41 protein-coding genes and 1 tRNA gene (1 of these 42 only partly in view) are annotated in these 45421 nt (G+C 46.9%); 15 read left to right on the top strand and 27 right to left on the bottom strand.

The genetic code is table 11. The annotated features are described in order from the left end of the window. The 5 genes from ABRS97_RS21725 to ABRS97_RS21705 form a co-directional block, all read right to left on the bottom strand. A partial coding sequence (locus ABRS97_RS21725; RefSeq protein WP_367817457.1) for an amino acid adenylation domain-containing protein occupies positions 1-5991 on the bottom strand: 5991 nt, incomplete at its 3' end. Positions 5992-6040: 49 nt separating this feature from the next. Beyond that, the gene (locus ABRS97_RS21720; RefSeq protein WP_367817455.1) at positions 6041-7816 is read right to left on the bottom strand and encodes an ABC transporter ATP-binding protein; all 1776 of its coding nucleotides are present in this window, start codon (positions 7814-7816) and stop codon (positions 6041-6043) included. After that, on the bottom strand, positions 7791-9569 hold the full coding sequence (locus ABRS97_RS21715; RefSeq protein WP_367817453.1) for an ABC transporter ATP-binding protein: 1779 nt from the start codon (positions 9567-9569) through the stop codon (positions 7791-7793). The genes ABRS97_RS21720 and ABRS97_RS21715 overlap by 26 nt, the downstream gene beginning before the upstream one ends. A 33-nt stretch (positions 9570-9602) precedes the next feature. After that, on the bottom strand, positions 9603-10145 hold the full coding sequence (locus tag ABRS97_RS21710; RefSeq protein WP_367817472.1) for an aminotransferase class III-fold pyridoxal phosphate-dependent enzyme: 543 nt from the start codon (positions 10143-10145) through the stop codon (positions 9603-9605). 345 nt (positions 10146-10490) lie between these two features. After that, a complete protein-coding gene (locus ABRS97_RS21705; RefSeq protein WP_367817451.1) occupies positions 10491-11618 on the bottom strand; it encodes an NADH:flavin oxidoreductase in 1128 nt (375 codons plus the stop codon). A 511-nt stretch (positions 11619-12129) separates the two neighbouring features. On the opposite strand from ABRS97_RS21705, the gene ABRS97_RS21700 reads away from it, so the two are divergent. Then, the gene (locus ABRS97_RS21700; protein ID WP_367817449.1) at positions 12130-13341 is read left to right on the top strand and encodes a cytochrome P450 family protein; all 1212 of its coding nucleotides are present in this window, start codon (positions 12130-12132) and stop codon (positions 13339-13341) included. Positions 13342-13494: 153 nt separating this feature from the next. Here ABRS97_RS21700 and ABRS97_RS21695 read toward each other — a convergent pair whose 3' ends face one another. The 3 genes from ABRS97_RS21695 to ABRS97_RS21685 are packed head-to-tail and all read right to left on the bottom strand — an operon-like array spanning position 13495 to position 14959. Then, the gene (locus ABRS97_RS21695; protein ID WP_367817447.1) at positions 13495-13698 is read right to left on the bottom strand and encodes a hypothetical protein; all 204 of its coding nucleotides are present in this window, start codon (positions 13696-13698) and stop codon (positions 13495-13497) included. A gap of 43 nt (positions 13699-13741) precedes the next feature. Next, on the bottom strand, positions 13742-13939 hold the full coding sequence (locus ABRS97_RS21690) for a hypothetical protein (protein WP_367817445.1): 198 nt from the start codon (positions 13937-13939) through the stop codon (positions 13742-13744). Between the two features lie 18 nt (positions 13940-13957). Next, positions 13958-14959: an oxidoreductase gene (locus ABRS97_RS21685; protein WP_367817443.1), complete on the bottom strand. Its 1002-nt coding sequence runs from the start codon at positions 14957-14959 to the stop codon at positions 13958-13960. Positions 14960-15115: 156 nt separating this feature from the next. Here ABRS97_RS21685 and ABRS97_RS21680 point away from each other — a divergent pair, with 156 nt between their 5' ends. Beyond that, entirely contained in the window at positions 15116-15550 is a 435-nt protein-coding gene (locus ABRS97_RS21680; protein ID WP_367817442.1) for an Lrp/AsnC family transcriptional regulator, read from the top strand. Positions 15551-15709: 159 nt separating this feature from the next. On the opposite strand, the gene ABRS97_RS21675 is transcribed toward ABRS97_RS21680, so the two are convergent. Beyond that, a complete protein-coding gene (locus ABRS97_RS21675) occupies positions 15710-17044 on the bottom strand; it encodes an LLM class flavin-dependent oxidoreductase (protein WP_367817440.1) in 1335 nt (444 codons plus the stop codon). 500 nt (positions 17045-17544) lie between these two features. On the opposite strand from ABRS97_RS21675, the gene ABRS97_RS21670 reads away from it, so the two are divergent. Beyond that, positions 17545-17745: a hypothetical protein gene (locus ABRS97_RS21670; RefSeq protein ID WP_367817438.1), complete on the top strand. Its 201-nt coding sequence runs from the start codon at positions 17545-17547 to the stop codon at positions 17743-17745. A 120-nt stretch (positions 17746-17865) separates the two neighbouring features. On the opposite strand, the gene ABRS97_RS21665 is transcribed toward ABRS97_RS21670, so the two are convergent. The 6 genes from ABRS97_RS21665 to ABRS97_RS21640 form a co-directional block, all read right to left on the bottom strand. After that, positions 17866-18633, bottom strand: a complete 768-nt coding sequence (locus tag ABRS97_RS21665; RefSeq protein WP_367817436.1) for a formylglycine-generating enzyme family protein — start codon at positions 18631-18633, stop codon at positions 17866-17868. Continuing rightward, a complete protein-coding gene (locus ABRS97_RS21660) occupies positions 18630-18878 on the bottom strand; it encodes a hypothetical protein (protein WP_367817434.1) in 249 nt (82 codons plus the stop codon). The genes ABRS97_RS21665 and ABRS97_RS21660 overlap by 4 nt, the downstream gene beginning before the upstream one ends. Positions 18879-18899: 21 nt before the next feature. Next, positions 18900-19223, bottom strand: coding sequence for a GntR family transcriptional regulator (locus ABRS97_RS21655; protein WP_367817470.1), 324 nt, complete (start codon positions 19221-19223; stop codon positions 18900-18902). Then, entirely contained in the window at positions 19126-19383 is a 258-nt protein-coding gene (locus tag ABRS97_RS21650; RefSeq protein WP_367817432.1) for a hypothetical protein, read from the bottom strand. Before ABRS97_RS21650 ends, ABRS97_RS21655 begins: the two co-directional genes overlap by 98 nt. 21 nt (positions 19384-19404) lie before the next feature. Continuing rightward, entirely contained in the window at positions 19405-19740 is a 336-nt protein-coding gene (locus ABRS97_RS21645; protein ID WP_367817431.1) for an ATP-binding cassette domain-containing protein, read from the bottom strand. 356 nt (positions 19741-20096) lie between these two features. Continuing rightward, a complete protein-coding gene (locus ABRS97_RS21640) occupies positions 20097-21086 on the bottom strand; it encodes a hypothetical protein (protein WP_367817430.1) in 990 nt (329 codons plus the stop codon). A 214-nt stretch (positions 21087-21300) separates the two neighbouring features. Here ABRS97_RS21640 and ABRS97_RS21635 point away from each other — a divergent pair, with 214 nt between their 5' ends. The 5 genes from ABRS97_RS21635 to ABRS97_RS21615 all read left to right on the top strand — a co-directional run bounded on the left by ABRS97_RS21635 (position 21301) and on the right by ABRS97_RS21615 (position 24521). Next, positions 21301-21909 (top strand): TetR/AcrR family transcriptional regulator C-terminal domain-containing protein, encoded by a 609-nt coding sequence (locus tag ABRS97_RS21635; RefSeq protein ID WP_367817428.1) that lies wholly within the window; start codon positions 21301-21303, stop codon positions 21907-21909. A 452-nt stretch (positions 21910-22361) separates the two neighbouring features. Further along, positions 22362-22514 (top strand): hypothetical protein, encoded by a 153-nt coding sequence (locus ABRS97_RS21630; protein WP_367817426.1) that lies wholly within the window; start codon positions 22362-22364, stop codon positions 22512-22514. Between the two features lie 162 nt (positions 22515-22676). Further along, complete coding sequence (locus ABRS97_RS21625; RefSeq protein WP_367817424.1) at positions 22677-23603, top strand: SDR family oxidoreductase; 927 nt, start codon at positions 22677-22679, stop codon at positions 23601-23603. A gap of 271 nt (positions 23604-23874) precedes the next feature. Beyond that, complete coding sequence (locus ABRS97_RS21620; protein WP_367817423.1) at positions 23875-24282, top strand: nuclear transport factor 2-like protein; 408 nt, start codon at positions 23875-23877, stop codon at positions 24280-24282. Continuing rightward, positions 24279-24521, top strand: coding sequence for a recombinase family protein (locus ABRS97_RS21615; protein WP_367817468.1), 243 nt, complete (start codon positions 24279-24281; stop codon positions 24519-24521). Before ABRS97_RS21620 ends, ABRS97_RS21615 begins: the two co-directional genes overlap by 4 nt. Before the next feature lie 437 nt (positions 24522-24958). Here ABRS97_RS21615 and ABRS97_RS21610 read toward each other — a convergent pair whose 3' ends face one another. The 4 genes from ABRS97_RS21610 to ABRS97_RS21595 form a co-directional block, all read right to left on the bottom strand. Further along, positions 24959-25825: an SDR family oxidoreductase gene (locus ABRS97_RS21610; protein WP_367817421.1), complete on the bottom strand. Its 867-nt coding sequence runs from the start codon at positions 25823-25825 to the stop codon at positions 24959-24961. Further along, positions 25822-26331 (bottom strand): hypothetical protein, encoded by a 510-nt coding sequence (locus ABRS97_RS21605; RefSeq protein WP_367817420.1) that lies wholly within the window; start codon positions 26329-26331, stop codon positions 25822-25824. Before ABRS97_RS21605 ends, ABRS97_RS21610 begins: the two co-directional genes overlap by 4 nt. A 105-nt stretch (positions 26332-26436) precedes the next feature. Further along, positions 26437-27006 carry a MarR family winged helix-turn-helix transcriptional regulator gene (locus ABRS97_RS21600; protein WP_367817418.1) on the bottom strand — a complete coding sequence of 190 codons (570 nt, stop codon included), beginning with the start codon at positions 27004-27006 and terminating at the stop codon, positions 26437-26439. Positions 27007-27184: 178 nt separating this feature from the next. Next, the gene (locus ABRS97_RS21595) at positions 27185-27436 is read right to left on the bottom strand and encodes a winged helix-turn-helix transcriptional regulator (RefSeq protein ID WP_367817466.1); all 252 of its coding nucleotides are present in this window, start codon (positions 27434-27436) and stop codon (positions 27185-27187) included. Here ABRS97_RS21595 and ABRS97_RS21590 point away from each other — a divergent pair. Continuing rightward, positions 27404-27491: transfer RNA gene (locus ABRS97_RS21590), tRNA-Leu, on the top strand. The genes ABRS97_RS21595 and ABRS97_RS21590 overlap by 33 nt on opposite strands. A gap of 72 nt (positions 27492-27563) precedes the next feature. Here ABRS97_RS21590 and ABRS97_RS21585 read toward each other — a convergent pair. Continuing rightward, complete coding sequence (locus ABRS97_RS21585) at positions 27564-27956, bottom strand: winged helix-turn-helix transcriptional regulator (protein WP_367817416.1); 393 nt, start codon at positions 27954-27956, stop codon at positions 27564-27566. 142 nt (positions 27957-28098) lie between these two features. On the opposite strand from ABRS97_RS21585, the gene ABRS97_RS21580 reads away from it, so the two are divergent. Further along, the gene (locus ABRS97_RS21580; protein WP_367817415.1) at positions 28099-28887 is read left to right on the top strand and encodes an NAD(P)H-dependent oxidoreductase; all 789 of its coding nucleotides are present in this window, start codon (positions 28099-28101) and stop codon (positions 28885-28887) included. 332 nt (positions 28888-29219) lie between these two features. On the opposite strand, the gene ABRS97_RS21575 is transcribed toward ABRS97_RS21580, so the two are convergent. Further along, positions 29220-29570 carry a winged helix-turn-helix transcriptional regulator gene (locus ABRS97_RS21575; RefSeq protein ID WP_367817414.1) on the bottom strand — a complete coding sequence of 117 codons (351 nt, stop codon included), beginning with the start codon at positions 29568-29570 and terminating at the stop codon, positions 29220-29222. Between the two features lie 135 nt (positions 29571-29705). On the opposite strand from ABRS97_RS21575, the gene ABRS97_RS21570 reads away from it, so the two are divergent. The 3 genes from ABRS97_RS21570 (at position 29706) to ABRS97_RS21560 (ending at position 32390) form a co-directional block, all read left to right on the top strand. Continuing rightward, the gene (locus ABRS97_RS21570) at positions 29706-30578 is read left to right on the top strand and encodes an alpha/beta fold hydrolase (protein WP_367817412.1); all 873 of its coding nucleotides are present in this window, start codon (positions 29706-29708) and stop codon (positions 30576-30578) included. Positions 30579-30592: 14 nt separating this feature from the next. After that, entirely contained in the window at positions 30593-31102 is a 510-nt protein-coding gene (locus ABRS97_RS21565) for a dihydrofolate reductase family protein (RefSeq protein WP_367817410.1), read from the top strand. A 142-nt stretch (positions 31103-31244) separates the two neighbouring features. Beyond that, the gene (locus ABRS97_RS21560) at positions 31245-32390 is read left to right on the top strand and encodes a serine hydrolase domain-containing protein (protein ID WP_367817408.1); all 1146 of its coding nucleotides are present in this window, start codon (positions 31245-31247) and stop codon (positions 32388-32390) included. 262 nt (positions 32391-32652) lie between these two features. Here ABRS97_RS21560 and ABRS97_RS21555 read toward each other — a convergent pair whose 3' ends face one another. Beyond that, positions 32653-32928 carry a hypothetical protein gene (locus ABRS97_RS21555; RefSeq protein WP_367817406.1) on the bottom strand — a complete coding sequence of 92 codons (276 nt, stop codon included), beginning with the start codon at positions 32926-32928 and terminating at the stop codon, positions 32653-32655. 370 nt (positions 32929-33298) lie between these two features. After that, positions 33299-33745, bottom strand: a complete 447-nt coding sequence (locus ABRS97_RS21550) for an aminoacyl-tRNA deacylase (RefSeq protein WP_367817405.1) — start codon at positions 33743-33745, stop codon at positions 33299-33301. Positions 33746-34467: 722 nt separating this feature from the next. Here ABRS97_RS21550 and ABRS97_RS21545 point away from each other — a divergent pair. Continuing rightward, positions 34468-34839: a DUF2512 family protein gene (locus ABRS97_RS21545; protein ID WP_367817403.1), complete on the top strand. Its 372-nt coding sequence runs from the start codon at positions 34468-34470 to the stop codon at positions 34837-34839. A 224-nt stretch (positions 34840-35063) separates the two neighbouring features. Here ABRS97_RS21545 and ABRS97_RS21540 read toward each other — a convergent pair whose 3' ends face one another. Together ABRS97_RS21540 and ABRS97_RS21535 are read right to left on the bottom strand one after the other, a co-directional pair. Then, the gene (locus ABRS97_RS21540; protein WP_367817401.1) at positions 35064-36161 is read right to left on the bottom strand and encodes a hypothetical protein; all 1098 of its coding nucleotides are present in this window, start codon (positions 36159-36161) and stop codon (positions 35064-35066) included. A gap of 173 nt (positions 36162-36334) precedes the next feature. Next, entirely contained in the window at positions 36335-37222 is an 888-nt protein-coding gene (locus ABRS97_RS21535) for a LysR family transcriptional regulator (RefSeq protein WP_367817399.1), read from the bottom strand. A 113-nt stretch (positions 37223-37335) separates the two neighbouring features. Between ABRS97_RS21535 and ABRS97_RS21530 the strand changes: the two genes are divergently transcribed. Continuing rightward, a complete protein-coding gene (locus tag ABRS97_RS21530; protein ID WP_367817398.1) occupies positions 37336-38727 on the top strand; it encodes an MFS transporter in 1392 nt (463 codons plus the stop codon). 241 nt (positions 38728-38968) lie between these two features. Here ABRS97_RS21530 and ABRS97_RS21525 read toward each other — a convergent pair whose 3' ends face one another. Both ABRS97_RS21525 and ABRS97_RS21520 read right to left on the bottom strand, forming a co-directional pair. Next, positions 38969-40471, bottom strand: coding sequence for a malate:quinone oxidoreductase (locus ABRS97_RS21525; protein ID WP_367817397.1), 1503 nt, complete (start codon positions 40469-40471; stop codon positions 38969-38971). A 392-nt stretch (positions 40472-40863) separates the two neighbouring features. Then, positions 40864-45421, bottom strand: partial view of a non-ribosomal peptide synthetase gene (locus ABRS97_RS21520; RefSeq protein WP_367817395.1) — the 3' portion only. Its footprint extends 272 nt past the window's final position; the window shows 4558 of its 4830 coding nt (coding positions 273-4830); the start codon falls outside the window, past its right edge; it ends in the stop codon at positions 40864-40866.

Raw genomic sequence — 45421 nt, 5'->3', positions numbered from 1 at the left:
TCTCTGTACCTGTTCCTCCACGTATACGTGGAACGGCTTCTCCAGCAAATGCTCTTGGCCCTCCGCTCCCCTGCCGCTGAATGTCTCTATGAGCTGTGTATATTGCTGTGCAGTTACCAGCTTCAGCTCATTTACGCGAAGGCGTGGGTTTTCTGTTACTTGTTCCAGCATGTAAACCAAGTGATCAAACATGCGTTCTATGTTTGCCTCATCGTACACCAACCCGTTGTATTCGAAATCGATGCGAATGTCGTCTCCCGGAATAACATTCAGGTTAAAATCATAGTTCGTTTGCTCGCTCATCGCTGCATTGGCTATCGTAAGACCAGCTGAGTTGTCACTTCCGGTCTGTTCCATATGAAGTTCCAGGGGATAGTTCTCGAATACCATAATATGATTGATCAGATCTTGTTTTTGCTCCGTTAACGCTTGAATGTCATAAAGCGGGAACGTTTCGTAGTCGCGCGATGCCAACATCTGCTCCTGATTCCACTTAAGCACATCGCTAAAATGGGCATCTGCTTCGCAGCGAACGCGTACCGGCACCGTATTGATGAATAATCCGATCATCGTTTCAATACCGGGAATATCCGCCGCTCTGCCTGACACAACGCTGCCGAATACAACATCCTGATTATTGCTGTACTTCTGCAGAATGATGCCCCATACCGTTTGAAGCAGCGTATTAAGCGTGACTTGCTGCTGTCTGGCAGTTCGATTCATCTGTTCCGTTAACTTATGGCCGAGATTGTAAGCTCGCTTGATGGCCGCATAGCCTGCTGTCTTCTCCTGCAGGTTGGCTTTGGGCAACAGCGTCTGCTGATCGTAACCTGCCAGGTAGGAGTTCCAATAATCGGCCGCTTCTGTGCTGTCTTGTGCCTCCAGCCATGCAATATATTGGCTGTATGGGGTAACTTCGACAAGCTCAGGCCGGCGCTGCTCCAGAATGGCAAAGTACGTGTCGAACACTTCCTTGATGACCAAGGACAAGCACCAGCCGTCCATCACGATATGATGGAAGCTCCAGATAACATGATAGGACTTCTCGCCAGTGCGCAACAGCGTAACGCGCATCAATGTATCTTGCATCAAGTTAAAGCCCTGCGCCTTGTCATTCTCGGCAACGGCAGCCATATGAACTTGCCGCTCGGTTTCGTTCATTTCGCTTAAGTCTTCATAATGAAATCGAGCTTGCTTCGTGCGGTATACGACTTGCAAAGGCTGATCTTGCCAACCGTTATTAAAATTCGTTCGCAGTATCGGATGGCGTCCAATCAACGCCTGCATGCTTTGCTCAAAGGCTTCGACTTGGAAGCGTCCAAGCAGATCGAACGACGCTTGTTCGAAGTAAGCGCCCGATTGCGGGTTCATCAGTGTGTCGAACAGCATGCCTTTCTGCATTGGCGAAAGCGGGTAGATGTCCTCCATCTCGCCGAACGGACGGTTCAACATGACTAACCGATCCAATTCCTCCACCGTCAATCCCTTGAGATTAACATCGCTAGGTGTTAGCTCTGCATTCTCGCGAGACACGCAGTGCGCAACCACCTTGCGCAAGCTTTCCTGCAGCAAACCGGCCAATCGTTCTATCGTTTCGCTGCGATATTGTTTGATGCTGTAGCTAATTGTTAACGTTAAGGCTCTCCTTGCAATCATTCCGTTCAGATCGAGGGTGAATGGTCTCTTTGCGTTGCCGCTAACTGATGATCCGACTGGATAATGCGAAAATTGCATAGCGCTGCTCGCAAGATCCTGATCGAACTGTCCCAAATAGTTAAAGCCTATTTCTGCTTTTGCATGAAGTTCTTCGCACTCCCGAGGCTCTGACAAATAACGAAGAATACCGTAACCGATCCCTTTTTGTGGAATGCCTCGCAGTTCTTCCTTCACACTCTTGATCCGGTGGGACATTTCTTGATCCAAGCCGATCTCCAGTACAACCGGATACTGGCTCGTAAACCAGCCCACCGTGCGCGTGATATCCACGTCCGTTAGGATGTCTTCCCTGCCGTGACCTTCCATATTAACGGCGATGCGCTCCATGCCTGTCCATTCATGCAGCGCCGTGCCCAGCGCCGTTAAGAGCAGATCATTCACATCCGTATGATAAGCGCGATGCGCATGTTTCAATAACTGTTCCGTTTCAAGCTCTGTCCATTGAACGGTTACGATTTCGCTCTCAGAAACCAAGGATTCATTGTGAGCGAAGTCCTTTGGAAGTGGAGCGACGTCCGATTGGATGACCCGTTGCCAATAAGCCCGATCCTTTTCTAGCGCAGGACTGTTCGCATAGGTTGCCAGCTGTTCCGCCCATGTCTGGAATGAATCCGATTTCTGTGGCAAACGGATTTCTTCACCTTTTTCAAACTGTTCATAGCCCGCTGCTAGATCTTCAATCAGTATGCGCCACGATACACCGTCTACGACCAAATGGTGAATAACAATGAGCAAATGGTCGCCGTCTGCACAGTGGAACAGACCCAATTTTATTAACGGACCTTCGCTCAAATTAATGCTGCTTTGAAGCTCATTCGCCTTTGCCTCAATTGCTGCCGAACATTCCGCTTCGCCTCGAAGATCAAACACGTCCAAGCTGAACAGTTCGCCATCGTTCACACCACGGTTTCTTGCTTCATAGCTGCCGCTTTCCGACTTGTGGAATACCGCACGCAGCGCATCATGGTGCTTGGCAATCTTTGTTGCAACCTCACGAAGAATATCTTCATTAAATCCAAGCTCCCGATACAACATCAAAGCTTGGTTAAAGTGATGCCTATCTGACTCATTATGCTCAAAGAACCATAGCTGAACCGGCGTCAGCCCGACAGCTCCAACGACTTCACCCTGATCCGCCGTCCGGCTGACCGATTGGACAAGACCGCTGAGCTCCGCAATCGTCGGATGTTGAAAAAAGTCTTTCGTTTCAAGCTTATACCCCTCTTGATAGAGCCTTGAGGACACTTGGATCGATTTAATCGAGTCGCCCCCAAGTTCAAAGAAATTAGTATAAATTCCGACCTTAGCTGCTCCCAAAACCTTCTGCCAGATCGTTGCGAGCACTTGCTCTACCGGCGTGCGTGGAGCTGCATACTCCGTGCCGGTTTGCGCACTGTCCTGCGGCGCAGGCAGCGCTCTGCGATCGATCTTCCCATTCGGAGTGAGCGGCATTTGCTCCAGTTGAACAAAGTAGGAAGGGATCATGTATGCAGGCATCTCTTGTCCAAGAATCGCGCGCAGTTCACCGGAAGTCACAGATTGGGCTGCAACGAAATAAGCTGCAAGCTGCTTCTGACCCTTTTCATCGTCTTGAGCGATGACGATTGTTTCCTGAACGGAGTTCGCCTTCATGATCTGTGCTTCAATCTCGCTTAACTCGATGCGGTAACCGCGAATTTTAACTTGATGGTCAATCCTGCCTAAATATTCAATATTGCCGTCGGGCATCCACTTGGCCAAGTCGCCTGTTTTGTACATCCGTTCGCCTTGTATGAACGGATTCGCCACAAATTTCTCAGCGGTCATCTCCGGCAGATTCAGGTAACCTCTTGCAAGACCCTCGCCGGCAAGGCACAATTCTCCAGCTACACCGACAGGCAGCAGATTTTCATTGGCATCGACAATATAAATGTGATGATTGAAGATGGGACGGCCAATGGACACAAACTTGTGGGTTGCGAAAGCTGCTGAATAAGCCCAAATCGTCGAGCAGATCGAATCTTCCGTCGGACCATAGGCGTTGAAATATTGGACATGATCCTTCCAAGCCTGAACGAGCTCTACGGAAGGAGCTGAGCCGGCGGTAATCAACTTCTTCAAGCTCGGCATATTGGCAGGCTCTAAGTAAATAGCATAAGTGGGCGGCAAGGTCGCCACCGTTATGCCGTTATCGGTAATAAAGCGTTCAAATAAGCTATAATTGAAGATCACCGACGATGAGGGGATATATAAAGTTGCTCCCACATATAAAGCCATTAAAATTTCCCAACTGGACGCATCGAACGAAAAGCTGGCGAATTGCACAATTCTATCATTCGCATCGATCTGCAGCTCGCGATCAAAGAACGTTCTGAGACTGCCGAGTCCATGATGCTCGACCATGACCCCCTTCGGCCTGCCCGTCGTTCCCGATGTATAGATGACATAAGCCAGATCGCTTGACGTTGATAAAGCCTGGAGATTGGAGCCGTCCTCACTGAATGCATCCGGTTGATCCAAAGCAATGATCGTACCTGCGAATGAGACCCGGCCACGCAGACGATCCTGCAGTAAAAGCAGCTGAGCTCCCGAATCCTCCAACATATAGCGGATTCTTTCTTCCGGATATTCCGGATCGATGGGGATATAGGCGCCGCCGGCTTTCATAATGCCGAAAATACCAATGATCATGTCCAGCGAACGTTCAACCATGAGACCAACCAATTGACCTGCTCCCACACCTTCTGCCTGCAGTGTTCTTGCCAGACGGTTTGCCTGCTCGTTCAATTCCCGGTAAGTCAAGCGGTTGCCTTCAGATACGACAGCCCATTGTTCGGGTGTGCGTTCTACCTGCTCCTCGAACCATTGATGAATCGTTTTTTCGCTTGAATAATCCGCACTTATTGGGTTGAATACAGTTAATACCGTGTGAGCTTCTTCCTCGCTGATCAATGACAAATGCCCGATTTTACTATTCGGCTGCTGAATAATATGCTCTACAATCGTCATATATTGGCGGAAAATTTGCGCGATTTCGCCCGTATCGTACAATTGGGAACGGTAGTCAATATGTATGCGGAATTGCTGGTCATCCAGCATTTCCACAACATGAACGTCAAAATCATTCCCGGTATGCCCGGCAAAAGGAGCGTCGACTTGATAGTTGATTTCTTCGTGGTCCAGCCAACTGAGTGTACGATACTGCACAGTAATGCCAAAGAGACGTTGAATATCGCTATAGCTGTGTATGTCTTTCAAATCTTGTATGAGCTTGTTGTAGGGGTATCGCTGATGGCGTAGTATGGAAGCTTGCTCCTTAGCTATGTTTTGCAGGAAGGAAATCAGATCCGACTCGGGGTCGATAAACGCGCGGGTGGCAATCGTGCTGACATACATGCCGACTGTATCCTTTTCTTTCTTAGTCGTCCTGTTGGCATAAGCCGTACCGATTGCAATATCTTGCAGACTGGTTACTTTGTTCATATAGATATAGAAAGCAGCTAGAAAGAATGTAAACAGACTCACTTTGTAATTGGCGCAAAAAGCTTTTATGCCATCATAGATGTCGTCCCGGATCGTCATGGTTTCCCGTAACGCCTCGGTGCTCAGCGTGACCGGATTGTATAACTTGAGCCCGAGAGCTTCCGGCAAAGTGACGAACTTTTCAAACCAAAACGCTTTATCTTTTTGATAACGATCGGATGCTTCGTAATCCAGTTCAGTTTGCAAAAAGTCCAGATACGAATGACGCTCGTCTTCGCCCAGGCTTTCTCCCCTCATGTAATCCAGATAACACTGTGTAATTTGATTGATCACCATACTCATGGCAACGCCGTCGATCACGATATGATGAACTTTGATGTTATACCAATGCTCTTCATCACTGATTTTGAGAATCACGAATTCATACAGGTCCGCTTCCAGCAATTGTATCGGCTGCTGAATATGCTGCATAACCCATTCCGATGCAGATTGTCCACTTTGCTCCGCGCCAGAAAAATCAATACATTCAAAATCCTTGTTCGCGTGCTTCTCCACATATTGCTGCGGAATTTGGTTGTTTGTTGTTATTCTGATTTGCAAGCCATTGTGCTGCCGGATGATCTCGTTAAAGGCCATCTTTAGAACTGTGACATCAAGGGGGCCTTGAATTTTGATGGTCGCCGTCACAGTAGAGATACTTGTGCCGGGGTTCAATACATCCATGTACCAGATACGCTGCTGCGGCTGCGTTAATGGAAACAATTGTACCTGTTGCTTGCTCGCGTGGTTGTTGCTTTTTAACCCTCTAGTCATAATAAGGATGCACACTCCTGTCTAATATAGGGATGGATATTAGTTGGTTTTATGCTGGTTCTTTGACGGGATTTGAGTGGAATTGCAGATTGTATAGCTCAGCGTACAACCCATCCTTGGCAAGCAGCTCTTGATGCGTACCTTGTTCTTTCAATTGACCATCTGCAATCACGCAAATGGAATCAGCCTGCTCGACTGTTATCAGTCGGTGGGCGATAACAAGCGTCGTTCTATCCTTCATGAGCACCTGCAGCGCTTGCTGTACCTCATGTTCCGACTCCGGGTCCAGAGCAGAAGTCGCTTCGTCGAGCAGCAGGATTGGCGAATTTTTGAGCAGAGCTCTGGCAATTGCGATGCGCTGCCGCTGTCCGCCTGAGAGATTGGCTCCGCGTTCGCCCACGACCGCATTGTAGCTTCCTGGCAGCTCCGATATAAATGAATGGGCATTGGCTGCCTTCGTTGCAAGTTCTACTTCTTCATCTGTCGCGTCTTGACGTCCGATGCGGATATTTTCGGCAATGGTTCCGTGGAACAAAAAAGCTTCCTGGGGAACATAAGCTATTTTTTCTCTAATCTCAGCAAGTGAGTACTGCTCCGTATTCTTTCCCTGGATCAGCAATTCTCCGTCGTTCTGTGGATAAAAACCGAGCAGCACCTTCATGATTGTGCTTTTGCCGCCTCCGCTCGGACCGACGATAGCCGTCACGCTTCCTTCCTCTACGGTCATCGTCAAATTCCGCAGCACAGGCCGCTCCGGATCATATCCGAATGAAATGCTGCATAGTTCTACGGCAGGGTGCGGATGGACCGGTATATGTTGAACGAATGCAACCGTTTTCGCCGTATATTCCCCTTCGGTTGACTCTTCTAACAATTCACGAATTCGCGCAGCGCCGGCAAATGAGTTCTGCATAAGCGCAATGACGGCTCCCAATTGAAGAAAAGTATGGGAAATACCGCTCTGCAAATGTACGATTTGTCCAAGCACTCCCAACTCCATCTCTTGACGGGATACCATGTATAGACCAATGACGAGAATACCACCCATGCTTAGAAACTGGATGAGGAAGTTGCCCGCCTCAAGCAGACCGGATTGATGCCCCTGTTTCACACCAAACTCGCTTACATCATCGCTTGCTTTCATACATAGCCGGCCGATCGTGCTTTTCAGCCCGAATAGCTTGACCACCTGCAGTCCGGCGATTAAATCGCCCGACCGTTCAGTTAGCACGCTCATTTGCTTTTGCAGCTTATCGCTCACGTCACGCATCGGTGCAGCAAACCGTGTATTCAAGACCACGGTCAGAATGCCTAGAACGATAAGCACTAACGCGAAACGCCAGTCTACAATACATAAAACAACGATAGTTCCTACAAATGTAATCATTTGCGATACGATCGACTTTAGATGCTCATTGAACGTCTGCTCGATCGTCTGTACGTCATTCGTCATCCGCGAGAGAAGATCGCCGGAATGATGACGCTCAACAACCTGGTAGGACAGTTTCCCGATGTGCTGGTACAATTGAATCCGGATATCCCCTAACGTAATCTTAATGCTGCGCAGGAATAAATAATTGAATAATGGCGACAAGATGCTCAATCCCAACACAGAACCGCTAACCAGCCAAACCGCACGGGATAGCTCCTCCGTATTGCCGGAAACTGCGAAATTCAATAAATATTGGATGACGAATGATAATAATATGGTGAGACTTGAGGACACCAGGCTTTCGCCAATCAGCCCGGTAACATACATTTTTCTTTGAGGCCTTATGAAGGACATGAGCTGCCATAAATCAGTGAATGCCTGTCTGAAGGACACGATCCGTCCCCCTTTCTTGAAGCTCGTCAGCTCTCTCCGTCAATTGATACAAATATAGCTTCTTGTAAACACCGTTCATCTGAATGAGCTGATCATGCGTCCCGCTTTCCACGATTCGCCCCTGATCGAGTACAAGAATACGGTCTGCTTGCATCACCGTTGACAGTCGATGGGCAATAACGATCACAGTCCGGTCAGCCATCAACTGTTTCAACGCCGTTTGCACAAGTGCCTCGGACATCGTATCCAAAGCGGATGTAGGCTCATCCAACAGAAGCAACGGAGCCTCTTTCAGGAATGCTCTTGCAATGGCGATGCGTTGTTTTTGTCCGCCGGACAAACCGCCGCCACGTTCTCCAAGAGACGTCTCATAGCCTTGCGGAAGCTGCATGATAAACTCATGAGCATTCGCCGCCTTGGCAGCTGCGACAATTTCAGCGCGGGAAACATTGATTCGTCCGTAACCGATATTATCGGCGACAGTTGTCGGAAACAGATAAGAATCCTGGGAAACCACTGATATTTGGGACCGCAGTTCGGTCAAATCCCAATCGTCCACCGATCGATTAAACAGAGATATGATCCCATTGCCCTTCTCCGGCTCATAAAACCCGCAAAGTAGCTTGAAGATCGTGCTTTTGCCTCCTCCGCTGGCGCCGACGATGGCAAGCGTCTCTCCTTTTTTCAACTGAAAGCTGACTCCCTCCAAGACATTCGTCTTCCCATCGTAAGAGAAAGTCAGGTCTTCGAAGAGAACAGGGTCACTATCCAAGTCGACCTTCTCCTTTGCTTCGCCTGACCTTTCCAAAGGCCAATCAAGCGCTTCGAACAGTCTACGTGCGGCGCCAGAAGCTTCCTCGATTTGGGCGAGGATCGTTGGTGCCATACTGACAGGTTGCAGGATAAAAGCTAGAAGATACAGGAACAGAATAATGCCTCCTGCGTTCAATTCTCCTTGTTGAATCAAACGTCCACCATATATAATGACGAAAACGATTGGTGCCGAAAGGGAAATAATCGCAATGGGTCCGAGCGCAGCATACCGTCTTTCGAGCTTCAAGCTTTGATTTACTGCCTGCTGCATAAGCTGGCTGTATTTTCGGAAAAAGACCGCCTGCACGTTGAATGCTTTGATAATCGATAGCCCGCTGATGGAATCCTGAGCTAAAGCGTTTAATTGGCCGTATTTATCCCGCAGTTGTTCCGAAAACGACCGCATGGAATTCGTCAGTAAAGCGGCAATCGCCATCCCCAAAGGCAGCAGCACAAGGCTGGACAGCACCAGTTTCCAACTCGTGAGCAGAAGCATAATCAACGCTCCCGTAAAGACCACGGGTAAGTAGAACAAATTGGCAAAGTGCTGAATGAAAAAGTTTTGCAAAATTCCCGTATCGGAAGTCAGTCTGGAAAGTAAATCTCCTGTATATTTGCGTTCAACGCTTGCAACGGGCATATCACTAATGCTGTTTATAAGCTCGTTGCGCAGATCGCGGAGCGCCTTTACACTGAATTTGGCGGAAGCATATTTAATGAGATACCGGCATGGCATGCCGATCAAGATCATACCCGCAATGAGTATCAAGATCTCTAATGGAGAATCAATCAATCCTTCCACCATTCGTTCAAGATATTTGCCCAATATGATGTCTACTGCTGCCAAGGCTAGAGAAGCAACTACCGTAACTGCCACCCAGAAAGAATAAGGTTTGACATATCGGACTAATCTGCGAAATACTGGTGAGCGTTTGGACAAAATCTGTTCCCCCAATCGCTGGATATGCAAGCTTTAATTCGCGACCCATTCATACGTTCCAATCACTCGCTGCAGGGAATTCTTGATAAAGGTAACCCCATCCAAAGAAGTGCCAGCCCCCGTTCGAAGCGACTTCCTGCTCGTTGCAGACAAGCTGCCAAGGGACATGCCGTGAAACCCGCCCATGAATGCAAAGATACCTGTTCTTTTCTTCACTTTCCGGCCCAGCTTAAACGCAGCTTCCACCGAATTCGTTCCGGTCGCTCCGCAGAACTGCAGCTTATAATTCAAGCTTTTCGGCTTCAACACTTGGTCCGAGAACGTTCCGATAAACTCTTCCTTTGCTTTCGTGTACATATCCAATCCGTGCATGATGCGATCATTTTGCAAATAATCGATGACTTTCTCTTTGATGAAATCATTATTATGGCCATAGTTCAACGCCCCGGCGCCCGCAAAAAAATCGATGTAGGCGCTTTCTTCAACGGAATATAACAAGTCCCCCTTTGTTCGGTTAAAAGTTGCCGGAAAGCTTCTGCAATTCGATCTTTCATTTGATTCCAACTGTTCAAAAATATTCTTTTCACCTCATCCTCTACCCGTTTAAAATGTTTTTGTCTTTTCGATCCATGCCGCCTTTAACAATTTCTCAATATAGTAATATTGACTAAATTAAGATAATATTAACAAGGTAACATATAGTTAAAAATAACAGTTTATGGATTTATAGACAAGGAAATTATACCATTTTTTTGCTAAATGCAAGTCTAAACTTTATGTAAAACCCGAACTCCGAGAAAGTCCTTGATGAACTGCACATTGGCCGCCCCGTGTTCACTTTTCAGCATGTAAAAAAAACGGGCCCTCCCACTAACTCGGAGTGCCCGATCAAATAGTCAAAAAATTAGAATCACAGCAGAATCAAGATAACGAGCGCAGCGCTTCAGGTGTGAAAGGCTTCAGCTCGTCAAGCCGGCCATCGCGGACCTTAGCCGCCCATTCCGGATCAACCAGCAGCGCACGGCCGACTGCAACCAGATCGAACTCTTGATTGTTAAGCTTATCGGTCAAGGTATCCACGTTCGCCGTACCTGCATGTTCCCCTCTAAACGAAGATAGAAATTCATTATCCAGACCTACGGAGCCCACAGTGATTGTAGGTTTGCCGGTTAATTTTTTAACCCAGCCTGCGAAATTCAGATCGGAACCGGCGAACTCCGGTTCCCAGAAGCGGCGGGTCGAGCAGTGAAATACATCAACGCCCGCTTCTACAAGCGGCGCAAGGAATTTGGCCAGTTCATCCGGATTGGCTGCCAATTTCGCCTCGTAATCACTTGATTTCCATTGCGATATCCGCAGTAGGATAGGGAAATCGGGACCAACGGTGCGACGGCAAGCCGCAATAATTTCAGCCGCAAAACGGGTTCTTTTCACAAGGTCTCCGCCATAGCTGTCGGTGCGTTGGTTCGTTTTCTCCCAGAAAAACTGATCGATCAAATAGCCGTGAGCACCATGAAGCTCAATCCCGTCAAAGCCGATCCGTTTGGCATCCGCCGCTGCTTGTGCGTAAGCGGCAACAACGGAATCGATCCTTTCCTGACTCATCGGCTCACTGACTTTTTCCCCGGTCGCGAGATCCAAGCCTGAAGGTCCGATCGGCAACTCCTCCGGGTTCGTAACGGCTCCTACCTTACGGTCCGTGCCGATATGCCACAACTGCGGCATAATCAGCCCGCCAGCTTCATGTACTTCCGCGACGACGTTAGCCCAGCCCTTCAGTGCTTCCTCCCCATGGAAATTCGGAATATTCGGATTATTGGTGGCAGCCGGATCGTTAATCAGAGTGCCCTCCGTAATAATAAGCCCTACACCGTTCTCGGCACGGCGACGGTAATAAGCAGCCACATCAGGGCCCGGTACTCCTCCGGGAGAGAAGGCTCTCGTCATTGGAGCCATGATGACCCGGTTCTTTAGCTTCAAAGTACCAAACTTGAAGGACTCAAATAAAGGTCCTAGCTTGTAGGCAGGTTGGATTTTATGATTATTCATTCTAGCATTACCTCCATTATGAATAAATTCTGGTTTAATAAGACTCGCCAGTTAAACTGTCATATATATTATTACAGTTATTAAATTTACTATACCATACTATTTGCAAAAGCACTACTTTTTACATGCCGCCTACTTATTGTGAAAATAATTTATACTTAATTCTGAAATCAACTGGGTGTTTTCTAATTTCATCATAAGGTTTCCACTTTAACCGCCCCCTCCAAATTGAGGAGCCTACTCGCTGACAACCATCCGAATTTTTAACATATGCAGTTGACGAATACTGCCCGTTAGTCAAGATGCTATCGTTCCTCGTTAGAGCTTAATAAAAACGGCAACTGATTTTCTGATCAGCTGCCGTGGTATCCTTATTCAACGATCCTGCCCTGCCAAAGTATCGAAACGTGAATTCCCGAATAGACGATTGTAGTTCTACATTGATTTGGTATAAAATACCAACTAGAGGTTAGAAAACCTTTAAATAAATGGGACTGGAGTGATGTAATTCATGCTTTCGAATGCAAACCTTGATCTGTCGTCGCCTGAGTTCAAAAAAAATGCCCATGAGATTTACAAGCAACTCAGGCAAAATGATCCACTTCACGAAATTGCAATGCCGGATGGGCAGCGGGCATGGCTATCCACACGCTACGACGATGCCGTACAAATATTGAAAGATGACGAACGTTTTACGAAAAACTTGCATTCTCTTTCTCCTGAAGAATATGCGGCGATTATGCCCAAAAAGGAAATGGATCTGATCAGCAAACAGATGCTCTCCAGCGACCCACCTGATCATACCCGTCTTCGTTCCATCGTATCCAAAGCTTTTTCACCCCAGATGATTGAAAACATGCAAAATGAAATTCAGCGGATAACCGATGATCTAATCGACCGAGTTCAGGAAAAAGGGAGCATGGAGGTTATCGAAGACTTTGCCTTTCCGCTTCCAATCATCGTGATCAGCCAGATGCTGGGAATTCCAGAGAAGGATCATCATCTTTTTAAGAAATGGTCCGGTGATTTCATTAACGCTGCTAATGATCGTAATAAGATGAAAGAAGCATTCCCTTCCATCCAGGCTTTTGGCTGTTATATCGAAGAACTCATCACTGAGAGAAGGAAGTATCCCGGTTCCGATTTGATCAGCATGTTAATCCAAGTTAACGATAACAAAGAAAAGCTGACTGCTGCAGAGTTGTCCTCTACGATTTGGCTGCTCATTGTCGCCGGGCATGAAACGACTGTCAATCTGATCGGCAACGGATTGCTCGCATTACTTGAAAATCCCGAGCAATTTCGCTTGTGGCGTGACGATCCGGCCTATTCCCAATCGGGCATCGAAGAATTGCTTAGGTATTACAGTCCCGTCGAAATCGGCACATCCCGTTGGGCTAGACTCGACTTTACTTGGCATGGCAAAAATATCGGTAAAGGCGATTTGATTTTCGTAGGCTTGGCAGCTGCCAACCGCGATCCCGAGCAATTCGAGAATCCCAACCAGTTGGATATTACAAGAAAGAAAAATAAGCATATTGCTTTCGGAAACGGTATTCATTTCTGCCTCGGGGCCCCACTTGCGCGATTGGAAGGAAAAATCGCTTTATCGACATTGCTTCAACGATTGCCTAACCTTCGTATTGACACAACTTCTGAGGAACTTAAATGGCGATCGGGCATCTTGATGCGAGGTTTAGAGCGGTTTCCGGTCACATTTTGAATGTATTAAAATCGGCTTTATTATTTTTCATTAAGTTTCAAGCACTTCTTTTGTGTACTCCATGTTACAATTATTGCATCAAGTGTGACCAAACCAACAGTTAAATACCGGACAACGGCAGTCGATCGTGTACCGGCTGCCGTCATGTCGTGATTAAACTATCGTTTCCGTTAGCGCAACGACGTCTGTAACGGTAAGTTTTAAAAAAATGGCAATTCGGGCAAATTCCATCTGGATCTCGCAATTGAGCTGTACGAATCCCCCAATTTTAAATTCCTGTCTATAAATCGTATCGATTTTTTCTAACACAAAGCGACCTTGATCCATAAATTGCAACTCTGCAACTTTTCCCTTCATAAAGAAAACACCATTTAATACGCCATGTTGATCCAGCGCTGCATCATAAGTAGGAACGCTCCTTTACTAGGAGGGGAAAATAATCCGCCATCCGCCGCACCTTGCTTCTGATGGCCGACTCTTCTCTACTGTCCTTAATTTGAATAGCTGAAAATTGTGGGGCGAAAGCCTCTTGACCTTCGTCCATCAGCATCGTTATAAATCGCCCCAGTTCAACGGAAGAACCCGTTCCCATGTTCATGTTCCAAATATGACCCAATCATCCACTTATACTAGTTTTCACTTGATTCGTTAATAAATATTCCGCATAATCCGGATCCTCCAGGAACGGGCTACCGATGGCAATACAATCGGCTAATTGATCTTCTAGTATACGGTTAGCGAGACTGCGGGTATATATTTTTCCGACTGCAATAACGGGAATCTTGACATGTTGTTTGATTGCAGCAGCATGTGGCAGCTGATAACCAGGATGAACGTCACTTGGTTGTATAGGAAGAAGCCCTCCTGTTGAGACATGAATCGCATCCAAATCAGACTCAAGTGGCTTTAGCATTCGCACCCACTCCTGAGGGGTTAGCCCCCCTGTACAATAATCAGTCGCAGAAACCCTGATGGTAACCGGATATTGTCGACCGACTTCTCCCCTGATGGCCAGAAGAACCTCTTTCAAAAATCTTGCTCGGTTCTCCGAACTGCCACCATAGTCATCCGACCTCACATTGGATAGAGGTGAAAGAAACTGATGAATTAAAAAGCCATGTGCCGCATGAATTTCAATGCCATCGAACTCCGCTTTGACAGCTCTTTTTGCTGCAAGGCGGTATTCTTCTATTATGTTTTGAATACCCGCAGCAGACAGTGACTCGGGCTGACCATAATGCTTGTCGAACGCAATTGCGCTCGGCGCAACTAATGCATTCGTAACTTCGGGCGAGGATTTCCTTCCGCCATGCGACAATTGGATAAAGGCAGGGGTTTGATAGGCATGGATGGCGTCGGCAATTTTTCTTAGGCCCTCCACGTGCTGGTCTGTAAAAATCCCAATATCATTTTTCCACAGTCTTCCATTGGGAGAGATCGCGGTGGATTCCACGATAACAAGCCCCACTTGCTTCGCTCTTCGGCCATAATGTTCAAAGTGGTGGTCAATGGGAAACGCCTCAAGCGTGCCTTTATATTGTTGCAAAGGTGCCAGGATTAATCGGTTCCTCAGGCGTAAACTGCCCAGATCAATAGGGTCATCCAAGGTCCAAGTCATAACTATTCATTCTCCTTTGCAAATTATGTCCAACTTCATTATAGTGTTGATAACATGCAAAACACATAGTATTATTAAGATAAATAACATCTAATATCTAATTTATTAAGTTATTTATTGTATATAACCTTATATATTTAGGTGAGGTGAATTTGTTTGGACCAAATTGATTCTAAAATCTTATCGTTAATGCATGAAAATGCCAGGATTTCTATTTCTGAAATGAGCAAATTGATTGTCATGTCGCAGCCCGCTGTAACGGAAAGACTCCGGAAGCTGGAGGAGCAGGGAATCGTAACGGCTTATCGTGCGCAATTCTCCCCACAGAAGCTTGGCAAACATACATCTGCTTTTGTCATGTTTAAAACCAATTGTTGTCCGGACTTCGTCAAATTCTGCGAGGCTTCCCCTGAGATTGTCGATCTTTACAGAATCAGTGGAGATTATAACTTTCTATTAAAAGTGTTAACTGAAACAACAGAATCACTAGCACAATTTCTTGACGCTTGCAACCCTTATGGTTATTCAACGACTTTAATTGTGCTCTCGACGGCATTTGAAGACAAAAGTCTTGTACCAAGCAAGATGTAATAAGGGTCGGGTCAGATGGTGAGGAACGGAATATTCGGCTACTCTTCGTCCGCCTGACCGAGCGCCTCCATACAAAGATAGATGCAAGACGGCGCCAATCTTGAGCACGCATTTCGTTCTCATACTCTTCCACATGTACCTTCAGTCTCTTCGAGAGACTCATAGGCGGGCTTCCGCTTCCGTGTAAGCATATCGGCTGGCGGGAATTGGGAGTCCCAGATTACCGCGCAGCGTGTTCTCCTCGTACTTGATCCGATAAATTCCCCTCTCCTGCAAAATAGGAATGACAAGTTCGACGAATTCCTCCAAAGCCTTCGGTGTAACCGATTGAATAAAGAAACCGTCCGCCGCCCCTTCCTCATTCCAACGTTGAATCAGATCCGCAATATGCTCCGGTGTACCAACGAACTCTCCAGGCGGCATCACGGTACGAAGGGCAACTTGACGAAGCGTCAAATTTTCCTTTATCGAGATTCGTTTGATTCTGTCTGTGGTGCTTCTGTAGCTGTTGCTGCCCAGATCACCCAGATCGGGAAACGGCTCATCTAGCGGATATTGCGAGAAGTCATGGTGCTCATAAAATCTTCCTAGATGGGCAATCGCGCTTTCTATGGTAACCAAATTGGCAATTTCGTCATACTTAGCCCGGGCTTCCTCCTCGGATCGGCCAATAATCACCCCGATACCATGCATAATCACAAGATCATCCTCCGAACGTCCATATGCTCTGGCACGCTTTTTGACGTCTTGGTAGAAAGCTTTCGCCTGCTCGATATTCTCATGCTCCGTCAAAACAGCATCTGCCGATTTGGCAGCCAGATCTCTGCCCGATTCTGATGAACCTGCCTGAAAGATAACGGGCTGGCCTTGTTTCGAGCGTGCGATATTGAGCGGCCCTTGGACGTCGAAAAACTCACCTTTATGATGGAGGGTGTGCAACTTGGACTTGTCAAAAAACACACCGGATTTCTTGTCACGGATAAATGCGTCGTCTTCCCATGAATCCCATAATCCTCTCATGACTTCAATGTACTCCTCCGCCATGCGATAGCGTACAGTATGGGGTGGGTGGATCTCCTTGCCAAAGTTGCGAGCCGAACCTTCAAGTGGTGAAGTAACCACATTCCAACCAGCTCTCCCGGCACTGATATGATCCAGCGAGGCGAACTGCCTGGCCGCGTTGAATGGCTCACTATAAGATGTAGACAGTGTGCCAACCAATCCGATATGACTTGTCACAGCGGCCAAGGCGGAAAGAATGGTGATCGGCTCAAACCGATTCAGAAAGTGAGGAAGCGACTGCTCGGTAATATATAAACCGTCAGCGATAAAGACAAGATCAAATTTCCCTGCTTCGGCAACTAAAGCCTGATGCTTGTAAAAATCCAGGCTGACACTTGCGTCAACGGGCAGGTCCGGATGTCTCCATAAACCGGTATGGGCACCGACACCTTGTATAATTGCACCGAATTTGATTTCTTTTTTTTGGGGCATTTGTAATCACACTCCTCGTGAATATTCCATCTGATGAAGTTCAAAGCGGGTAATGACATGCCAAAACTATTAATTTGTTCTTAGCTCCTCTCTCCTTCTTACCGTTGATACTTAAACTATTACTTATCCCATCGATTTAATGAGAAATTACTTTACTCAGCTTATCACCGACTCTTCGCAACGGTCTATACGATTCTAAAGGAAAATACCGAGTTAAAATTTTAAAAAAACGGAAAAATAAACGATTTGCCTTAATAAATGTATGTTAATCATCTTATTAATTTAGTAAAATTAAGAATTAACTTTACAAGCATGAAGAAATGTTAGCGTGGCATGGAGGCTTTCCATACCGATTGGAGATTAACAAAGCCGATCTCAATGGATCGGCTTTGTTTGTCAAAATTTAGTGGCTAACACCCTGCATAGCTTTCTAAGTTCTTGAAGTTTTTTGAAAACCTATTGAAGCCTGACCTATATAAAGGATGCTGACGGAGTACACGATGGTCGCGAAACAACATATTGAGCTGTTCGCTTCCAGCATAAATGAGGCTGTTATTTCAGGGAAGGCCGCCGCTTACGTGGGAAGCCAGCTTTATTGCGAAGAGAATTTGCCGGGCGCGTCTTCCACCTTGACCAGCAAGAGAAGCTCGGTAACCTGGCTTCTGCTTTGCGCGAGTGGGTTTCGATCCAGACTGCAGTAAACGGGAGGTTTGTGAAATAGCCGACATGAGAAATGGCCCAACGCCTCTAACCCCCTTCGACGCCTAATTTTTCACCGTTATTATGGTACGGTTCCCCGTACATCGCTCACTGCTTTGTACTCATAGTTTTGTAAGTGCTATTCTAAATCCAAGATCATCTATCTTTAAATCAGGCATACTTTTCCGTCTAATCGTAGAACCGCAATTGTTTTCAACTTCAGCCCAACTGCCTCCCCGGAAGACTCTATAGTTCCCATATCTTTCAGTATCATATAGATCCCAGCACCATTCCCATACATTCCCAACCATATCGTAAACACCCCATGGATTAGGAAGCAGTTTTCCGACTTGATGAGCTGATCCATTAGAGTTTTCTTGATACCATGCAATCTTATCAATTCTTTCATACCGATATCCCTTGCTTCCCGCTTTGCACACATACTGCCATTCAGCGTCTGATAGTAATCGAAAGCCATCCGCTTTATTGTTATATATGGTGTTCTGACTTTCATTTGTGATTGTGTAGCATTCAGTCCTGCCAAGTATTCTGGACAATGCGTTACAAAAGACAATCGAATCCAACCACGAAACTTCCGTAATCGGCAGGTTATTCACATTCGGTTCTACTTTTTTATGCATGACAAAATGATACAAATGCTGTGTTACCGGATACTTCATCACATAGAAAGGTTCAATCGTTTCAGCCCATGCAATAACCTTTCTATCACTTCCTCTGCCAGGGTCTGCTAAAGTGTAATCAGAACTAAGCCATTTATTCATATTTACATAATCGCGTAATTCAACGGTTCCACCTTCTATTGGTACCATTAAATTCATTAAATCTTTTAGAAAACGCTCTCTGTCAATTTCGTACTTTTCGATTGTCATTTTAACCTCCTGTCTATTTCAATAGTTCCTACGATATAGACTACCCTCTTGCCCGATTCGATCCTGCCCTGATCATTCTGATTGATTACCCACCCTTGAATGACCTCTGCCACAATGCCAATGACGACTCCCACGAATAACAGCAACCCTGCAGTCGTCCCAATACGATTCGTCGCAATCGCCCACACGACACCGGCAATCAGCAGAATGGCTCCAATGAAAAATGAATGATCATGCTTTTTCACGAATTCTCAATCCTTTCGCATTTAAGATGGATAAACCTTCTTCAACAGTTCAATTGCTTCATCTAGGGTGAGACCAAAGGATTTGTAGTACTCTGTGTCGGTTGCCATTTGCTTGTAGACCATCTCGTTGCGCAATCGCAGCATCTCTTCGTGGGAGAATTCAGCCACGAAACACCCTTTGCCCGTTACCGTATTGATCAAGCCACATCGCTCCAGTTCTTCCCAAGCTTTCTTGACGGTGATAACACTAATGCGCAGCTCCTGGGCCGCCTGGCGAATAGGCGGGAGGATGTAGCCGCCCTCTAATTCGCCTTTCAGAATTTGAGCGCTGAGCTGTTCGAACAGCTGCTAATAAATCGGTTTTTTCGAAGTGTTCGATATCGAGATGTTCATTGGATCTCCACTCGAGGATGAGCAGCTTCGCGCCATGGGACAAAGCAAGGGCCAGGCTATACTTTACTTTCAGTCCCGTCGACAGTTCAGCGATCTTCTTGTTCTCATCCATTTTGAATCTTTCCAAATAGCTTTAGTAGGTCTCATCGTCCCAGTTCTTATAGAACTTCTTGATGACGTCGGTCAATGTCTTCCTTCTGCTTTGCGCATAAAAATCGATGCCACCGAATGCGAATCCGATCTCCTGATTCAATTCGAGCTCATGCTCAGCCATGTTCTTACCAAGAACGTGTACCTCGCCGCCGTCCAAATGAAGCATGTTCAAGATCGACTTGATGGTAGTTGTCTTACCTGCGCCGTTGGCGCCGATGAAGCCCATGATATACCCCTTTTCCAGATGGAACAACACATTTCTCAACTGAAAGTTTGGGTATTTCTTATTTAAATTGCGAATGTCCAACGCCAGCATACCGTACCTCTTGTGTATATCGTATATACACAATATATCGCCAGAGGTGTGTGAAGTCTACAGCCTGAGGACTATCTCAGGCTAGCATAAGCCCTTATTTATTTTCAAGATGGCATTCGTCTTCACTACAACCTCCACTTTCCGCTTTACCACTTGCGATGATACGGTTCAGCGCGCTGTTTGCACCGCCTTACCAGTAATTTGACGGTTCAAAAGGCTCTGAATTACCTTTGCAATATCGTCTCTTTTTCCTACCTGACTCTGCTCAACTAAATGATGCCACACTTGCTGAAGCATATATCCGTGCAAAGGTGGTGGTGTGAGAAGACAGGGGCTAGCCACCCCTACCTACTCGATTAAACGGCTGTGCCACTTCGGGCAAGCTTTCTTCTCATTAGAATCAGTCCGATGATGGTCAATATAAGAACTGCCAGTTGGCCGTACATATCGAGCCTGTCATTCGGATCGTAAACAACGCCCATACCTGCCAATGGATCCACTAAGAGCACGCCCGCTGCAAAGGCAAATTGCGTGTACCTGCTAATATGGAAGGACGGCAGCATCTTCACGAACAGGTAGACGAATCCGGTGGCGACGAGCACATTGGCAGCAGTGATTACTATAGGCGGAAATCCACTTGGCGCAAGCTCAAACATAAGCAGAAAAATGCCTAGCCAGACGGCTCCGAATAGAAAACCAAACGATGCCGCACGGACTGAGGCGCCGATGGCGTCCGTATGAATGGCGCGAGCTGCGGCGGACTGCCGCGGAAGCGGCAGAAAGAAAGCAATCACAGTCAGAACGACGATCACAAGAGCTGTAACGATCACCTGCGCAGCCGTGAAATGAAAGTGAGTCAGGTCGAATAAAGCGTAGCGAATTAAGATCGCTGACAATACATACAAAAGTCCGAACGCCGACAGTCCGAAGTTGCCCAGCCAAGCCTTGTCGGACTGTTTTGGGAACAACAATTCGGTGAGCATGATCGGAATGGTGACGCTCCATATTGCGTGATAGCCGATGATGGCAACGGCCCATACGTAGTTGAAGCCATGCAGCCAGCCGTATCCTGCCAAGGCATCTTTTCCAGGAAAATGAGGATCGAATATGCTGGATACGATCAAACCTTCTTCCGTTATTCCGTATACGATGCCTAGCAGCAGAATGGACAGCCATCCGAGGCTCCAGCGTCGCGAAATTTCGCGTATCAACAGTGCGCCGCCTCCGTAAAGGCCAATCTGCGGAATCAGCGTATAGATTTTGCTGATAGGCGTCGAACCGAGAAGCACCTCACCGATGATGGGCGATAGCAACAACAGCACAATTACAGGGTAGAAACGACGCATGGCGCACCCTCCTCTCGGAATGCTGCCGCATATGGCCGCTTAGACCGTATTCCTAACGGTACATCTTCACTGACAAGCCTCAAATTATCCGTCCATTTCATCCGAAATCACCCTCCGTCTTATTGAACACTGTTCAAGTTAAATCCATTATAATCCAAAGTTGAACACTGTTCAACGGTTTATTTTTCGTGTAGTATGGAGTTGAGGTGAAGACATGCAAATTAATCGCGAACTGGTTGTTCAATCGGCACTTACGATTATGGGTGAAACAGGTGTGGAAGGGATAACAATGCGCAAACTGGCCGCCAGCTTGAACGTGCAGCCCGGTGCCTTATACTGGCATTTCAAGAACAAGCAGGCTCTCCTCGCTGAGCTTGCGAATATCATTATGGCGGAGGTTTTGGCGGAACGTACGAAAACTGCGAATTGGCAGGATGAAGTCCGGCAGGCAGCGGTACGGCTGCGCCTCGTGCTTCTGAAATATCCGGATTCGGTGCGATTAATTACGATTAGCCCGTATTTGCTCGTACCGAACACACTGAAATTCGGTAAACAGCTGCTCAGCGCGTTTGCGGCATCGGGGCTTCCCGACGAGCACATGCGCCACTGCGCGGATACGTTATTGAGCTATGTCACTGGCTTTGTACTTCAGGAGCAGACCGCGAAGCAATTTGTTACGCCGGAGAAAGTTGCGCAGAGCGAAGAAAGCGACCCGGATCTGGTTCGGGAGTTTATTGAAGCTGATGCAGATGAGCAAGAGGACGTGGTTTTCGATAGGGGAATTGCCATTATAATCAAAGGAGTAGAGAGTTTGCTGCTATAGATGGGAATTGCCGCGTACGAGTACACTAAAACGACAATAATCGCGACGATATAGACGGCCAGGTGCGGCTAAGTTGTATACGCCTTGGTCAGGATTGCTTCCAACCGTGTGCCGCATGAACAAGAACTAACAAAAGAATATGCTAAATCAGCTCCCTCCGATAGGTGGGGGTTATTTGACGTTCGCTTTTCAAACGCAATAACCTCTTCCGCGAAACGGCCAAATCGCCGAGATTAACCCCCCTGGCCTTTTCTACAGGCAGCGCATGCAGGTGCGGAACGTTTTTTGCGATTTTTCTTCATGTATTACTTTCCCACTCTAGTTCTCTCAATTGCAACATGCGCATCCAACATGACGGGTACTTTCAGTACCAGTATAATCGTTAACTGTTTGCCCTGCCTTCAATGAATCATAATGGAGTCATCGGCAACATTCCCCAGATGGAGGTAAAGATGATGAATAGGCAAACTATAGATATTCCGCATTTTGGTGACCCTGTTGTTCCAGTTCTTCGCGAAAAGGCGATTCCCGAGCCAGGAGCGTTCAATGTCACTATCGACGTCGCCTATGATGGGTGTCAACTACGCCGAGGTCCTATTTCGTAAAGGCGTAGTCCCTACTCTCCCTCTCCCATTCGTACCCGACATTGAAGTATCGGCGCGATTCATGCCGTAGGTGAGTTCGTCACCCATCTCCGGATCGAAGAACGAATCACGAAAGGCAAGCTTGTGCTAAAAGCAAACGAATTCTAATAGGAGGTCATTACAATGACGAAAGAAACGACAACGAAGCAAACAATTCTGATCACGGGAGCAAGCAGCGGCATGGGCTTTGCGACCGCTTTGCATTTGGCCAGACTCGGTCACGCGGTGTTCGCGGGCGTTCGCGACATCGGCGGTAAAAACACCCTTAAAGCAGAGGAACTGGCATCCATCGCCAAAAAGGAAGGATTGGAGCTATACCTGGTCGAACTGGACGTCACGATTGACAATTCGATCCATATGGCAGTTCAATCGGTCGTTCTGCGAGCCGGTCGCATTGATGTGCTCATCAACAATGCCGGCATCATGTACGGCGGGATTACCGAGGCATACACCGTCGATCAGATCAAACGGATGATGGAGACAAATTACTTCGGTCCGATGCGAATGAATCGCGCCGTGTTGCCTTACATGCGGCAGCAAGGCAGCGGGCTGCTCATACAAATAAGCTCCTTGGCCGGCGGCTTTACCGTTCCGTTCTTCGCCCATTACAGCGCCACCAAGATGGCCGTCGAAGCGTTAGCGGAAGGATATTTTTACGAGCTAGCTCCACTTGGTATTGATTCTGTGCTATTGGAGCCCGGGCCATTCGGAACCGGTCTGCTCGCCAGCCAAGATGAGCCTGAGGATCAGGATCGTATAGCCGGGTACGCTGATCTGGCAGCCATCCCGCAGCAGATGTACCGCGACACTCAGAACATTAACGAATCCTCCGCCGCTCAGGACCCGCTTCTCGTGGCCGAAGCCATTGCTGGATTGATCGCCATGGCGCCGGGTACACGCCCGCTTCGCACCGTGCCGGGAAGCATTGATTTCGGCATCTCGTCGCTCAATCAGGCCAAGTTGCAGGCGCAACGATCACTTCTTGATGCTTGGGGACTCAAACAGCTGGTGCCGGCGTGGTTTGAGCATCCGACGGCTATAGAAGGTTGAACCGCCACAATCTGTCCATTTGCGAGAACGAGTTGATCTTGAAGCTCAGCAGACCGGCTTCCTTATGGCGAAATCCGATCGACCTGATCGTCTTCTCGGTAATGTCATGCGTCTGCCAAGCTCGCTGAATTCCGGGCTTACGCTATAAATTAAGCCCATTTGATGTGCTAATTTTCCGGACTTTTCAAAATTGAATCCCAAAGTTTATCTTCAGTTCATATAAGAATCCTAAAATGATTTTAACCAAATCGAACCTGAGGAGAGATAAAACATGGAGAACAAAGCGTTAATCGAAGCGATGGAAGGTTATTTTCAAGCGGGTGTCGCATTGGATCTGGATAGGCTGGAAGCGATCTATGCGCCCGACTTCGTCAATATTCGGACGGACAAGATAGGACGATCCATCTCGATTACGAAGGAGCAGTTCGTACAGACATTTCGCCGCATAAAAGAAAGGGGCGGGACGACGCTTGGAACTACCGAAGACGTGCAATACCTCACCACTACCGTCTACGACGATCACGGAGTTGTTGTTCTCCGCCGGGAAAAGGAGGGAAAGCCAGCGCTGTACAACTTCGTCTGGCGAATAAAGGACGGGCTGCCGACAGCTATCGTTCGAGAGTTCTCGGTGGAAGAAGATCTTAGTGCGCTAATCGGCATGATACGAGGGGAAGGCTGACGGTTGTTAGAAATTTCGCCCTAAGTCGGGTATCGGCTAAAGACCAAAATCCAGAACGGCACCTAATCAAGCTCCGGCAGTTAGGTGTTGATGATAGATATATATTTGTAGATAAGCAGAGTGGCAAGGATTTCGAGCGGCCACGCTATCAGGCTATGCGGATGATGCTCCGGGAGAGCGACCTGGTTTATGTGGATGCTCTAGATTGCTTCATTTGCCCCCAATTAAGGCTTAAATAGGTATTTCAAATATATTGCATTAATTTCGTTCTAACGATGTTTTGTTCCTGAACCCTCACGACCTTAAAGGAGCGTAGCGACTGGACGCGGTTAGGTGGTGCAAGGTTGTCTGCTGAATCCGCTTCCTCCAATTACCCTCTGCAGAGCAAGGGCCGTAAGGCCCGCAGCGTGAATTTGGTGTTATCAGAAGTCATTGTCTTCTCTGAAATACCCGAAAAATGTCCTTCATGTCTTTAAACTCACCGCAAAATGTTACCTCAACCTCCTTTTGGTGGAGCAGCGTTTTCATAATATCGACGGGGTTTTTTTCTGTTTGAACCGCATGTGATGGAAGCGGTATGACGCGAACCGGAATAGCTTTAATCGCAAAAACCGCCTGAAGGCTGCGTCAACCGATTCAGACGGTTTGGTTTGGAGAATGCGCTATTTACAGATGCCTACAGAAATATTTCCGCATTCTCTTGCAAAAACCTGTCCAGTGTTCGGGGCTGTCTACCGAGCAAACGCGTGACGTCGTCCGTCGGCCTTTCCGGCACCAACGTAGACATCGTCTGAATTTCCACAACGTGGTTTGCGAGCCATGGGGGCATGCGCACTTGCTCGATCAAATTGCGAAGCATCGCTTGAGGCTCCACGTTTATATAGCGAATCGTCTTGCCTAGCAAAGCGGATAGCTTATCCGCGATCTGCGGATAGCTGTAGATCTCCGAGCCGGTAAGCGTATAAATACGTCCGGGCGCCTCCCGGTTGGTCAGAACCTCTGCGGCAACGTCCGCGATATCCCGGGAATCGATGAAATTGCTAGGCGCATCGCCCATGACGCCGAAGAAAGCACCTTGAGCTGTAATTGTCGGTACATGGCGCAGCAAGTTTTGCATGAATGCATAGGGACGCAATACGGTGTGAGTCAAACCAGACTCGTCCAAAAAAGATTCGATATCGCGATGCCAGCCAGCGACTGCCACGGGCGAACGTTCTTCGAAGGCTGGACTGGATATTTTGACGATATGCTCGATGCCGGCTTCGGCGGCGAGGCGAATGATCGACGTTTCCATTTCGACCTGTCTCGGGCTGTTGGATATGGCCAAGAAGAGTTGCTTCGCTCCAGCAAACGCGCGGCGCAGCGATTCGGGATCGGCGGCTTCGGCCGCTGCCACCTCGATCGTGGGCTTAGCTGCATCTCCGAGCCGGTCGCGCAGCTTCTCCGGTTCCCTGCTTAGCGCCCGAGCGGGCACCCCAAGATCGGCCAAACGTTTCAAAAGTACGCTCCCTATCGTACCTGTTGCTCCAATAATCGCTATCATCTTCTATCTCCTCCGTTTGATGTGTAATTTTTTTCGAACGCCTTGCGCCAACGCCATGTCATGATCGTGCTTGCGATCGTGCCGGATAACGGAAAATCGATCCAGACGCGATCAAACCAAATCGAATAGTCGCTCAAACCAATCATATTCGGAACTCTGTTCGTCAACCATGCAGCGAAAAAGCCGAACGAAGCGCAGATTATCGCGAACATGACAACGACAAGCAAACGTGGCGGCCCGACAACCCATCGTTTGCTCCTCCCCCGTTTGCGCAGCCAAAGCCCCAACAGCCATGCGATCAGCGCGGACGTTCCCCCAATTGTGGTCAGTGCCGCGATCTGAAGGCTCCTGTCGCCCGTGATCAGTCCCCCTATGCCTGCCATGACGGCGGGCGAGACATATGCCATCAACACTTCGCGCCATAGCACAAAACCTTTCTCTTCGAAGCCCGCCGATGCAAGTGCATAAGCAGGATCCGTTTTGTGCGAATGCTTCACATTGCTCATGTTGTCACCCCTTTCTTCCATGATGTACTGCAACTGTTTATACCACCATATAATTAGTCGCCTAACTATATGGCTGTTAATAAGGGCTAGCATGACTAGCCCGTTTTACCCTTTCTGTATGCTTCCATTTCCCTTAGATGCGCCCGGATCGTCGGTCAATGCCGACATGCCTTGCGTCACCCGGCCTAGCAGATCGAGAAACACACCGCGCTCCTCAACCGTAAGCAAGCGGACCATCGCTTCCAGCTTCTCAAAGTGCTCCGAAGCCATGTCGCGAAGCTTACTCGCTCCATTCTCCGTTAAGATGACTGATTTCTGACGGCCGTCCGCCGAACTGGTTCGGCGCGATACGTAACCGTCCCGTTCGAGATTGTCGATAAGCCCCGTCACGGTAGCACGCGTTACGCCAAGATGCTCCGCCAATTGCGAGGGCAGCTCTTCACCCTGATGATCTTCAAGATCCGCCAATAAACGATACCTGCCTGTTGACAAACCGAATCTGGAAAAATGAATCTCCGCGGCATGTTCAAGCTTGGCTCCGGCGGTCATCAACCTAGACGCGACGAGTACGGCTTGCGCATCGACGTCCAACCCGTAGCGTTCAATCTGACGCTTCGTTTGGACAAGTGAAGGAACAGCATAACTATCCGTCATTACGTTTTTATCGTTTGTCATGTATATAGTATGGCACCTAATCATTTTTATGTCAACACATTATTGCTCTTTCCACCATAGCTCCCCACTGCCACAAACATCTCTGAGCCCGACGTGCGTATCGTCCAACTCTCCCTTTCACCGGAACTCAATATCGTTCCATCAAGCGAAACTCCTTAAGATATAGCTAATTTACTGACTACACTATTTGGACCTGAAAAAATGGAACTACCGTCACCGGGTCGTTCAGTGCGCCCCAGCTAGCCATTTCAATTAAAACAGGTATTAAATTCAGGCCTTTCTCAGTTAGTAAATAAACCTCTTTTCTCTTATCTGAGTCGTGGGACTTTTTAACAAGAACCCCTTTCTGCTCTAAATGTACCAGGTAGCTGGCGAGTATGTTTGATGAAATACCTATGCGGACATGGCGGAATTGGTAGACGCGCTGGATTCAGTTTCCAGTGAGCTAACCCCCCGTGGAGGTTCGAGTCCTCTCGTCTGCACCACTTATACAACCCCGAGAAGTCTTGGTATCCAAGGCTTCTTTTTTGTTTTGTCCGGATTTCTCCAGGATTCGTTTATTGATCTTCTATCTCCCCTTTCTCCTGCACTGCCATTTGCAGCCTTATATCGTCAACTCTGTTCTTGTAGGTTATTCCCCACTTCTTCATATCAAGGATGATCGGCTTCAACGTCACTCCGAATTCAGTCAGCGAGTATTCCACTTTAGGGGGCACCTGTTTATAAACTTCACGGTGAATAATGCCATCCCGTTCAAGATCACGGAGCTGCAAAGTAAGCATAAATTGCGTCATTCCCGGATAGAGCCGCCGGAATTCATTGAATCTCTTCGGGCCATCGATAAGATGAAACAGAATGATTGCTTTCCATTTACCCCCGATGACATCCAAAGTTGTTTCGACAGGACACACTTCCACTTTCGCTTCGCGCTTGTTTTTGCGATCTCCCATAGCCATGACCTCCATTAGTTTGTTTTTTAATACTATATTATAAAATTATGCGTACTTTTCTAAATTCAATATACATTATAACATAACACTCATACGGTACTTAATAAAGCGTCGTAAGCCAATACAAAGGGAGAGTGGCGTCATGTCAAAGAAGGTATTGATCGTTTATGCGCACCCCGAGCCCACTTCGTTAACTAGCCAGTTCGTTGAGACGGCTGTGCAAACACTTCAGGAGCAAGGGCACGAAGTCATGTTGTCCGATCTGTACGGAATGGACTGGAAGGCCGTGTTCGATGGGCGCGACTTCCCGGATCGAGCCAATCCAGAACGATTATCCTTTATTAAAGAGTCAGCGCACGCCTTTTCGACTGGCCATCAAACGGCAGACGTCGCATTGGAGCAACAGAAGCTTCTTGCTGCCGACGCGGTGATCTTGCAGTTTCCGCTGTGGTGGTTCAGCATGCCGGCTATTCTCAAGGGTTGGGTAGAACGGGTATTCGCTTTTGGTTTCGCATATGGCTTTAAAGGCGAAGGGAATCGCTATCGCTACGGCGATGGCATTCTAAAGGGGAAGCGGGCTATGCTGTCCGTGGCTGCCGGCGGGCCCGAGAAGGATTATTCGCCGCGAGGAATCAATGGACCGCTGGAGCAATTGCTGTTCCCCATTACTCACGGCATCCTCTTCTACCCCGGAATGGATGTGTTGCCTACCCATGCCGTCTACGGAACCGATCGCATGACGTCAGCCGACATAGTCACGGCAATGGCAGCCTGGCGCTTGCGTCTTGAGAACCTATTCGAGGAGGAGCCCATTCCGTTCCGACATCAGAACGGCGGGGATTATCCGGACAGCCATGTGCTTGCTAGCGACATCGCAATCGGACGGATCGGCTTAACGGCTCACATTGCCGAAGGTGCGCCCCCTCTATGACTGGAGCTTGATGGGGAGAGAGTAATCGCAATAGCCGAAAAGCACGGGCACCGGTTTGAACGCACCGACCCGACTCGCCATTCGGCCTTCCTCTCCTTTCAGAAAAACCATCTGGACCAGGCGCTTGCGTATGCGCTTCAAGCTTTGTCTCTTCGCGAAGAAGACAGTTTTACACCTTACCTTCCTCTGGATCACCGATTGCTCTGTGACATTTACCTGAAAAAAGAGATTTGGAAACGGCTTGCCGTTACTTATGGTACGGTTCACCGCGCTGTCTGTAACGGCAAAATTTAAGGCCATCCTTTACAGGATGGCCTTAAATCACATTATCTCTATGCTCCGTGACCGCTATCATTCGCATCTTTTTTTAGGTAAGTACCATGCTCCTGCGTCCACGTCCACATCGCTGCAAAAATAGGCTGCAGCGCTTGCCCACTCTCGGTAAATTCATATTCGACATGCAATGGCACGCCAGGATAAAGAGTGCGAGTGACGAGTCCTTTCTCCTCTAACAGCCGCAAACGGTCTGTCAATGTTTTCGGACTTATCGGTTGCAGCTTACGGCGTAGTTCCCCGAATCGCTTGGTCCCGCTAAACAGTTCGAATAAGAGAAGAAGCGTCCATTTTCCATCCAAAAGCTCCAGGATCGGCTCAACGACGCCAGGACAGGATCGATCCATCATTGTAATCACTCCATAGTTCAATTTTTGAAACTATTGCACTTTAATGTAACTACTTTTCAAATGTACCACAGATCAATTATGATGTAAAACAAGACGAGGGAAAAAATCCCAATTCGCCAAAAAGGAGGACACATCATGAATAGGCCATTTGAATTGGATCCGACGGAGTACCCGTTCACCGATCGCTGGCTGCCTTACCGTGACGGCCACATCCATTACCTTGATGAAGGGCAAGGACCAACGGTTCTTCTCCTCCACGGAAACCCTACGTGGTCATATCTTTATCGGAACGTTATCAAAGAGCTTCGCGAGGAATTCCGTCTTATCGCTCCCGATTACCCCGGATTCGGCATGTCGAAGGCACCTAGCGGATACCGCTTTACGCCGCAAGAGCAATCGGAAGCCGTTCAGGAGCTGATTTGGCAATTGGATCTAAAGGATTTTATCTTAGTCGTTCAGGATTGGGGAGGTCCTATCGGCCTGAACTACGCGGTACGGCATCGAAATAACTTGCGCGGTATCGTCGTGATGAATACGTGGGCCTGGCCTGCAGACATCTTACCAATGAAATTGTTTTCTCTCGCCATGGGAGGCTGGCCAATCGGGCGGTGGCTTCAGACACGCCACAACTTCTTCGCCAAAGTGATTGTTCCGCACGGGATACACCATGCCGAGAAAGTTACGGTTAGCTTGCGAAAAGCTTATACGGACCCGTTCCCGACCCCGAAGTCTAGGATGCCGACATGGGTATTTCCAAGGCACATTCGCAAATCACGAACATGGCTTGCCGACATTGAATCGAAGTTGCCGAATTTGCACAATTTGCCTGCACAAATATTATGGGGAACGAAAGACAGCGCAGGCTTCCCTCTCGAACAGATGGCCAAATGGCAAAGACACTTACCGTTGAACGAAACCGAGATTTTGGAAGATGCCTCACACTATGTGCAAGAGGATCGCCCAGACCGGGTAGCTGCATCCATCCGAAAAATACGGAATAGAACATGAGGAGGAATTTTATTATGAAAACAATTTTGTGGGCAACCTTAACAGCCAATGGCAATTATGCGCAATCCGGTCCCGAGAACCCGCCAAAAAAAGAAGCGTTGCATGACTTCGCGACACTCGCTAAAACTGCAGGAAATTTCATTGTCGGGCGTCGCACTTTCGAAGGTATGCGCGGAAACGGCGGCGCGGGGCCATTTGGCGAAGTCGACATCGTCGTCATTTCAAGAAATGCCTCCGAAATTTCGGGCGTCACGGTTGTGGGATCACCGCAGGAAGCCTTGGACTACTTGCTGCAAAAAGGCCATCAAACCGCTCTCATTAGCGGCGGCGCGGATATCCACAATTCATTTCTCGGCCAAGATCTTGTAGACGAAGTGATTTTCAATGTGGCGCCAGTGCTGGAAGGCAAGGGGTTAAATCTTTTAATCGACCAAGAAAATTACCGATATAAACATGTAAATCTGTTAGACTGCAAGCCCCTCGGCGGTGGCGTCGTTCAACTGCGCTACGCGATTGACCGATAATTGATCACCATGCGTCGAGTATCTGGGCATAGCATCCTCCGCCAATTGAGTGACTTTGTATTTCTCGTTTAAATTGAATTTATATACGCCTCTTATACTCCATATATCAGCAACAGCATTGATATTGTAGGAGGAGATCACGATGAAAGAACCACAATCGGATCATTTGCAACAAACGATTCAGGGCATGTTGGACGAATTAACGGGGAATGGATTGGAATCCGGCCTTCAAGTTGCGGCTTACCACAGAGGCAAACTGGTTTTAAATGCGCAATCGGGAATCATGAATGTCGCGACGAAGAAGCCTGTAACAAACGATACGCTCTTTATCAGCATGTCCAGCTGCAAAGGAATTACCGCAACGGTCATCCACATACTGGCGCAATCTGGCAAGCTGAGGTATGACGACAAGATAGCCAATTATTGGCCGGAGTTCGCAGTGAACGGAAAAACCGATATTACCATTCGCCAGGTACTGTGCCATGAAGCCGGCATTCCACAAATGCCGGAGCATATCGATATGGAAACCGTCTGCAATTGGGATGCCATGGTACATGAGATCGAACGGCTAACGCCTGTTTGGGAGCCTGGTACCAAGACCGGTTATCACGGCCTCACCATGGGCTGGATTCTGGGTGAAATGGCTGAACGCGCAGACGGGCGTCCATTTGCGCAAATTGTACAGGAAGAAATTTGTGCGCCTCTTGGCATCACAAGCGAGCTTTACTTCGGCGTTCCAGATGAAGCGGAGTCATGGATTGCCACGATTAGCGGGGAAGAATTGCCTTGGATTGATATGCCGGACGATATGCTGATTAAAAAAATGCTGCCGACCCCGATCATGCCAATCCAAAATGATGCTTGGAATGAACCTGCATTTCATCAAGCAGTTGTGCCTGCTGCTAATGCGTGCCTCACAGCTAACGCGCTTGCCCGCATATATGCCTCCTTGATCGGTGATGGAGTTGATGGCATTCGGCTATTGAACCCCACCCAATTAGAGCAAGCTACCCTCTTACAAACTAAGGAACCCGATGAAGTATTTATGGGGTTGGTCTCCATTCCCAAAGCCCTTGGTTATTGGCTTGGGAATAACGAGTCGGCGTTAGCCATGGGTGACAGCCTTCGTACTTTTGGCCATACCGGTATGGGCGGCTTGATTGGATTTGCCGATCAGGAACACCAGTTCTCTTTTGCCCTACTCAAAAATTCCCTTTCCTTCAATCGCGGGAATCAGGATACGGACGTACTCATAGCGAATAAAGTGCGTGAATGGCTGCACGCTTAAACGTTCTGCTGCTCAAAGCGAGATCGTTATCATCGCCGTTTTTACATTCTTATTTTGAATTGGCCCCTTCCGCCAAAACGGCTGAGGGGGATTCTTGCTTTTCGCAAGCAAAAGTCCCCCCGGGACCTCCATTTTACAATTGAGGCTTCTTCTATAGCCTTGATTTATGTCATAATACTACAATTTGTCATTGGAAACTTAACGCGAATACGGTGTTTATTATCCGAAGGAGCCTAATCATTGATTCTACTTTCAAAGTCACTTATGTAAATATTTTGTATTTTGTTTTTTCAATCATTCTGATTTTATGTGTTTTGCTTAAATATCTTCCTATAGATACTCCATTAGAGTTTTTACAATCAGCGGAGGAAGCCATATATCCATCTTGAAGTATGAAATTATATTCATCCTCTCCTGCTCCCTGCCCTATTCTAATATAAATCTTGTCTATTTCTTTATTGGTTATCGCCTCAATTAATTTTATTTCATTAATGTTAAACTTTTCAGTTTCTACAAATAAGATGTATTTTGTAATCATGCCCTCTTCTAGTCTCCAATAGTTCCCTATAGTGTATAACGAAACTATAAGAAAAATTGCAATGAAAAACACTGACTGTTGAATACTAATTCTTATTACAAAATAAATAAAACTCAGAAATATTACGTAAAGAATTAATTGTAAGTATATTGTTCTTCTTCTATGGAATATCATATTAATTCCTTTCAAAATCTATTTAAAGGTCCGATGGACTTAGTCAGTGCAGGGGTGTCTGCCTGAATTCTCTTCCTCGAATTGCTTCGGGCAGTCTAAGGAGCGTAAACTCCGCAGCGTGAATGCGGCGTTATAAGATGTCCCCACCCTTCGAAGCTCCATCTAAAGTTTCCCTCGTTTTTTGATCTATTTCACTTTAGCGTACAAATGCTACTATATTGTTCATTTTTTCTACATCACTTGGACCAATCTTTAATGTTGATTTGGAATATCCTGTTCCCCCATAAATATAAGAATAACGATTTAATTGGTTATCTATTATCGTTGGTAATCCATGCCCTATTAAAGGTACAGTTCCTATTGTATATCCCATAAATTGTTCTACTTCTTTCGGTTTGGCTAGTTTCAGTTCGTTACATTTCAATATTGCTTTCAGTCCCTCAAAATCTATACGTCCATAATCACCTGAAATAATTATTGCAAAATACTCTTTTTCCGATTTCATTACCAAAGTCGGGGCTGTTTGACCAATCTCAATTCCAAAATATTCAGCCCCTTCCTGGGCTGATTGAATAGAAAAATCATGATTAATTATTTCGAAATCAATCTTATTTTCTTTAAGAATTAATTCTAATTCACTCATAAAATATACTCCTTTGTCTATTTGTCTTTATGGGTTTGAAGTGCGGAGAGTTCTTATAACGTTCTTGTATTCATGAGCCCTTACTGGCTTAAGGTGCGTAGCACGGATCGTAAGACTTAGCCATTGCAGGGTTGTCTGCCTGAATCAGCTTCCCCGAAATCTCCGCGGGCAGACTAAGGGGCGAAAGCCCCTCAGCGTGAATACGGTGTTTTCGGATGGATACGCCTTCTTCGAGTTACCCGAAATATCTATTGCTGATTCTAATCAATGAGTCTATTGCTCGAAATAAATCCCAGTAATTAACATTACATTAGCACGGAATCAAAAAAATGAAAACACAAATTCACTGTATCTCCATTCACTATAAATGTTCGTATCTAGTTAAACGTTGGTTTCTTTTACTCTCCGGAAACTCCAGCATTCATTCCATTACCCTCGCAGAAGAGAAAATTTCGCGCCTGCCTGAAAACGACACTGGCGGGATTCCTGGACTCAAACAAAAGCGGTTAAAACTAGACACCTTCTTCGCTTAACCCTCTTCTTTGTATTGCGATTATCTTCTTTTCGACCGCCGGAAAGTGCTGCTGAGACACCCCGATCAGCCAAGTATACAAAGTCTGTGCATCTGAAAGAAACTTAACTTTACGAGCATATTCGAAAAGCAAAAAGGCGATATTAAGAAAAAAGCACGAGTACAATCTTGGTGAAAGAAGGCGGAAGAGATGAAAATGCTTGGGAAGTTTTTTTTGAAGATGCTGCTAAATGGAATTATTATTGTTCCCCTCTTGTTGTATCTAACACAAGCAACACTTACGGAGGCACTGCTTTGCTCGTATGCTTTTTCTATCCTCTCTTATTTTGCAATCGATCAACTAATATTAAGACTCACCAGTAATGGAGTCGCTACTCTTGCTGATGTAGGTCTGATCTTTGTGTTCCTTTGGATATTGGAAACGTTCCTCTTCAACTGGTCCTTAACATTTACGAATATGGCGATAGTTTCCGTAGTTTTTGGGATTATAGAATACTTCATGCATAGTTATTTTCAGAAGGATCCAGGCAGGATCGGGCGAAATTCTTTTGACGAAAACTAACATGAGAAAATACAGTTGCAGCAATAAACCATTGGCGTTGTTCAAAATTCCGGCACCTCTTTGCTGCTTGGAGGACCATTAACCCATGGTAATGGAATAATGCCGCTAATGCTCTATTCCTTTATCTTTTGCCATATTGCCACGTAAATTCTGCCTATAAATAGCAAAGAAACCGTGTAGCATCAAGCCTTCACGGTTTTAATAGATGACAGATTTTTTTAGTGTCAGATGACTTTCACATTGGGTGTCTGAGCTGATAGCTTTGATTGCTTCAGGGCTATCACCATATGCTCCAAAACTTCTTTCTCAAAGATGGCGAGTTGATCCAGCTCGTCTATTATTTTTTCAAGCAGGTGGTTGTCTTTGACTCTATCCTTTGAGGCTATGTATCTTAGTTGCGTGCTCCTCATAACCATGCAAGAGCGGACCATTTTACTATATGATTCATGTAAATAGGTATAGTCATCTTCAGTCAGGAAACCATGGTCCTTCAAATATTGTATCCTTGAAAGCATACAATTTTTATGCTCTAGCAACACATGCATTGGCCTGAAATCAGACCAGAAGTTCGGCAAATTCGCTTTCATCATGTTGTAAACTTCTAACCCAAAGACCAAATGTTTAAGACTATTATGAAACATACCGAATTTCCTGGTAGCATCTTTGGATTGAAGGAATTCTTCAATGGTGCTAATCACCAAATCGAGATCAAACGCATAGTTTCTTATAGGATCATCCGCACCATGATTCGCTTTACGAATTAGTAAAATTTGACTTCTCCAGTTATTATGATTCTGATCATCGCATTGTTCATAGGCTTCTTTAAATACTTCGAAACTGATTTCGGAAGCTTCAAATTTACGATTAGTCCCTTTAAAACCGATGATATTGAAAACCTTTCTTTCCAGATCATAGCCAAAAATTAAGTTCTCATGATCCCATTTCCTTCTTTTATAAGCCCATCGGTCTTCTAGATAAAATTCATCAATATGCAAGGCTACATATAGATTTTGTTCAATGCACGCAATGACATATTTAATAATATCTTCACACGTACTTTTTACTAATTGCCTTTCGGTACTCAGGAAAGATAACCAGCTCGCATTTGAATAATAATTAAAATCTTTCCTGGGTCCCATATAAAAATCTAGAGGCAAATCATAAGTGAGATTATAATCTTTCAGGCCACACAGTTGAATGTAATTACTATGAAACCAGGGTAGATAAGCATCATCAATTGAAAGAATAGACAATGCAGTCGCATGTGAAGAGTAAGCGTAAATACAAGGCTCCGCTAATGGTAGTATTTTCTTAGTTGTCATTAATTTCCCCCCAATATCTAATTTTTCATTTTCTATATCACTCCTTTAGTATAACCTAACTAACCTAGCTAACGTAATTATCCGTAAGGCTATTTATACTAACCGTTAGGCTACAATTTCTACTGAGATACTGATCATATACCCGCTATAGAATCCTGAGTGGTGCAGCACGATTAATTTGTCTGTTTGGCTATCGCTGCAAAATATTCTAAAACAACCTCACGGAATTCCAGAGCAGCCCGCGAAATGTACCGACTTTTATGCCTTAATAAAGCAATCTCCCGCACCAATTCGTGTTCCTCTACTTGGAGATAATGGATCCGTTCCTGTGAATTCATTGCCGTGCTTGGTATGAAGGCAATTCCAATTTCGGCTTCTACAAGAGCGCTTAACCTTGCAGGTTCATCACCCTCATACACATACTTAGGTACAAATCCAGCCGATTGGCATAAAGAGTCCACGAAATCGCGAGCACCGTAGCCTTTCTTTACACCTACGAACCATTCATCTCTTAGTTCTGTCAAGGATACGCTGCTCCGGTTTGCCAGCCGATGCCCCTTTGGAACCGCAACGATGATTGGGTCAATGAACACGATTTGACATTCAATGTCATCTCCTTGTATAGGAGGTGAGGACAAGCAGAAATCGACCTCTCCTCGATGAAGAAGCGTAATCATTTCCTGCGTGGTCAGCATTTGCACATGAAATTGGACATAAGGCCGCTTTTTCCGAAACTCTCGAAGGATATTTGGTAACGTGCTTGCGGTAGTCACTGCTAATTCGAGTGTGCCATGTTCCGGGCTGGATAAATCACTAATCTCTTGCTTCCCCTGTTCCAATTCAAACAACGCTCTTTCCGCACGGCGAAGGAATCTGCTTCCGAACTCATTCAAACGTAGATTCCTCCCTACTCGATCGAATAGAGGGACACCTAAATCCTCTTCTAAGCGCCCAATCGTTCTGCTTAGTGACGATTGAGTTACGTGCAGACTTCTTGCAGCTTCGGTTACATGTTCCAAACGAGCTACCGCGAGAAAATATTGCAGTTGAAGAAGTTCCATTTCACACACTCCATTCATTCCTTCAAGTCAATGAAATCATAACATAAAATGCATTGGAATAAATATACGACTTCAAGTACGATAACATTAATACGCTTTGGGGGGGATCAAAAATGAGTGTTCGCAATAGGTGGTTGATGATTTCCGTTGGGCTTGGGGTGCTATTGAACCCATTAAATTCTTCGATGATTTCTGTTGCTATTGTAAGGTTGCAAAATGTGTATCACCTTGATTTTACTGTTGTTTCCTGGATTATTTTTTCTTTCTACATTGCAAGCAGCATCGCTCAACCTGTCATGGGAAAAGCCAGTGATTTATTCGGCCGCAAGAAAATATTTCTTACCGGGCTTATTGTAGCTTTCGGTGCATCACTATTAGCTCCATTATCACCAAACTTTGGGTGGCTCATCGTATTTCGTATTGTGCAATCCATTGGAACAAGCATGATGGTTGCAGTTGGAATGGCCATTGTGCGAATTCATATTACGGAGAAACAAGCGACTGCACTGTCAGTTTTGTCCATATTCCTATCCGGAGCTGCAGCAATTGGACCTTTTATTGGTGGGGTCTTGCTCCACTTTTGGGATTGGCATGCTATTTTTTTCGTCAATATTCCGTTCGCGGTGGCGAGCTTTCTATTAGCTTGGAGGAATATTCCTAAGGACCAACCGCCAACATCCGCGCTATTAGGCATGTCCTTTCGTAAATGGCTGGATTTGATTGATGCGTCAGGGATCCTGCTCTTCACAGTGGGTCTGATTGCTCTACTCGCCTCCTTACTGTCAGTAAAATCATCAGGGCATGTCTCATTACTAAGTGCCATTGTCGGGCTGATAGGCCTCGTGCTACTTGTGGTTTTCGTACGACACGAGTTAACAACGAAGTCACCCTTTATTCCTTTGCACACATTTGCCAAATATCCTGCGATGACTTGGATCAATGTCGAATTCATGCTTGTTAACGTGCTTTTTTACTCGATCTTTTTCGGGCTTCCATCCTACTTGCAAATGGTACGTCATGTCAGCGAATTCCATACAGGGATTCTCATGCTAAGCTTGGGTTTGTGCTCGCTCGTTGTTTCTCCAATCGCAGGACGATGGATCGATAAATCAGGGCCCAGGCCGGCATTGCTAGTATCCGGAATACTGATGACACTTGGGTCAGTTTGGATCGTAACATTGAATCAAACTTCACCGGTTGTCAATGTGTGTTTTGCGTTAGCTGCATTCGGTATTAGCAACGGACTGAACAATGTCGGTATGCAAGCAGCCTTGTTCAGAAGTTCTCCAAAGGAAATTATCGGTGTAGCATCCGGAGTTTTTATGACATCAAGATACTTCGGTACCATTCTCTCTTCATTGTTGTTAGGCATCGTAATGGGTGATAAGTTCAGCTCAGGGGGTTTTCGACTCCTTGGGGCTATCCTCTCTGTAATTGCATTGTCCTTGGTATTTATGAGTTGGCGGCGCCGGGAAAGCCAGTTGATCAAAGAAACTAATGTCTAAATGAATTTCTGGAGGTGAAATGTTGGGGGCTATGGTTGCGATGGATGTATAGTTTTTCGCTTCGGTACAAATAACTAATAACCACCGGCCAAGGTCGGTGGTTATGTTTGTCGGAAATGGGATAAGGAAAAAGAAAAAAGCCTGCTGCCAATATTTGCAAGCTTGGTGTTCACGAATAGTTAAATCATAGCTGTTTATAGATATTCTATATATTACTCAATATGTTTCTACATCCTAAGAATTAACTACTATAGACTAGTTCTTCTTTACCTAAACAGAGCGTCTCTGCTGTTGAAGTATGGATTTCGTGCAGAAGCTCAGGATTTTCCATTAGTGACACGCCATAAGAAGGAATCATTTCTTTGATTTTCGGTTCCCACTCTTTCATATGTTGAGGGAAGCATTTTTCAAATACCTCAAGCATAACGTGAACAGCGGTAGAAGCACCTGGAGAAGCACCTAGCAATGCTGCAATCGAGCCATCAGAGGCACTAATAACTTCTGTTCCGAATTGAAGCGTTCCTTTGCCGCCAGCTTCAGTATCTTTGATAACTTGCACACGTTGGCCCGCTACTACCAAATCCCAATCCTCGCTTTTAGCGTTCGGGATAAACTCTCGCAACTCTTCCATGCGCTTTTCTTTCGATAACATCACTTGTTCGATCAGGTATTTTGTCAATGACATGTTTTTTGCGCCTGCCGACAGCATAGTTACGAGATTATCCGGTTTTACGGAAGTTACCAAATCAAACATGGAACCGGTTTTTAAAAACTTTGGCGAGAAGCCGGCAAACGGTCCAAATAGCAACGATTTTTTATTATCGATAAATCTTGTGTCCAGATGCGGAACAGACATTGGAGGAGCTCCGACCTTAGCTTTTCCGTATACTTTTGCATGATGCTGCGCTACAACATCCGGGTTCTTACAGACCATGAATATGCCGCTTACCGGGAATCCACCAATATGTTTTCCTTCAGGAATACCGGATTTTTGCAATAAATGCAGGCTTCCGCCTCCGCCTCCGATAAATACGAATTTTGCAGTATGGCGTTCGACGTTACCGTTGTCGTTTTTTATTTTCAATTCCCATGAGCCGTCGCTAGTACGTTTCATATTATCCACGCTATGTTTATATTTAATATCGACGTTTTTGCTCTTTAAGTGATCAAACAAAATGCGCGTTAATGCACCGAAGTTGACATCAGTACCAGTGTCGATTTTCGTTGCTGCGATAGGCTCATTAGATGGACGATCTTGTATAATAAGAGGAATCCATTCCTTCAGTTTTTCAGGGTCATCGGAAAATGCCATCCCTTGAAACAAAGGATTATTAGCCATCGCTTCAAAACGTTTCTTTAAAAACGTTACATTTTGTTCCCCTAGCACCATACTCATATGCGGCAAAGAAACGATAAATTCCTGCGGATTACCAATCAGCTTGCTGTTTACAAGATAGGACCAGAACTGCATGGAAAGCTGAAACTGTTCATTAATTTGGATCGCTTTGCTAATATCTACAGATCCGTCTGGTTTTTCGACCGTATAGTTTAGCTCACACAGTGCCGCATGCCCAGTTCCTGCATTATTCCACTCGTTAGAGCTTTCTTCTCCTGCATTTTCGAGCTTCTCAAACACTGTAATTTCCCACTCCGGCATTAATTCTTTCAGAAGCGTCCCTAAAGTCGCACTCATGATTCCGGCACCAATTAAGATTACGTCTGTTTTAGTTTCTCTGTTGCTCATTTTTACCATCCTTATACCCTAAAATTTGCAGAAAGGATGTAGGCGCTCCTGCTTTGGCGTCACACCAAGCCAGTGTGCCACCTAACTACACACCTTTTCTGGATCAATTATAACCCTATCATAGTATATTACAATTTTTTATAGATTTAAATAACTACTATTATCTGATAATTATAAGCTATTTAATAGCTCGTGAAAAGTGAGAAGTCCATCCACGAGAACCTGAAAACACACAAAAACGAAGACCTCAATCCAGTTTTTACAAGGATTGAGGCTTTGGTTTGCCGTTGCCAGCGGACCGCTTGCGCTAGTCCCCCGGCTAACGCTATTAAAAAAACGCTGGTTATTCACGAAACAGCAATAACTGTGTAGATTGACAACACAAAAAAATGTTAAGGCATGGACTTGTTTATCCATGTACCGACGGCTTGTTCCGGAGCCTGGATGAGGTCAAGGAAAGTTTCCTTTAAGTCTGCAAGCATTTGGCCGACGGATTCGTCACGGAAATAAGCTTTCAGATAAGTCATGAAAATTTGATAGCCTCCTGGTTCCGAGCACACATCGATACGCAGCGGGGTGCCTGAATCGAAAATGGCAAGTGCCTTGTGGTATTCGTTCTCCACAGGCAACCTCGCGACCCACTCAATGCCGCTTGTCGTTTCGAAGAAAGACTGGAGATTCTGGAAAATCATATAGGACTCAAAAAGCGGCTTGTTTTCCGCAATTCCAATCCATTCCCGGATTCCTCTGAGAGGCGTATAATCCCACTCAGTCAACAAGAGCTGCTTCTCTTGTATGCGCCGCAGGAGCTTAGGAACGCTTTCGTCTTCATCAAGGCGAATCCGTAGCGGCAACGTATTAATCGCAGGACCGACCAACTCCTCTGCGCCTTCATACTCCGCTTGCCTGCCAGTAGACATAACACCGAATAAGACATCGCGCTGACCTGTATAACGGGCTAACAGCAAAGTCCATACTAGTTGAAACAGCACATTCACGGTCACGCGGTTTCGTCCTGCAAATTCCTGCACTAACTGCGGCACGGCAAGCTCAATTTCCACGGCTTGTTTCGCAAAGCCATTCTCACGTGGTTCCTTATTAAATGGCGCATGCTGAATAAGCGGTGTCGCAGTGCGGAAATCTTCCAGTTCTTTACCCCAATACTCTCTCGGCTCTCCTAAGTCTCTGGTACGCAACCATGCCGCATATTGGCCATAATTTCGCACGGGTGGCAGTTCATAGGACTTTCCTTCAAGCAAGTTATAATAACATTTCAGCACATGGATCAGCACGATAAAATGGCTCCAGCCATCCATTAATAAGTATGAGCAGCTCATGACAAGTTGATGGTCATTGTCGCCAATCGTTGCAAACATGACCTCGTAGGTCGTTGGACGACGGATATAAGTAAGATCGCTGGCAATGAGTTGGCGGTCCTGATAACTCTTCAACGCTTCCTGCTGGCGGTCAGGACTCCATCCGCGCCAGTCGTGGTAATGGATGGGCACCTGGACATTCCTGCGTGTAACTTGCATGGGCTCCTCTAGTCCTTCGTCGGCGATGGAGGTTTTTGTGATTGCGAAATGGTTTGCGACAAGCTGCCAAGCCTGCGTCATAAGTACAGGATCAAGCCGATCTTTGAAGTGCATGACCATATTGACGAAAAATTGAGCCGGTTCGGGCCGTTGACGCAGTGTAGCCAGCATGTAATCTTGCAGTGGCGTAAGCGGATAAACGTCCTCGATCTCTTCCGGGTGGATGCCTGGGACACTGGCCAAGTCGTTCCGATTCAAACGTGACAGCGGAAAGTCAAATGCGGTCGAATGTCGCTCTGGCGATTCAGTTGAATCACGGATTGCCTGAATGCCCCAGGTGTCGGAAGCACAGGTCGTTTCACTACGAACCTCATCGGCAGGATGGCCGCTGCTGACAACTTGACTGAGCTCGGCAATCGTCTGGTACTGGAACACATGCTTCGGGATTACTGTAAGTCCTGCTTGTTTTGCCCTAGAGACGAACATCATCGTTTTGATCGAATCGCCTCCAATTTCAAAATAATTTTGGTGGATGCCCACCTTGTCGAGAACGAGCAGCTCTGCCCAGATATCGCAAAGCTTTTGTTCGACGGGATTGCGCGGTTCTTCGAACATATCGCGGAAAGCTTGGATCGTGTCTGGTTTTGGCAGGGCACCTCGATCGATTTTACCGTTTGATGTAAGCGGGAGACGCTCCAGCGTTACGAACGCCGAGGGTATCATATAGGCAGGCAAGAGCTCTTTTAGCCGTTGCCTGAGTGATTCGATGTCTGGAGACAGACCTGCTTCTGCCACCAAATATGCGGTGATCCGCTTATCCCCAGGAGCATCCTCGCGAACAATGACCACCGCTTCTTTCACGCTAGGTTGAATCGTAAGTACCGTTTGAATTTCATGTAACTCGACGCGGAATCCGCGGATTTTGACCTGCTCATCGGAACGGCCAAGATATTGAATGCGTCCATCGGGCAAATACCTTGCTGTGTCTCCGCTTCGATATAAAAGCTCGCCTTCCTGCGAAGTAAAAGGGTTCCGAATGAATTTCTCACGAGTCAGCGCATCCCTTCGCAAATAACCGCTCCCGACTACATGGCCTCCGATCATCAGTTCCCCCGGCACTCCAATCGGTACAGGATTTAGGCAGCGATCCAGAATATAGATGCGGGCATTGGAGATCGGCCTGCCGATATGCGGGGGCTGATGTGTCTCTCTACGATCTGCATCGATGATCCGATAGGTGCAAGCGATGGTACATTCTGTTGGGCCATACAGATCGTACACCGTAAACGGCAGACCTTGAGGCAGCTTCGCATTCCATTTATCTCCGCCTGTGAAAAGGCGCCGGAGCGGCGTTTGCAAAGGCCATGGCACGGAGATAAGCTGCTCGGCCAGCGGAGTGGGCAGAAAGGCGAACGTGATTTTGTTGTCCAGCATCCAGTCGCGCAACAGCTCAGGTTGCAGCCTGGTATCTTCAGGCGGGATCCATAACGAAGCCCCGGCGACCAAGGCGCCGAAAATTTCGGCTACGGATAGATCAAAGCCGATTCCCGAAGCAAAGCACACCCGGTCCGAGAACGACAAGGCTGAGGTTTCCCGGTACCACGACATGAAATTCACGATTGATTTATGTGGAATTAAGGTTCCTTTCGGTTGCCCGGTAGAACCTGACGTGTAGATGACATAAGCTATCGTATCCGCAGATTCTTGGTTTGCAAGCATCGTTTCTGTCAGGGTGTCGTCTTGGGTCAAATCGAAAGTCTGCGGAGAGGAGTCCTCAACCACATCGGCAACGATGGTTACAATTTCCATGGCAGCAAAGCGGGACTGCAGATGACCCTGGGTCAAAATCAGAGGGGCCTGTGAATCGGTTACGATATAAGCGATCCGTTCATTTGGCGTAGCAGGATCAATCGGCAAGTAAGCTCCACCTGTCAGGAGTATGGCTAACTGGGCGGTGACCAGCTCAAGCGAACGCTCCATGCATATAGCTGTAACAGTTCCAGGCTGGACCCCTAACCTTCGCAATCGACTGGCCAAGCATTCGGCTCGGCTGATAAGCTCGCCGTACGTCAAGACACGGTTTCCATCCACAACGGCAGGCAGTTCCGGCTGTTGGCCTGCTTGCCGAGCAACTATCCGGTCAAGCGTGGTGTCCGCAGGAAAGGGATGCGAATGCTCTTTCGCAGGCTCCGCCCGGCTCCAGCTATCTAGCAGCAGCTCTCTTTCTTCGGAAGATAGCAAGCAAAGCGTTTGCAGGGGAGCATCCGGCGTGTCGGCAATGCTTGCCAGCAGCACCACGAAATGCTCCGTCATCCTCTGAACGGTCGCTTCCTCAAAGAGGCTTTGGTTGTACTCCAAAGATCCCTCCCATCCCGCTTCCACCCTTACCATTTCGAGCGTAAGATCGAATTTGGATGTGCCCGTCTCGACTTCCAGCGGCTCAGCGGTTAAACCGGATAGCTCTAGGGGGACGGCTGGTGTATTTTGCAGCGTAAACATGACTTGGAACAAAGGGGAGTAGCTGATACTGCGCTGGCCGACCGTTTCATCGACCAACAGTTCGAACGGAACGTCTTGATGTGCATAGGCATCAAGCGCGTCCTTACGTACCTGCCGCATCAGTTGCCGGAAAGACAGTTCGGGGGTAACCTGTGACCGAATCACAAGGGTGTTCACGAAAAAACCGATCAGCGGTTCGACGTCCCTGTGATTTCTGCCGGATATTGCCGTACCTACGCACAGATCTTCCTCCCCCGAATAGCGGTGCAGCAGGGTTTGGAACGCCGCCATAAGCAGCATAAAGGGAGTTGCTTGCTCCTCTCCCGCGAAACGGATAAGACGCTCAGCAAGCGGCATTTGCACGGCGAAACGGACCTTCTTGCCCGTGTACCGCTGCTCGGAAGGGCGCGGGTAGTCCGTCGGAAGCTGGAGCAGTGCGGGGGCCCCTGCCAACTTTTTCTTCCAGTAGGATACCTGCTCCTGAAAGGCTTCTTCTTGAAGCCGCTCGCGCTGCCATTTGGCATAGTCGGCATACTGAATGCGAAGAGCAGGCAGTTGTTTTGCTTTGTTATGGCGATAAGCTTGGTAGAACTCCAGCAACTCACGGCCAAACCGATGATGCGACCAGCCGTCCGTAATAAGGTGATGAAATGCAAGCAGCAGAACATGCTCCTCTCCAGCAAGAGCAAGCAATGAAGCGCGGAGTAAGGGGCCTTCTTGAAGATCAAATGGCTTTTTCAGGCGGTCGATATGCGCATGGATCGACAACTCCTGTTCGCTTGGAGACAAGCTCCTCAAGTCTTCCAGCTTCAGCGGAACAGTCACCGTTTCCAGTACAAATTGATAGGCGTGCCCTCCTTCATCTCGGAATACAGTGCGCAGGATGTCATGACGTTCCACGATGGATTGCAAGCTT

The sequence above is a fragment of the Paenibacillus tabacirhizosphaerae genome (genome assembly GCF_040812395.1).
Lineage (GTDB): Bacteria > Bacillota > Bacilli > Paenibacillales > NBRC-103111 > Paenibacillus_E.
Note: the sequence above shows the minus strand (reverse complement) of the source record. Positions and strands in the feature narration are given on the sequence as shown.

What these genes read in the sequence shown, in the direction of transcription:
- ABRS97_RS21545 (WP_367817403.1), top strand. Translation starts at nt 34,468, where the DNA reads ATGAAAATGCTTGGGAAGTTTTTTTTGAAGATGCTGCTAAATGGAATT.
- ABRS97_RS21640 (WP_367817430.1), bottom strand. Translation starts at nt 21,086, where the DNA reads ATGCGTCGTTTCTACCCTGTAATTGTGCTGTTGTTGCTATCGCCCATC.
- ABRS97_RS21580 (WP_367817415.1), top strand. Translation starts at nt 28,099, where the DNA reads ATGTCAAAGAAGGTATTGATCGTTTATGCGCACCCCGAGCCCACTTCG.
- ABRS97_RS21605 (WP_367817420.1), bottom strand. Translation starts at nt 26,331, where the DNA reads ATGAGCAATGTGAAGCATTCGCACAAAACGGATCCTGCTTATGCACTT.
- ABRS97_RS21560 (WP_367817408.1), top strand. Translation starts at nt 31,245, where the DNA reads ATGAAAGAACCACAATCGGATCATTTGCAACAAACGATTCAGGGCATG.
- ABRS97_RS21685 (WP_367817443.1), bottom strand. Translation starts at nt 14,959, where the DNA reads ATGACTTGGACCTTGGATGACCCTATTGATCTGGGCAGTTTACGCCTG.
- ABRS97_RS21555 (WP_367817406.1), bottom strand. Translation starts at nt 32,928, where the DNA reads ATGATTACAAAATACATCTTATTTGTAGAAACTGAAAAGTTTAACATT.
- ABRS97_RS21630 (WP_367817426.1), top strand. Translation starts at nt 22,362, where the DNA reads ATGATGAATAGGCAAACTATAGATATTCCGCATTTTGGTGACCCTGTT.
- ABRS97_RS21635 (WP_367817428.1), top strand. Translation starts at nt 21,301, where the DNA reads ATGCAAATTAATCGCGAACTGGTTGTTCAATCGGCACTTACGATTATG.
- ABRS97_RS21585 (WP_367817416.1), bottom strand. Translation starts at nt 27,956, where the DNA reads ATGGGAGATCGCAAAAACAAGCGCGAAGCGAAAGTGGAAGTGTGTCCT.
- ABRS97_RS21625 (WP_367817424.1), top strand. Translation starts at nt 22,677, where the DNA reads ATGACGAAAGAAACGACAACGAAGCAAACAATTCTGATCACGGGAGCA.
- ABRS97_RS21525 (WP_367817397.1), bottom strand. Translation starts at nt 40,471, where the DNA reads ATGAGCAACAGAGAAACTAAAACAGACGTAATCTTAATTGGTGCCGGA.
- ABRS97_RS21620 (WP_367817423.1), top strand. Translation starts at nt 23,875, where the DNA reads ATGGAGAACAAAGCGTTAATCGAAGCGATGGAAGGTTATTTTCAAGCG.
- ABRS97_RS21570 (WP_367817412.1), top strand. Translation starts at nt 29,706, where the DNA reads ATGAATAGGCCATTTGAATTGGATCCGACGGAGTACCCGTTCACCGAT.
- ABRS97_RS21695 (WP_367817447.1), bottom strand. Translation starts at nt 13,698, where the DNA reads ATGAAGGGAAAAGTTGCAGAGTTGCAATTTATGGATCAAGGTCGCTTT.
- ABRS97_RS21575 (WP_367817414.1), bottom strand. Translation starts at nt 29,570, where the DNA reads ATGATGGATCGATCCTGTCCTGGCGTCGTTGAGCCGATCCTGGAGCTT.
- ABRS97_RS21540 (WP_367817401.1), bottom strand. Translation starts at nt 36,161, where the DNA reads ATGACAACTAAGAAAATACTACCATTAGCGGAGCCTTGTATTTACGCT.
- ABRS97_RS21690 (WP_367817445.1), bottom strand. Translation starts at nt 13,939, where the DNA reads ATGAACATGGGAACGGGTTCTTCCGTTGAACTGGGGCGATTTATAACG.
- ABRS97_RS21550 (WP_367817405.1), bottom strand. Translation starts at nt 33,745, where the DNA reads ATGAGTGAATTAGAATTAATTCTTAAAGAAAATAAGATTGATTTCGAA.
- ABRS97_RS21675 (WP_367817440.1), bottom strand. Translation starts at nt 17,044, where the DNA reads ATGCCCCAAAAAAAAGAAATCAAATTCGGTGCAATTATACAAGGTGTC.
- ABRS97_RS21665 (WP_367817436.1), bottom strand. Translation starts at nt 18,633, where the DNA reads ATGACAATCGAAAAGTACGAAATTGACAGAGAGCGTTTTCTAAAAGAT.
- ABRS97_RS21600 (WP_367817418.1), bottom strand. Translation starts at nt 27,006, where the DNA reads ATGACAAACGATAAAAACGTAATGACGGATAGTTATGCTGTTCCTTCA.
- ABRS97_RS21705 (WP_367817451.1), bottom strand. Translation starts at nt 11,618, where the DNA reads ATGAATAATCATAAAATCCAACCTGCCTACAAGCTAGGACCTTTATTT.
- ABRS97_RS21645 (WP_367817431.1), bottom strand. Translation starts at nt 19,740, where the DNA reads ATGCTGGCGTTGGACATTCGCAATTTAAATAAGAAATACCCAAACTTT.
- ABRS97_RS21535 (WP_367817399.1), bottom strand. Translation starts at nt 37,222, where the DNA reads ATGGAACTTCTTCAACTGCAATATTTTCTCGCGGTAGCTCGTTTGGAA.
- ABRS97_RS21610 (WP_367817421.1), bottom strand. Translation starts at nt 25,825, where the DNA reads ATGATAGCGATTATTGGAGCAACAGGTACGATAGGGAGCGTACTTTTG.
- ABRS97_RS21650 (WP_367817432.1), bottom strand. Translation starts at nt 19,383, where the DNA reads ATGGATGAGAACAAGAAGATCGCTGAACTGTCGACGGGACTGAAAGTA.
- ABRS97_RS21670 (WP_367817438.1), top strand. Translation starts at nt 17,545, where the DNA reads ATGGTCGCGAAACAACATATTGAGCTGTTCGCTTCCAGCATAAATGAG.
- ABRS97_RS21565 (WP_367817410.1), top strand. Translation starts at nt 30,593, where the DNA reads ATGAAAACAATTTTGTGGGCAACCTTAACAGCCAATGGCAATTATGCG.
- ABRS97_RS21530 (WP_367817398.1), top strand. Translation starts at nt 37,336, where the DNA reads ATGAGTGTTCGCAATAGGTGGTTGATGATTTCCGTTGGGCTTGGGGTG.
- ABRS97_RS21700 (WP_367817449.1), top strand. Translation starts at nt 12,130, where the DNA reads ATGCTTTCGAATGCAAACCTTGATCTGTCGTCGCCTGAGTTCAAAAAA.